This is a genomic window from Caulobacter sp. FG7, from assembly GCF_057808875.1.
Map to the genome: position 1 here is coordinate 1 of NZ_JBMDIW010000020.1, position 57671 is coordinate 57671.

Here is a 57671-nt window from a genome sequence, read left to right on the forward strand (position 1 = left end):
CCGACACCGTCGCCGGCGAGATCCGCGCCGCCGTCGGGGCAGGGGGCGCAGCGCCCGTCGTCGTGGCGACCGCGCCGGCAAAGGCGGCTGATCCGAAGATGGCCAAGGCCCTGCTGCCCGGCCTCGGCGGCAAGGCCAACATCCTCGCCGTCAGCGCCTGCTCCAGCCGCCTGCGCCTGGAACTGGCCGACCCCGCCAAGCTCGACGAACCCGCGCTGAAGGCCGCCGGCGTCCGCGCTCTGGTCCGTCTCGACGGACCCGTCGTGCACCTGGTGATCGGGCCGAACGCCGAGGCCGTCTGTGTGGCGCTTTCCAGGGGCGGCGCCCGCTAGTCACGGCGCCGCGACTCGGGGCATCGACGCCCGCGTTCCGATCAGGTCGGAGCGCGGGCGTCTTGCTTTTTGGGGCTTGGCTGCAAGCTGGGCGAGCGCCGGTCGGCCAATTGCGCGCCACGGCTGCGCGGGGCGCGCTCGCTATGCGCGAATGGTCGCAAAAAAGGCATTAAATTGGTATTATGCCTCATGTGCGAATGCGCGTGAGGTGTTCATTCATCACATTGATAATGCTGATCTTTATTGGCTTTGTAGTGGTTGCCGGGTGGTTGAGCCCGAAACCACCGGCGCCTATCCGGCGGTCGGCTGTTAAATTCAAGCATTAGAGCGGGTTGCAAGCTTTGACCGCCTTCCGGGCGGCGCCTACGGTTCCAGTGGGCAGCGAAAAAAGGTCTTCAAATGGTCTGCCCGAAACGGCGCCGCGGGGGAGCGGCGCTCACTGGGCGCGCGCGCCGCGTCCGCTTGAGGGGATAGCATCATGATCGGTCACAAGCTTACGACTTCCCGGCCCGACGCGCTGCGCAAGGCCTTCGTGCTGGCCCTGCTGGCCGGCGCCAGCTTCGCGGGTTCGGCGCTCGCCCAGACCACGCCCGAGCCGGCGCCCAGCGAGGCCGTCGACGAGGTGGTGGTCACCGCCTTCCGCCGCAGCCTGGCCACGGCGCTCGACACCAAGCGCAACGACGTGCGCGTGTCGGACGGCATCTCGGCCGAGGACATCGGCAAGTTCCCGTCGGAGAACATCGCCGAGGCCATCCAGCGCATTCCGGGCGTGCAGATCTCCAACATCAACGGCCGCGGCTCGACGATCAGCATCCGGGGTCTCGGGCCCCAGTACGCCCTGACCACGGTGAACGGCCAGACCTTCAAGAGCTCGAACTTCACCGACGGCTTCCGCTACGACGTCATCCAGACCGAGCTGGCCTCGGGCATCCAGGTCTACAAGTCGCCGACCGCCGACATGGACGCCGGCGGCCTGGCCGGCACGGTCAACATCGACACCGTCCATCCGTTCAACGTGAAGGGCCGCCAGCTGATCTTCGCCGGCAAGCTGCAGCAGCAGGAGCTGATCGGCGGCAGCCCGACGGGCAAGTACGGCGCGACCTATGTCGACCACTTCCTCGACGACAAGATCGGGGTGTTCCTTGGCGCCGGCTATCAGGAGCTGAAGGACCGCGGCGACTATCTCTGGATGGACCGCTGGACGGTGAACAGCGGCGTCTACACGCCCGCCCGCCTGCGCTATCGCCGGATCGACCGCGAGACCAAGCGCAGCATGATCAACGGCGCGATCCAGTTCAAGCCGATCGACGGCCTGCAGATCGACGCCATCGCCACCTACGCCAAGGACGAGACGACGCAGGAGCTGCACCAGCAGGTCTTCCTGTTCACGACGCCGTCGGCCTCGAACGTCACCACCCTGGCGACCGCAAACAACACCGCCACCCAGGTGCGGGTCAGCAATTTCCGCTTGGAGAACAACCACCAGCACGAGACCCGCCCGCAGTCGACCGGCGCCTTCACCACCAGCGCCCGCTGGACCGGCTTCGAGGACTGGGACCTGAAGGCCGTCGCCCACTATTCGCGCGGCCACGCCATCTTCAACGAAGAGGCGGCGATCCTCGGGATCAACATCCCGAGCGCGACGGTCGACATCAGCAATCCGAAGAACATCGTCTTCACGACCTCGACGGCGCTGAGCGATACGGCCCAATACAATCCGGCGAGCCTGGTGCGGAACACCTATCCGAACGGCGCCTACCGCACGATCGACTCCTATGAGGACGCCGGCCAGTTCGACGCCAAGCGGTTCCTGAACTTCGGCATCCTGGAGTCGGTGCAGGCCGGGGCCAAGATCCGCCACGAGGTGCTCAAGCGCTACGTCGTGCGCAGGGATGGTTCGGACAGCATCCCGGCCTCGTGGTCGCCGACCATGGCCGCCACCGGCATCACCGTCAGCAACTTCCTGGACGGCGAGATGACCCTGCCGTCGACCTGGGTGTCGCCGAACCTCGACGCCTATCGCGACGCGCTGAAGGCGCAGGGGATCAGCGTCTACGAGGCCTTCGATCCGGCCGGCACCTATCGCGTCGAGCGCGACCTGACCTCGTTCTACGCCATGGCCAACCTGAAGGGCGAGATCTTCTCGCGCACCTTCCGCGGCAACTTCGGCGTCCGCAGCGAGAGCACCGACCAGACGGTGGAAGGCTACATCGGCGGCGCGGCCAACCCGCGCAACACCGAGGTCAAGCTGGTCGCCGGGACCTACACGACCAAGAAGTCGTACGACAACGTGCTGCCGTCGGCGAACATCAGTGTCGACCTGACCGACAACCTGCTGCTGCGCTTCGCCGCCGCCAAGGTGCTGGTGCGCCCGATCATCGACTCCAGCAACCAGCTGGCCACCACCGTGACCAGCGCCGTCGACACCACCGGTCACCGCGTCTACTCGATCGCCATCGGCCAGGGCGACCTGAACCCGATGACGGCCAACCAGATCGACGTGACGCTGGAGTGGTACTACGGGGCGGGCAACGGCCTGTCGGCCGGCTTCTTCTCCAAGAAGGTCAAGAACGGCGTCTACACCTCGCTGACCTGCCCGACCTCTTACGAGGGCACGGTCCTGACCAAGGACAGCGGCGGCGTGTGCCTGTCGAGCGCCGGCGACACCTACAACATCACCCAGAGCTTCAATGACGGCCGCACGGTCGACATCCACGGCTACGAGGTGAACTGGCAGCAGTCGCTCGACGCCTGGCTGCCGATCGAGGGCTTCGGCCTGATCGCCAACTACACCCACGTCAATCCGGCGACCTCGGTGACGGGCTTCAAGCTGGCCAACCTGTCGGAACACACCGCCAACGGCACGGTCTACTGGGAGAACCAGACCTTCAGCGCACGCCTGTCGGCCAACTACCGCAGCGCCTACGACCAGACCTCGGTGGAGAGCTTCTTCTCCGGTCCGTTGGGCCACACGGTCGCCTCGCGCACCCAGTTCGACCTGAACCTCGGCTACAACATCAACGAACGCCTCAGCCTGTCCTTCGCGGCGATGAACATCAACAACGCCCAGGAGAAGGCCTACCTGCTCGACAAGAGCCGCTGGCAAATGACCTCGGTCACCGGCCCCAGCTACTACCTGTCGTTCCAATACAAGATGTAGCCCTCCGATCTCCCTCCCCGGAGACGCCGTCCGTGCGGCGCAACTGCTGGTCGCCGCCTGACTCCTGGGCGGCGACCAGATTTTCGTTTCAGAAGAAGAGTTGTCTCGATGTCGTTTCGACCCTCGCGCCGCCAGACCCTGAAGCAGGCCTTCGCCGCCGTCGCCTTGACCGCCATGCCTTCGCTGGCGAGCGCGGCGGTGCGCGGCGGCGGCGGGCTGGAGGCGGCACGGGCGGTCCTGAAGCGGCGGTTTGGCCCGCGCGCCGACAAGATCGATCTGGCGCTGGCGTCGACCTCGAGCGAGAAGCCCTGGTACGCCGTACGGGCCACGGGCGGCGAGCTGGCGATCAGCGGCGACACGCCGGTGGCGCTGGTGCGCGGCGCCTACGCCTATCTCAAGGAGGCCGGCGCGGCGCAGGTCAGCTGGGAAGGCGACCGCGTCGCCCTGCCGGCTCGCCTGCCCGACGCGGATACGGGCCGGGTCGAGAGCCCGTTCGCCCATCGCGCCTACCTGAACACCTGCACCTACGGCTACACCACGCCCTGGTGGGGTTGGGACCGCTGGAGCCGCGAGATCGACTGGATGGCGGTGCACGGCGTCGACATGCCGCTGGCCATGGAAGGCCAGGAATATGTCTGGCGCGCCCTGTGGCGCGAGTTCGGGTTGAGCGAGACCGAACTGGCCGACTACTTCTCGGGCGCGGCCTTCACGCCCTGGCACCGGATGGGCAACATCGAGGGTTATGCGGCCCCATTGCCGACCGCCTGGATCGACAAGAAGAAGGACCTGCAGATCAGGATCCTGGGGCGGATGCGGGGCCTGGGCATGACGCCGATCCTGCCGGCCTTCGGCGGCTATGTGCCGAAGGCCTTCGCGGCCAGGCATCCGAAAGCGAAGATCTATCGCATGCGGCCGTGGGAAGGCTTCCACGAGACCTACTGGCTGGACCCGGCCGATCCGTTGTTTGCGAAGATCGCCGGCCGGTTCCTGTCGCTCTATACGAACACCTACGGCGCGGGGACCTACTACCTCGCCGACTCCTTCAACGAGATGCTGCCGCCGATCAGCGCCGACGGCGCCGATGCGCGCGACGCGGCCTATGGCGACGGCGCGGCCAACACGGCGGCGACCAAGACCAAGATCGAGGTCGATCCGGCGCTGAAGGCCGAGCGCCTGGCCGCCTACGGCAAGGCGATCTACGACTCCATCCGCCAGACCCGTCCGGACGCGGTGTGGGTGATGCAGGGCTGGCTGTTCGGCGCCGACAGCCATTTCTGGGATCCGGCGGCGATCAGCGCCTATCTCAGCCGCGTGCCCGACGACAGGCTGATGATCCTCGACATCGGCAACGACCGCTATCCGGCCGTCTGGAAGAACGCCAAGGCCTTCGGCGGCAAGCCGTGGATCTACGGCTACGTCCATAACTACGGCGGCAGCAACCCGGTCTACGGCGACCTCGACTACTACCGGACGGATATCGCGGCCCTGGTCGCCAACCCCGACACCGGCAAGCTGTCGGGTTTCGGCATGTTCCCCGAGGGGCTGCACAACAATTCGATCGTCTACGAGGCGACCTACGACCTGGCTTGGAACGGGGGCGGGGCCTCCACCGCCGCCTGGCTGTCTGGCCGCTCGAAGGCGCGCTACGGCAAGACCAGTCCTCAGCTCGACGCGGCGATGGCGCTGCTGGTCCAGGGCGCCTATTCGACCCGCTACTGGAGCTCGCGCTGGTGGAAGAGCAAGGCCGGCGCCTATCTCTTCTTCAAGCGCCCGACGGCGACCATCGGCGAGTTTCCGGGCCATCCGGGCGACCGCGTCAAGCTCGACGCCGCCGTCCGCGCCCTGGCGGTGCTGGCGCCGGCCTATGCGAACGAGCAGCTGTTCGTGCTCGACCTGGTCGATGCGGCGAGGCAACTGGCCAGCCTGGAGATCGACGTACAGCTGCAGGCCGCCGTGGCCGCCTATCGCAAGGGTGATACCGCTGCCGGTGACGTCGCCCGCCGCAAGGTCGAGGACCTGGCCCTGGCCTTAGACGCCCTGCTGGGCGTACAGCCCGAGACCCTGGCGACCTGGATCGACGACGCCCGCGCCTATGGCGACACCCCGGCCGACAAGGCCGCCTATGTGAGCAACGCCAAGGCCCAGGTCACGATCTGGGGCGGGGAGGGCAACCTCAACGACTACGCCTCCAAGGCTTGGCAGGGGCTCTATCGCGACTTCTACCTGCCACGCTGGGGCCGGTTCCTCGACGCCCTGAAGGCGGCTGGGAGCGGTCCGTTCGACGAGGCGGCCGTGGTCAAGGCCGGCGTCGCCTGGGAGAAGGCCTGGGTCGCCGCCGATGTCGCCTACCGCCGGACCCCGCCGGCCGATCCCGTCGCCGGGGTCGCCACGCTGATCGCTCGCATCGACCGGGCTTAGGAGAGGGTCATGACCAAGCCGGCTCCTCGCTTCCTGTCGCTGGACGTCTTCCGCGGCCTGACCGTCTGCCTGATGATCGTGGTCAATACGGCCGGGCCGGGCGCGCGTCCGTTCGAACAGCTGGTCCACGCCAAGTGGTTCGGTTTCACGGCGGCGGACGCGGTGTTTCCGTCGTTCTTGTTCGCCGTCGGCTGCTCGATGGCCTTCGCCTTCTCGCGGCCGATCCCGTTGTCGGCCTTCAGCGCAAAGGTGTTGAAGCGCGCCGCGCTGATCTTCCTGCTCGGCTTCCTGATGTATTGGTATCCGTTCGTGCATCACGTGGACGGGCACTGGGCGCTGGCGCCGTTCTCCCAGACACGGGTGATGGGCGTGATGCAGCGGATCGCCCTGTGCTACGCCATCGCCGCCTTCGCGGTGCGGTTCCTGTCGCCGCGCTGGATCCTGGCGCTCTGCGGCGGGCTGCTGCTGGGCTATTGGGCGATCCTTCTGGGTTTCGGCGACGGCGATCCCTATTCCAAGCTCGGCAATGCGGGCACCAGGCTCGACCTGCTGGTCGTCGGCCGCGACCACCTCTATCGCAAGGACGGCGGCTTCGATCCCGAGGGCCTGCTGGGCACGCTGCCGGCGACGGTGAACGTGCTGGCCGGCTATCTGGCCGCCCGCGCCCTGCGCCAGGCGGGCGACACCCGCAAGACCCTGGTCCGGATGGCGGGCGTCGGCGGCGTGCTGGTCCTGGCGGCGCTGGCCTGGAGTCCGTGGTTTCCGATCGCCAAGAAGCTCTGGACCGGCAGCTTCGTGCTGCTGACCGTGGGGCTGGACCTGATCCTGCTGGCCGCCCTGGCGGCTCTGCTGGAAGGCCGCGAGCCGAACGCCGCCACCCGTTTCTTCCAGGTGTTCGGCCTCAATCCGCTGGTGATCTACCTGTTCTCGGAACTGTTCGTGATCACCCTGCGCCAGTTCGACGTCGCCCCGGGCCTGGATCCCTACGAGTGGGTGGGCGTGCATGTCTTCCAGGCGATCGCGCCGGGCGGGCTGGGCTCGCTGCTGTGCGCGCTCGCCTACATGCTGGTCTGCTGGCTGCTGGGATGGGTGATGTACCGCCGGGGCGTGGTGGTGAAGCTGTAGGCGAGGGCGGCCTCAGGGGCGCGCCAGGAAGAACTCCACCGGCACCACCAGCTCGACCTCGTCGGGACGGTCGGCCGGGATCGAGGGCAGGGGTTGGGCGCGCTTGGGCGCGTCCACCGCGGCGCGGTCGAGTTCGCCGAAGCCGGACGAGCGTTCGAGGCGCGACCACAGCACCTTGCCGGCGCGGTTTATCCGGAAGCGCACGTGGGCGACGCCCTGCTGGCGGCGGGCCTGGGCGGCCGGTGGATAGCGACGCGTCTTTTCCAGCGCGGCCAGCACCTGGCCCTCCCAGGTGGCGACGGCGTTGCTGGCCGCCCGGACCGCCACCGGCGCGGGCTGCACCGGCGGGGCGGTCGTCTGCGGAGCGGCAGGCCCCGGATCGACCGGCGCGCTTGGGCGGGGCGGCGTGAAGAACACCGGATCCGGTGCGGCCTGGGCGGTCTTGACGGGCGGCGGCTTGGGCGGCGTCTGCCGCGCGGCCTGACGTTCCTGCTGCTGCGGCCCTGGCGGGACCTCCAGCTGCGGAACGGGCGGCGAAGTCGTCTCCAGCGCCACGATCATCGGGGCGGCGGGCGGTGGGGCGATCAGGACGGGGGCGAAGCCGCCGAACAGGATCGCGCCGGCCAGCGCGCCATGCAGGGCGATCGACAGCGCCACGCCGGTCGCGGTCCGCGACCCACGTCGGGACGAGGCGCGGTCCAGCGCGAGCGGCGCGGAGATCGGCGCGCCTTGGAACGACGCCGGCTCCTGCCTGGCCAGGGCGATCGGCTTCACCCCTGCGCGCGCCGCGACGGACGCGAGACCACATAGGCCGCGCACGCTGCGATGATCGTCGCAACGACCAGCAGCAGCGGCCACTTGGGATGGGCGCCCCACCAGAAGATCGCGAGCCCGAAGGCCATGCCGCCGCAGGCCATCAGCTTGGCGGCCGGCGGGATGGCGCGGTCCCGACGCCAGGCGCGCAAGGTCGGCCCGAAGCGCGGATGGTCCAGAAGCCAGGTCTCGAGCCTGGGCGACGACTTGGCGAAGCAGCCGGCGGCCATGATCAGGAACACCGTCGTCGGCATCAGCGGCACGACGGCGCCGATGAAGCCGAGGGCGACGCAGGCCAGGCCCAGGACCAGCCAGATCCAGCTGGCCAGGCGCGGCCGGGCGGAGGCGTCCTCAGGCGAAGGCGACATCGACCAGTCCCCGCACCCGGCGGAAGGCGGCGGCCGCGCCGTCGACGGCGCGCGTCTCCTCGACATCGCCGAAGGGCAGGCCGTCGAGCGCCGCGACGAAGCCGCGCCAGTGACGACCGCGACCTTCCGGATGCGGGGCGAGGTGGCGGGCGCCGAAGGTCTCGTCGAGGTCCAGGGCGGCGGCGGCCTTGAGCAGGAAGGCCGCGCCGAGGTTCGAGCCCTCGGCCACGTACAGCCAGCCGAAGGCTTCAGCGGCGTCGACGGGCCCCTGGCCGAAGATCGGAGGCGCGCCGGCGCTGGGCGCGGGCTGGCCCAGGTCCTGGATGTCCTGAGCGATCAGGTCCAGCCGTCGACGTTCTGGCAGGTCCGGCACGAGGGCCACGAGGTCCGGGTGCGTGTAGAGCGCGTCGATCTCGTGGTGGAAGCCCCACTGCGCCTTCAGGAACCGGCCATAGCGATCGCGGTCGCGGAACGGCTCCAGCGACATGATGCGGCTGTCGAGCGCTTCGTGGGTGGTGTTGGTGCGGGCCTTGAGCCGCTTGGCGCGGGACGGGTCGTGGATCGAGACGTGTGCGTTCATGGGGCCTTCCGGAGCGTCGGGAGCTTCGGGGCGCGTCGGCGATCGCATCGCATTCGCGCCTCACGAGGGAATGACGGTTCAGGCCCGCCGCTTTCCGAAAGAAAATCGCACGAGCGCTCCGATCTTTTCGTTTTCGTCGGCTTCGCGGGCCTGCGTGCCAGGGATCGGATCGCAAGACAAGTCTTGTTGCGACTTATTCTCAAGTGTTATGGGCCGCGCTCCGGCGTCGGCCGCCGGTGGCGCGCCCGCGACCCGGGCGTTTTCGTCTGTCTGGCGGGCGCGTGACGCAGAAGAAGATGATCCGCTCACACTACCTGGCCCATCGCGACGGGCTGGTCCGCTACGTCCAGACCATCACCGGCGACCGCGACCAGGCCGAAGACGTGGTGCAGGAGGCCTATCTGCGCCTGGGCCAGGCCTTGACGAGGCGATTGCCCGAAGATCCCGGCCGCTATCTCTTCCGCATCGTCCGCAACCTGGCGCTCGACGGCCGCAGGCGGGGGCGGCGCGACGGTCGCCGTTACGTCGAAGATCCGGAACCACTGATCGAAGGGACGCGTGACGAGCAGCCATCGCCCGAGGCCGCCGTCCTGGCGCGCGACGACTACGAGCGCCTGCTGGCGGCCATGGCCGAGCTGCCCGAACGGACGCGGATCGCCGTCGAGATGCACCGGCTGGGCGGCGCCAAGCTGCGCGAGATCGCCGCCGAGCTGGGGATCTCGACCTCGGCGGCGCATCAGCTGGTGGTCGACGGCGTGGCCCATTGCCGCGACCGGCTTCGGCGGCGCTGAACCGGATTTCGGAAAAACCCGATGCTCGAACGTCTATTGCAGCGAACGGCCGCGCGGGCCGGAGGAACCTGACCGAATGGCCAAGCTGGATGTCGCGCGCGCGGACGCCGAAGCCCTGGAGTGGCTGCTGGCCCTGCACGAGGAGCCGGAGAACGCCGAGCTGGTCGCGCGGTTCGAGGCCTGGCGCGCCGGCCATCCAGGAAGGGCGCGGGCCTGGGACGAGGCCTCCGGTGTCTATGCCGCCATCGGTGAGGTTCCGCCGGTCCATGCCGAGCGGTGGGAGCAGCTGTCTGGTGGGGAGGGGCCGGTGGTCGCCGGCGCGCGCCGCGAGCGACGGGCTGTGAGCCGAGATCCCGGCCGGCGCCGGCTGGTCGCGACCCTGGCGGCTTCGGCCGCGGCGCTGGTCGTCGCCGTGCTGGCCCCCGGAGCGCTGGTTCGGCTGCAGTCGGACTACGTCACCGGCGTTGGCGAAGTGCGGCAGGTGCGCCTGGAGGACGGCAGCCTGGTCAGCCTGGCGCCGGAGTCGGCCCTGGCGGTGGACTATTCGGCCGGCCGGCGCGACCTGAAGCTGGTCAAGGGACGGGCCTGGTTCGACGTTCGCCACGATCCCTCGCGACCGTTCACGGTGGCCTCGCGCGACGTGGCCGCCGAGGTGCTGGGCACGGCCTTCGAGGTCGACGCCGAGGCGCCGGGCGTCGTGGTGCAGCGGGGGCTGGTGGGCGTGACCTCGCGGCGGGCCCGGGGGATAGAGCGCGTGCCGGCCGGTCGCGGCGTCGCCGTGGGCAAGGATGGGCGATTCCTGCGCGCGTCGGCCGATCCGAACGCCGTGGCGGCATGGCGCGACGGCCAGATGGTGGTCGAGAACGGCGCCATCGGCGACGTGCTGCGGGCCCTGCGGCCCTGGACCCGCGACATCGTCATCGTGCGGGGCAGGGCGCTTTCCGAGCGGCGGGTGACAGGCGTCTACAATCTGCGTGATCCCGAGGCGGTGACCAGCGCCCTGGCCCAGGCCTACGACCTGGAGGTCACACGGGTGACGCCCTGGGTGCTGGTGATCTCCGAGCGCTGAGGGGCGCAAGGGGTTGTTTCGGCTGGCGAAATCTCCCGACGTCGAATGCCGTGAACTTTTTTCGGAAAAAGCCGGGCCTGGGTCGTCGATTGGGAAGAACAGATTGCACATGCGTCGCAATCTTCAGTTTTTCGCAAGTTTCGGAGACGGTCGTGGGGTTTTCCAATCGAGTGCGTACGGGCGGCCGGCAGGCGGCGCTGGCGGCGGCGCTGATGCTGACGACGGCGCTGGCCGGGACGGGCGCGGCCATGCCCGCCTTCGCCGAGGAAAGCGTCCAGCGCGCCTATGACATCCCCGCTCAGCCGCTGTCTTCGGCCCTGACCGCCTTCGGCCGCCAATCGGGCCTGCAGGTCAGCGTACCGGCCGCCCTGGCCCGGGGGCGCACCTCTGGCGCGGTCTCGGGCCGACTGTCGGCGAGCGAAGCCGTCAGCCGGCTGCTGGCAGGCACCGGCCTGACCTACCGCATCCAGGGCGACGTCCTGACGCTGTCGCCGGCGCCGACCGCCGAGGGCGCGACGCAACTGGGCGCGCTGCGGGTGCAGGGCGACGTGGCCGGCGCGGGGCAGGGCGGTTCGTCCGGCGCGCCGTTCGCCGACGAGGAAAGCGACCAGGCGCGGGCTGACGCCGTCTATTCCAAGGCTCGCTCCTCGGCCTACATCGCCCGCGAGACGCTGGAGCGATTTCGCGGCGCGTCGGTGGCCGACATGGTCAAGGGCGTGGCCGGGGTGACGGCCGGCGATCCGCGCTCGGCCAACGCGCTGGATCTCAACATCCGCGGCGTGCAGGGGCAGGGCCGCATCCCCGTCGTCATCGACGGCGGCCAGTCGACCATCGACACCTATCGCGGCTACGCCGGCCAGTCGCAGCGCAACTATCTCGATCCCGATCTCATCAGCAGCGTCAGCATCACCAAGGGCCCCAGCCTGGAGGCCAACGCCTCGGGCGGCATCGGCGGCGTGGTGGTCATGGACACCCTGAAGGCGGCCGACATCCTGCGCGCCGGCAAGGACTTCGGCGTGCGCGTGCGGGCCGGGATCTCGGACGCCAGCACCAAGGACCTGCCGGCCTGGAGCGCCTTCCAGAACCCCAGCCGCAACGACATCACCCGCCCGGGCAGCCACTTCTACAACCTCGCCGTGGCCAAGAGCTGGGACCGGTTCGACCTGGTGGCCGCCTATGCCAAGCGCGAGAACGGCAACTACTTCTCCGGTTCCGAGGGCTATGGCGATTTCCCGACGGGCCGTGGCCTGCTGGCGACGCTGAACCCGGCCAAGACCGAGGTCTTCAACACCTCCAACAGCTCGGAATCCTTCCTGCTGAAGGGAACCTGGAAGATCAGCGACGACCAGATGCTGGAAGCCGGCTACCGCCACTTCGACGGTCGCCAGGGCGAGATCATGGCCTCGCAGATCATCCGCGTGAACCGCGAGCGCGTGCCGCAGTGGGCGCTCGGCCACATGGATCTGGACGCCTATAACCTGCGCTACCGCTACCGGCCGGCCAACGACCTGATCGACCTGAAGGCCAACCTCTGGCTCACCAAGGCCGAGAGCTTGGCCTACAACGGCCTGACCGGCGTCACGCCCTGGTTCCTCGATCGCCCGACCCAGTGGTACGACGGCCCGACCTTCAACACCGAGGACGGCTATCGCGACGCCTATTGGAACGAGCTTTCCATCGAGCGCTTCGGCGGCGACGTGACCAACACCTCGCGGGTGTTCACCGGCCTTGGCCGGCTGGACTTCACCTACGGCGGCTCTTTCACCAGCGAGGACATCAAGCCCGGCCCCAACTCGCCGATCCTGGAAGAGGACCTGCGCAACAACCGCTACCTGCGCAACGCCGAGCGCAAGGAATACAGCGTCGTCGGCTCTGTCACCTGGGCGCCGAACGACCAGTGGGAGCTGACCGCCGGCGGCCGCTTCAACCGCATCGACATTCGCGACCGCAACCGCACGGCCACCGAAGGGCCCTACGAGGTTATCGGCCGCTATCGCGACACCACCTTCTACATGCCCAATGCGACCCGGCCGGGCGCGCTGACCAGCGTGGCGCGCGTCTACTGGTTCCCGGATGCGCAGGGTAACTTCACCGAGGCCTCGCTGTTCGCCTCGCCCTATGAGAAGGGCACGGTGGGCGACATCAAGGGCTGGACGACCTATCGCGCCGACGCGCCCGAGGATCTGGAAGGCCCGACCTCCTGGACCTGGTCCAAGCCGATCCGCCGCAAGGCCGACGCGTTCATGCCCACGGTGAGCGCCAGCTACAAGCCGACCGAAAGCAGCCTGATCTACGTCAAGTACGCCGAGGGCGTGAAGCTGCCGAGCCTGTTCGAGTCGACCCTGGGCCTGTTTACCGCCGCCAAGCCGACCGCCGACCTCAAGCCCGAGCGCAGCAAGAGCTGGGAAGTCGGCGCCAGCATCCTGCAGCGCGACCTCTGGAAGGCGGGCGACCGCGGCGCGCTGAAGGTCGCCTATTTCGACACCCGTATCCGCGACCTGATCACCCGCGACTACCGCACCCTGTCGGCCGGCCTGATCCGCAACGTCGACAGCTTCAACGTCGAGGGCGTGGAGCTTCAGGGCTCGTACGACATGGGCCGGGTGTTCGCCGACCTGTCGGCCCACCGCTACTTCAAGGCCGAGACCTGCGCGCCCGACATCGCCGCCGAGCGCCGGGCCTATGGCCAGCAACGTGGCATCGACGAGCTGATCAACACGCCCAACTGCGTGGCCGGGGGCTTCGAGGGCTCCTACACCAACACCCAGAACCCGCCGAAATACAACGTCAACCTGACGGTCGGGACGCGGCTGTTCCAGGAGCGCCTGATCGTCGGCGGGCGGATGGTCGCCAACTCGGGTCCGATCAGCAAGCTCGACAAGGAGTGGAACGTCGGCCTGTCGGCGATCCAGCAGCTCTATCGCAAGGCGACGGTCTACGACCTCTTCGCCACCTACAAGGTGACCGACCAGGTGACCCTGGACGCCAATCTCGACAACGTCGGTGACGAATACTACCTCGACCCGCTGTCGCTGGCGGTGGTTCCGGCGCCGGGACGCACCCTGCGCCTGGCCCTGACCTGGCGCTACTGAGCGCCGCGCGTGCGGGGGCTCGCCAGGCCCTCGCACGTGCTTCACCGGCTGCTTTGCCTGTTCCGAGTGATACGGCTACGTCTTGATATCGATATCATTATGTGTAGCCTGCCCCCAAGATCGATAAGGCAGTCCAAGGGGAGGCGACGCCATGAAGCCCACACGTCGAGACATGGTCGCGCTGGCGGTGATGTCGAGCGCCGCGACCGGCGCCGGGGCCAAGGCGGCGACCGCCAAGGGCCTGCGGGCGCATGCCGTCACCTCGCCCGACGGCCGCCTGAAGGCGACGATCGACGTTTCAGGCGCAGCGCCGAAATGGAGCGCGACCTATGACGGCAAGCCGCTGCTGCTGCCGTCCGAGCTTGGCCTGTGGCTGGCCGAAGGGCGGCTGCTGGGCGAGGGGGCCCGGCTGGCGGGATCGACGCCGGAAGGCTTCGAGGGCGACTGGCGACCGACCTTCGGCCAGTCAGAGCGTTACGACCAGTCCGGCCGGCAGGTCACCCTGCACATGGTCGATCCCAGGGCCGGCATCCGGTTCGACATCGTCCTGCGGGTGCTGAACGGCGCGGCCGCCGTGCGCTACGTCCTGACTGGCCTGCCCAAGGGCGACAAGCTGGCCCTGATGGGCGAGCGGACCCGCTATCGCTTTCCGGACACCGCGCGCCTCTACGCCAGCCGCGACGAGGGCGACATCCACGTCTCCACACAGGCGAGCCTGGCGCCGCTGGAGCACCCGGACCTGACGGGCTCGTCCGACAAGGGGCCCTATGCGGATCTGCCAATCACCGTCGATCTGGGCGACGGCGTCTTCGGCTTCATGGCCGAGTCCGATCGGCTGCACTATCCGCGCTGCATGGTCCGCGCCCACGAGCAGGGCGGCCTTGTGTCCTATCTGATGCGCTATCCCGGGCGAGCCACCGGCTGGGGCGGCGAGGACGATACGCCCGAAGAGGCGACCTTCGAGATCGAGGTCGGCCAGAAGACGCCCTGGCGCATCCTGCTGGCGGCCGACAGCGCCAAGGGCCTGATCGAGCTGCACCACGTGGTCCCGACCCTGGCCACCCCGAACCAGCTGGGCGACGTCTCGTGGGTGAAGCCCGGCCACGCCTTCCGGATCATGAAGCCCTATTCGACGGAGGCTTCGCTGAGGGCGGTGGACTTCGCCCAGAAGCGCAATATCGGCTACGTGCTGTTCGACGCCCATTGGTACGGCGACGGGACCGACGCCTCGGACCCCACCGCGCCGATCGCCGCCTTGGACCTGCAACGGGTGATCGACTACGCCAAGGTCCGTAACATCGGCGTGCTGGTCTATATCGACCGCGTGGCGGTGACCAAGGCGCTGGCCCAGATGTGCCGCCTCTACCAGCGCTGGGGCCTGGCCGGCGTGAAGCTTGGCTTCATGTGGGAAGGCCGCCAGTCCGACGTTGACTTCATCACCAGGGTGGTGCGGGCCTTCGGCGAGCACGGCATGGTCGTGAACCTGCACGACAACCTGCGGCCCGCCGGCCTGGAGCGGACGTTGCCCAACTACCTGACGCTGGAAGGGGTGAAGGGCAACGAGCAGTTCCCGGCCGCTCGCCACCACGTGAACCTGGCCTTCACCCGGCCGATCGCCGGGCCGATCGACTACACCATCTGCTACGCCCAGGAGCGCAACCAGACCACCAACGCCCACCAACTGGCCCTGGCGGTGACCTGTTACAGCCCGCTGACGCTGCTCTACTGGTACGACAAGCCCGAGAAGTACGAGGACAAGGCCTGGCCCGAACTGGAATGGTTCGACGCCTGCCCGACGACCTGGGACGAGACCCGGGCGATCGCTGGCGAGCTCGGCGAGTACGTAGTCATCGCCCGTCGCAAGGGGCGCGCCTGGTATCTGGGCGCGCTGACCAACGAGATGGAGCGGCGCCTGGATCTCGACCTGGGCTTCTTGGGGCAGGGGCGCTGGACCGCCGTGCGCTACAAGGACGGCGACTTGGCCCGCCCCGCCAACCGGACCCGCGTGGTGATCGAACGCCTGGCCGTCGACGTCAGGACCCGCCTGCGCCTTCAGCTTAACGCCGCCGGCGGCCAGGCCATCCGGTTCGAGCCCGCCTGAGGCGAAAAAAAGGGCGCCTGCAGAGGGCGCCCGCCTTGGGAGTGTTGGAGGAAGTAGATCCAAGAGAGCGGCGTCGCAGGACGCTACCGAAGGCTTGATATCGATATCAAAATCGAGGGCGAAGTCAAGCGATCGGTGTTCGGCGAGCGTGTTTTCGACGGCTTCTAAGGCGTCACCCAGAAGCCGTCGAAGTCGGTCCAGCCGATACGGGTGGAGGTGTTCGACAGTGTACCGGCCGGGGCCTGGGCGAAGATGCCGACCTGGCTGCCCACCCATCGGCCCGGGCGGCTGACGAAGGGCGCTCCGACACTGGTGAAGGCCTTGCCGTCCAGGCTGTAGCTCAGCGTCACCTTGGCGTGCATCGAGCGCAGCATCGAGGGCCAGTAGGGCGAGAAATCCGGCGGCGGATCGGCCACGACGACCGGCTCGGCGGTCATGCGCAGCCAGACGGCGGCTGGCGCCCTGGCCTCGATCACCTCGACGCGCTCGGCCTGGAACTTGTCGGCGCCGATGCGATCGACACGGACGAGGGTCGGGCCGGTCGCCGTGTTCTGCAGGCCGATCCAGGCGTAGTCCGACCCGAACATCACCAGCCCCGCGCGCTCGCCGACCGCCTTGGGCGCGAAGTCGAGCCTGGTGGTGACGGTGAAGCGTTCGGCCGGAAGCTTCTGGGTCAGCAGCGCGCCGGTTTCCCAGAGGTTCTCCGGCGAGGAGATCGATTTGAGGCGCAGCTTGCCTGGCGCGGCCTTCAGGTCGCCCCAGTCGTCGGCCGGGTTGGCGTTCCACTGCCAGGCAAGGGACATGGGGCCATCGAAGTCGTCGTTGTCCTGCGGGGCCAGGCGCGGGGAGGGGGTCCTCGACACCGGCTTCTGGTGGGTCAGCACCGGCTGGCCGATGCCGTCGCCGTCCTTGTCCTCGCCGATGATCGGCCAGCCGTCCTTCCAGGCCATCGGTTGCAGCCAGACCCGGCGGCCGTAGGAGTCGGCGTCCTGGAAGTGCAGGAACCAGTCTTCGCCGCTGGGCGTGGTCACCCAGGCGCCCTGGTGGGGGCCGTTGACCTCGGTGGCGCCCTGGTCGAGCACGTTGCGCCCCTCGTAGGGACCTTCCAGCTTGCGCGAGCGGAACACGCCTTGCCAGCCGCCCTTCACGCTGCCGCTAGGCACGAAAAGGTAGTACCAGCCGCCGCGCTTGTAGAGCTTCGGCCCTTCGGTGGTCATCCATGGGAACGGCCCGCGAGAGGTGGCGACCTTGGGCTGCTTGTCGCCCTCGACCAGGGTGATCGCCTCGCCGACGGCCTGGTCGCCGGCTCTGTTCAGGCGGCGGGCGGTGATGACGTTGGCGAGGCCGGCCCGGCTGCGGGCGAAGGCGGTGACCAGCCAGCCCTGGCCGTCGTCGTCCCAGAAGGGCGCGGGGTCGATGACGCCGCGGCGATCGTCGACCAGCACGGGCTTGGACCACGGGCCCGCCGGATCCTTGGCCTTGACCAGAAACACGCCGAAGTCGGGGTCGGGGTAGTAGATCAGGAACTCGCCGTTGCGATGCCGGATGGCCGGCGCCCAGACGCCGCCGCCGCGACGGGGCGTGGCGTGGTGGGCCTGCGGCGTGATCGCGGTCAGGGCGTGGCCGACGATGGTCCAGTTGACCAGGTCGGTCGACTTCAGGATCGGCAGGCCGGGCACGTTGGTGAACGAGGACGAGACGAGGTAGTAGGCGTCGCCCACCCGGATGGCGTCGGGGTCGGAATAGTCGCCGGCCAGGACGGGGTTCCTGTAGGTCCCGTCGCCCTGGTCGGGCAGCCAGGTCCGCTCGGTCCCGGGGGCGTCCGCTGCCGAGGCGGACGCCCCCAGCAAGGCCGCGGCCGCGACCAATCCGAGCCCTATAGGTCCACGACCAAAGCCAGCCATCCGTGTTTCCATCCCTTGTTATGATATCGTTACCAGTAACACGGGGCGGGGCTTTGGCAAGGGCGCTCAGGCCGGGGGAGGGGCGGTCGAGGCGCGCTCGATCAATTGCAGTTGCGCCTGCACATGCCCGCCGGGCTCGGCGCTCGGACGGGCCAGGTCCATGGCCAGCAGCACGGCCGAGGCGGCCATGTCGGCGATCGGCTGGCGGATGGTGGTCAGCTCCGGCCAGACCGTGGTGGCCACCGAGGTGTCGTCGAAGCCGGCGATGCTGAGGTCAGTCGGGATCGACAGGCCAAGGCCGTGAGCGACCGCGCTGATGGCGGCGGCCATGTCGTCATTGGCCGCGAAGATCGCCGACGGGCGGCGGCGCAGGCCCAGCAGATGCCGCGCCGCGTCCAGGCCGCCACGATAGCTGAAGCCGCCGTCTGCGACGTAGGTCTCGTCCACGGTCAGGCCGGCGGCCGCCATGGTTTCCCGGAAACCTCTCTCGCGCAGCTGAGCCGTGGAGTGAGCTGGATCGCCGCGCACGAAGGCGATGTCCACGTGGCCCAGGTCCAGCAGATGCTGGGTCATCATCCGGGCGCCTTCGAAGTCGTCGATGAACACCGCCGGCGCGCCCTCTCGGGGGCGGGCCGTGGCGAAGCTCACTGCCCCGACTCCGGCCTTCTCGAGAGACTCCAGGATCGCCGCGTCGTCGCACAGCGGCGGGGGCAGGATCACCGCGCCCACGCCGGCGTCGACCAGCTTCTGCACCGCCTGGGCGGGCGTCGGATGGGCCTGGCTGGGCTCGATCAAAAGCTGGCAGCCGCTGAGGCTTGCTTGCCGGAAAGCGCCCATCAGGTAGTTCGACAGGTTCGACGAGCTGGCGTTCGAATACAGCATGCCGATCTGCGAGACGCCGGTCCGGGTGGCCCGGGCCAGCGAGTTGGGCCGATAGCCCAGGACCTTGATCGCTTCCTCGACCTTCTCGCGCACGGCGGGGCGCACGTGCGGATAGCCGTTGACCACGCGAGAGGCGGTCATGGACGACACGCCGGCGTGCTGCGCCACGTCATGGATGGTCGGCGCCTGCCGCCTCTGCGTGCTCAAGGAGTCCTCGCCTCAATACGACTCTCTACGGGTCGGCGCGCAGTCTAGCGAAGACCGGCCGGATAAGTCCAAGCGAGAGCGCGCCGGCGCTCGATATGCGGTTGCAGGCCGAACATCCGTTTTTGCGCTGGCGTGGAATGCGCGCGCCGCTAGGATGTATTGGTATCGTAAACAATGGTGGTGTGTCGTTGAAAAGTCCCCGCAAAGCCAAGGCGGCCGAGCCGTCTTCCGCGCGTGGCCCGGCGCCGGTCGCGAGGCCTGGCCCCAAGACGATCACCATCCATGACGTCGCCCGCCACGCCGGTGTCGGCTCGATGACCGTGTCGCGGGTGATCCGAGGGGCGGGCAATGTCAGCGTGGGCATGCGCGAGAAGGTCGAGGCTTCGGTCCGCGCGCTGAACTATCAGGTCAATGTCGCCGCCCGCGCCACGCGCTCGCGCTCGGCGGCGGCGCGGGTGGGGATCCTCTACAGCAACCCCAGCGCCTCCTATCTCAGCGAGATCATGGTCGGCGGGCTGGAGCAGAGTTCGCGACTGGCCAGCCACCTGATCCTGGAGCGCTGCGAGGGCCTGGCCGGGCAGAAGCAGGCGGTCAAGCGCCTGCTGGCGGCCGGCGTCGACGGCGTGATCCTGCCGCCGCCGCTTTGCGACTCCCGCCAGACCATCAACATGCTGCGGGCCGAGGGCGTCACCGTGCTGGCTCTGGCCACCGCCCGGCCGATGATCGACGTCTCCAGCGTGCGCATCGACGACTTCGAGGGCGCGCTGGCCATGACGCGTCACCTGATCGCCCTGGGCCACCGCGACATCGCCTTCATCAAGGGCGATCCCCAGCACACCCCGACCGAGCTGCGCTACGAGGGCTTCCTGGCGGGCATGTCCGAGGCGGGGCTGACGGTGCGGCCGGAGTGGGTGGCGCAGGGCCTCTTCACCTATCGCTCGGGCCTGTCGGCGGCGGAAAAACTGTTCGAGGCGCGGCTGCGCCCCAGCGCCATCTTCGCCAGCAACGACGACATGGCCGCCGCCGCCCTGGCCGTGGCCCACGGCCGCCAGATCGCCGTGCCGCGCGACCTGACGATCTGCGGATTCGACGACACCGCTGTCGCCACCACGGTCTGGCCCGAGGTGACGACGATCCATCAGCCGATCGCCGAGATGGGGCGTGCGGCCGTGCGACTGATCGTCGAGGAGATCCGCGCCAGGAAGACCGGAAGCGATCCGGCCCCGGTCCACCATCTGCTGCCGTTCACGCTGATGGACCGGGATTCGTCAGGCCCTGCGCCGCCCTAGGCGGCCGGTTCGGCCAGGAGCTGGCGGGCCTCGTCCAGGCTCCACAGCCGCGCGGCGCCGCGCACGCCGGAGGCGTCGCCCCAGACGGCCGGCTTGATGCGCGTGCTCCAGCGGTCGGCGAAGACATGGCGCGCCACGAGCTCGGGCAGGCGCTGGCAGACCTCGGGCACGTTCGACAGGCCGCCGCCGACGACGATGGCGTCGGGGTCGATGATGTTGCACAGCACCGCCACCGAGCGGCCCAGGCGGTCCATCAGCTGGTCGAAGGCGGTGGTCGCCGCCCGATCTCCGGCCCGCCAGGCGGCGATGATCTCTTCGCCGTTCAGGGTCTTGCCCGTCGTCGCCTCGAAGTCGCGCCGCAGGCCGGTGCCCGAGACCCACATCTCCAGGCAGCCGTTCTGGCCGCACCAGCAGCGGGGACCCTCGCGCTCCTCGACGGTAGGCCAGGGCAGGGGCATGTGGCCCCACTCGCCGGCGATGCCGTTCTCGCCCTCGATCAGCTTGCCGTCGACGACGAGCCCGCCGCCGCAGCCGGTGCCCAGGATGATGGCGAACACCACCCGCGCGCCCGCGCCGGCGCCGTCGACAGCCTCCGAAAGGGCCAGGCAGTTGGCGTCGTTGGCCAGCCGCACCGGCCGCTGCAACGCCTCGGACAGGTCTTCGCGAAAGCGCCGGCCGTTCAGGTACAGCGAGTTGGCGTTGCGCATCACGCCGGTGGCCGGCGAGATCGAGCCCGGCGCGCCGACGCCTAGCGTGCCCCGTGCGCCCAGCTGGCGCTCCAGTCCCGTCACCAGGTCGCGGACGGCGATCAGCGCCTTGTCGTAGTCGCCCGGGTTGGGAACGCGGGCCTTGGCCAGCAGCTTGCCGCTGGCGTCCAGGGCGGCGGCCTCCACCTTGGTGCCGCCGAAATCCACGCCGATCTGAATCACCAGTAGGGCTCCCAAACCCGGGTGAGGCGGACCAGCGCCTCGAGGAAGAAGTAGTCGCCCCAGATGCAGGCCTCGTCGACGCCGACACGGTTGGGCATGTGATAGACGCCGTGGGCGAGGATGCCGGTCCCCGGCTGGCCCAGCGGCAGCAGGTAGCGCTCGCCCAGGGTCTCGACCATCGCCAGGGCGGCGGCCTCGTAGGTTTCGCGGTCAGGATCGGCCAACGGCAGGGCGCGCGCCAGTTCCAGCAGGCCGCAGGCGGCGATGGCCGCGGCCGAACTGTCGCGCTCGGCGTCGGTGAACACCAGGTCCCAGCAGCAGACCAGATCGTCCGGCAGACGATTGAGGAAGTAGTTGGCCAGCCGCGCCGCCAGGTCGATCAGGCCGGGATCGGCCTTGTAGCGGTGCACCAGCGGAAAGCCCGAAACGCCCCAGGCCTGGCCCCGCGCCCAGCAGGACGTGTCGCTGAAGCCCTGGTGGGTGCTGCCGCGCAACGGCGCGCCGGTCCTGGGATCCATATAGAACGTATGGAAGGTCGAGGCGTCGGGCCGCACGATGTGCCTGGCGGCCTGGGCGATGTGGCTGTCGGCCGCGATCCTGAAGGTTGGATCGCCGGTCTCCTCGCTGGCCCAATAGAGCAGGGGGAGGTTGAGGTTGCAGTCGATAATCATCCGCCCGGCCTGCTCGGGATCGGAAAGATCGCCCCAGGCCTGGATGATGCCGGCGGCCGGCAGATAGCGGGTCATCAGCCGGCGGGCGGCGGCCAGGGCCGCCTCGCGACCGCTCATGCTGCCCGTCAGCTTCCAGGCCGCCACGCACGACAGCGAATAGAGGAAGCCCAGGTCGTGGTGATCGACATTGACCTCGCGCTCGATCCGGTCACGGAAGCTTTCGACCTGGCGTTCGGCGGCGAGGCGATAGCGGGTCTCGCCGCTGGCCTCCCAGGCCAGCCAGAGCATCCCGGTCCAGAAACCGTTGGTCCACTCGGTGTTGTCCATCGGCGCATAGATCCCACCCTCGCTGGAGGGCTTGGGGAAGGCGTTGGTGAAGAGGTCCAGGCTGGCGTCGATGCGGGCCAGGACCGCCGCCAGGATGGCGTCGAGCTTGGCTCGGTCAGGGCGCGGGCGCGCCAGGATTTCGTCGGCGCGGAGCAGCGGCTCGCGCGGGGAAGCAGATTGGGACATCGTCAATTGACCTTGGCCACGTCGCCGCCGCCCAGGTCGGCTTGCGCCAGGGCCGGATCGGGCTCGGCGTCCTTGGCGGGCGGGGTTTCACGCGGGGTGGGGGAGAGGGCGAACACCGAGGCGACCCAGAAGGCGGCGGCGAACAGGGCGATCAGCAGGTAGGTGTTGGGGAAGCCGATCAGGTCGTAGCTCTTGCCGACGATCGGCGACAGGATCGCCAGGCCCAGCGAATGGCCGAAGCTGACGCCGACCAGATAGAGGGTCGAGGCCAGGCGGCTTTCGAAGTGGAAGGCGATGTAGCGGAAGATCGACACCACCAGGATCGGCAGTTCCAGCGAATGCAGCATCTTCATCGCCGAGATCGGCACGGGGCCGTGCACGAGACCTGAGCCGGCGATGCGCACGATCATGATCGCCGCGGCCAGCAACAGGCCGTTCTTGGCCCCGATCCTGTTCACGACGAACGGCGCGACGAACAGCATGCCGGCCTCGAGGAAGATCTGGGCCGAGTTCAGATAGCCGAACATGGCCGCGCCCTGCTTCGGGTCGGCGAAGTGCGAGGCGTAGAAGGCCGGGAACTGCTGGTCGTAGACGAGATAGAGGTTCGTCACGCCCAGGATCAGCACCATGAAGCCCCAGAACTTCGGCAGCTTGAAGATCGCCATGGCGTCGGTGGCCTTCAGGGCGCTGGAGCTTTCGCGCTCGTCGGCGCTGGGCTCGATCCTGGCGAAGGCCAGCAGCGGCAGCAGGATCAGGCCCGCGCACGAGGCCAAAGCGAAGTTGTAGAGCGGGTCTAGGTTGAACAGCCGGCCCGAGAAGAAGGCGGCCGCCGCGAAACCCAGCGAGCCCCACAGGCGCGCGCGGCTATATTCGAAGCCGTACTTGCGGCCCACGCGGTCGACGAACGACTCCAGGGCGTAGCTGCCGGCGATGAAGGTGACGCCGAGATACGCCCCGCCGGCGATCGCGCCCAGCAGGAGGTTGGTCTTCAGCAGCGGGCCGTAGACGAAGGCGAAGAAGGCCCCGGACAGCACGACCAGTCCGCTGATCAGCCAGAGGATGGTCTTGCGCAGGCCCACCTTGTCCGAAACGAAGCCGTACAGCGGCTGGGAGATCATCGCGAAGATGAAGTTGGCGGCGAACACCACGCCGGTTTCGGCGCCGGAAAGGCCCAGGGTCCGCTTCAGCCACAGGGCCAGCAGCGAGATGCTCATGGCCTGGGCGAAGAAATAGAAGAAGAGGAAGGCGCTCAGCAGCGCGTAGTTCTTCCTGATGGCCATGCGACACCCTCCCGCGCCGGCCGCGCTGCATGGCGCGGCTGGTCCGACCTTTCGGTCTTAGACTGATCTGATAACGATACCAAGTGCTTTTGGCTTCGTTCTCGCTCGCTGGGCCGGGGCTTGCGCGAGTGATATGATATCGATATCAATATTCGTGTTCGAGCGATCCGCAAGGTTTTTCGACGTCCTGGCGTCGATCAAGAGCTCGATGCCGAAAACAACGACGCCGCCGGACGGGCAGAGCGTCGCCTGGGGAGGAGTTCATGATGGGGTTCACAGCGCGAAAAGCGTCCTGGGCGGGACTCGCCGGCGCCGCGGCGCTTGTCGGGCTGGCTGGATCGGCCCGCGCGGCCGACCAGGCTGACGCCTCGGGCCTGCACGTCTATCCGCTGCCGCCGGGCGGCCTGTTCTACAGCATGCACAACGACACCTTCACCGTGCGGGCGCGCAAGCCGGGCGGGCCCTGGCGCGACCTCTACGAATACACCGCCAAGGTCGATTCCGACGGTCCCAGCGACGTCTCGGTGGTGCAGTTCGACTTCGAGGGGACGGTCGAGATCGGGGTGCGCAAGAACAACGGCGACTTCAAGCGGGTCGAGGTGCGACCCGCCAGCAAGGCGATCAAGCACAAGGTCGAGAACGGCGTCGTGCTGTTCACCATCGACAAGCCGCAGAACCTGTCGGTCGAGTTCGACGGCGATCGCCTGCACAACCTGCACATCTTCGCCGGCGCGCCGATCGCCCGGCCTGCGCCTGGTCCGGATGTGGTGTTCTATGAGCCTGGCCTGCACGCGCCGCCGGGCGGGGTGTTCCCGGTGAAGTCGGGCCAGACGATCTATGTCGCCGGCGGCGCGATCCTGCAGGGCGTGTTCAAGCCCGAGAAGGTTCAGAACGTCCGCATCATCGGTCGCGGCATCATCGACCGACCAGCCGACCAGCTGGTCGTGCAGGACTCCAGGAACGTAACCGTCGAGGGGCTGACCTTCCTGACGCCCAAGCACGGCACCATCGCCTGCGCCTCGTCCAGCAACGTGACCTTCAAGGATATCAAGACCTTGAGCAACGGTTCGTGGTCGGACGGGGTCAACGTCTTCGCCTGCAGCGACGTGACCGTCGACAAGGCCTTCATCCGCACCTCCGACGACAGCGTCGCGGTCTACGCCACCCGCAAGTTAGGCGTCGGCGACACGCGGCGGGTGAGGGTGCGTGATTCGGTCTTCTGGCCGGACGTGGCGCACGCGGTGTTCATCGGCCTGCACGGCGACACCAAGGCCCGTAACGTCCTGGAGGATCTGCGCTTCGAGAACATCGACATCCTCGGGCTGGACGAGGACGATCCCGAGTACCAGGGCGCGCTGGCGATCAGCGCGGGCGACGACAACACCGTCCGCGACGTCCTGTTCGACGATATTCGCGTCGAGCAGATCGAGGAGGGCAAGCTGTTCAACGTGCGCACGGTGTTCAACGCCAAGTATGGCACGAGCCCGGGCCTGCTGGTCGATGGCGTGCGGTTCAGGAACATCCGCTTCTCCGGCGCCGGCTGGCCCAGCCCGTCGACGATCTCGGGCTTCGGCCCTGACCGTCCGGTCCGCAACATCAGCTTCGAGAACGTGACTGTCGGGGGCAAGCGCCTGAAGGCGGCCGATCCCGCGGTGATCGAGATCGGGCCCAATGTCGAAGGCGTGAGCTTCAAGTAGCGGGGGAGGGCGACGCGGCATGGTTCAACCATCCGTCTCGGGCGTCTGCTGGGCGCCGCTGAAGCGCACCGGGCGCGTGGCGCTCTATCGCCAGCTCGCCGACCGGCTGCGGGCGGCGATCCTCGACGGCGAGCGACGTCTGCCGACCGAGCGCGAGCTGGCCAGCGGCTTCTTCGTGGCCCGGATCACCGTCAGGGCGGCCCTGGATCTGCTGGCGGCCGAAGGGCTGATCTCCCGTCGTCGGCGACATGGCACGATCGTGCGAGACCGCGCGGTCGAAGCAGGCGCGAAGTCCGGTTTGCTTATGTAATCGGCTCCTAACGTCTGACTGTGGCGCTACGTTGGAAATGCATCCTTGGGTGGTTGCGTCTGAGGCCTGTGCTTTGGAGCCATATCAAGTCGCCGTTGTTCAGGCTCGGGTGTTTCGCGCGCCTATGTGGGCGGCGCATTGCCAGTAATGGCCCGGTCGAATGCTTCAGAAGTCAATGTTGCGAATCCCGTTGACAGGCTTCGAAATGCGCTGGTATCGATAACAACAAGCCGGTCGGAGCGCTGCGCAGCGCGCTCGAGAACGACAACGCGATCGGCCAGCCGGGGCGAGGTTCCGGCGCAGAACGAGATCGGACCAAAGTCCGAAAGGGGAGGATAGGATGGGTGGTCTCAACCCTCAGCGCGGTCGTGGCCGCGCCCTGCAAGTTTCTCACATGGTCCTGGCTCTGGCCGCGGGCGCCGGCGCGCTGTCGGCGACCGCCGCGTACGCCCAGGCGACCGCGACGCCGGCCGCCGACAAGCCGGTCACCGTCGAGAGCACGGCCGTCGACGAAGTGATCGTCACCGGCGTGATGGTCGGCACCGCCGCCAAGAAGGCCAATGTCTCGTTCTCTGTGCTGAACGAGGACGACATGAGCAAGTTCACGCCGATCAGCGCTGACGACATGCTGCGCGACATGCCCGGCGTGGTGGTCGAATCCAACGACGGCGTGGCCCGCAACGAGGTCTTCACGCGCGGCATGACCATCGGCACCGGGGCCAACACCTCGGGCTATTTCTGGACCACGATCCTGGAGGACGGCCTGCCGGTCGTGCCGTTCAAGTTCAGCGGCTTCCAGGACGGCTACTTCTACCGCGCCGACATCTCGACCAGCCGGGTGGAGTCGGTGCGCGGCGGCTCGTCGGCCACCGGCGTCACCACCTCGGTGGGCGCGACCTTCAACTACATCACCGGCAAGGTGAAGCCGGGTGCGGTGATCCAGACCCGGGTCGGCTTCGAGGGCGAGGACCTGCACCTGTCGTGGAAGCAGGTCGACGGCGCCTATGGCTGGGTCAACGAAGCCGGCGACATGGGCGTCGGCGTCAGCGGATTCTATCGCCGCTCGAGCGGCCAGGTGGACCCGGGCTTCGACCTGAACCACGGCGGCCAGTTCCGGGTGAACCTCTACAAGGACTACAACACCGACAATGGCGGCGGCTCGTTCAACCTGGTCTACAAGCATCTGGACGACACCAACGCCGAGCTGACGACGTTCCAGCAGCCGACCTACGGCTACCAGAACCCGCAGGAGATCCCGGGTTTCGGCCGGGACGTGAACCTGTTCATGAACGGCGGCAAGCAGACCGTTCCGAACTACTTCAAGCCGGGCAGCCACACGCTCGATCCGTCGGACGGCTACCGCTACAAGCAGGACGCTCTGTCGCTGCGCTGGAACCACGACATCGGTGAGCGCCTGACCTTCACCGGCGCGGCGCGGATCCAGAAGTCGACCTATCGCGGCCAGTCCTACAAGCCCCAGCAGCTGGCCTCCCTGGCCTCGGCGGCGGCGACGCGCGAGCGCTTCGGTCTCAACATCAACAACCTGGACCGCACGCCGGGCTACTACGTCTTCACCAACGCCGCCGGCCAGGAAGTGGCCCGCGTCGCCAACAACGTCGCCGGATCGCAACTGGGGACCAACTACCGCACCGGCGCGGCCTGTCCGCGGGTGACCTTGGCCACCTGGCAGAGCAACAGCCTCTGCATCGTCGGCAACACCTTGCCCAACCGCAACATCGACATGCGGGGCGGGGTGGTCAATGGCGTCACCCTGCCGGCGGAAAGCGCCACGCAGGACCTCGTGCTGCTGACCCGCGCCGAGGACAACTACCGTGAATCCGTCGACTACATGGGCAACTTCACGGCCACCTATCGCGGTGAGACCTGGAGCATCAACGGCGGCCTCTATCTGTCGCGCTCCGAGCAGGTGAACGACAACTGGGCCAACGGCCTGGGCGTTTCGGCCTGGGCCGACGGCCAGGTGCAGAACCTGAACGTCAAGTACGTCACCCAGAACGGTACGAACTATCAGCTGACCGACGCCGGCGGCTGGGGGTCATACGGCAGCGGCCTGTTCACCACCGTCTCGCAGCGCGCGCGGATCATGGAGCTGTCGCCCTATGCGGGCTTCGCCTGGTCGCCGACCAAGCACTGGGACTTCAACGCCAGCATCAAGTACCAGTATTTCCACGCCCGGACCTATTCGGAGACGTGGGATACCCGCAATTCCGGCGCGGCGTCGCTGACCAACGGTGGCCTCGATGGCGATCCGCTGACGGTCTACGACAACGTCTACATGACCAAGACGCCGGCCAAGGTGATCGGCGCCGACAAGGATCTCGGCCTGGTCGATTACAGCGTGGCGCTGGGCTACAACTTCAACGACAAGCACAAGATCTATTATCGCTATACCGACGCCAAGCAGCCGTCGTCGGGCGTTATCAACCGCTATTCGACCGCCGCCACCCTGGTGCGTCCGCTAGGGCCCACGGCCTACATCAAGGGCCACGAGTTCGCCTATACGTTCGGCGATCGCCGCTTCAACGGCCAAGTGACCTATTTCTACCAGAACTTCGCGGTGAACGATTATCCGACCGGCATCGACAAGGACAACGTCTCGACCTATCTGCTGCCGGACAACTTCAACAAGTATTTCACCCGGGGCATCGAGACCTGGGCCAAGTGGCGGGTCACCAAGAACCTCGAGTGGAATCCGTCGGTGACCTTCCTGAATGGCAAGACCACCGAGGCCTATGTCTGGCTGAACACCGGAGCGAACGGTAACGGCGCGGACGACGACGTGCTGCGCATCGACGCAGGTCTGCTGGCGCGCTCGCCGAAATGGACGCTGAGCAACACGGTGTCCTATCGCTACAAGGATTTCCGCCTCAACGTCCGCCATCGTTGGATGGACGAGCGAAAGCTGAACACCAATTCGCTCGACCACCGGTTCCTGCCGGCGCAGGACAACCTCGATGTCTCGGTCCAGTATAGCGGCCTGAAGAAGACGATGGTCACGCTCGACGTGCGCAACGTGCTCGATAAGGCCTACATCTCGGCCTACGACCCGATGATCAGCACCAACCTACCCACCGGCGTGCAGGTCTACGACGTTGTCGAGCAACTGCCGGAGTCCGGCTACCTGGTGAAGCGCAACGCGCCGCGGTCGGTGTGGCTGACCGTCCGCAAGGAGTTCTAGGGCTCGCCCGGAACCAAGACGCCCGGCGGGCGAGGGTGTCGCGCCCTCGCTCGCCAGGCCTATCCCAAGCATCACGAACGAGGGGCGCATGACCCGTCATCGGCTGATCCTCGGCGCGAGCGCTCTGCTCGGCCTTCTGGCGACGCAGGCCAGCGCGGCCACACCGCTCATCGACAAGCTGGTGTTCGGCGACCCGGTCTCCGAGGCCGCGCACGCGGTAGACGCCTCGGCGGCCGAGCGCATCGAGGGCGGCCTGGGTCTCGCTGCGCGGCGGCTGCCGCCGAGCGAGCCTGGCGGGCGGTTCAGCGGCGATCTGAAGTTCCGGCTTGCCGTCGATCCGGCCATCCAGAACTACGCCTCGATCCGCCTGTGGGGCGGCGACGTCAATGACGGCAAGCTGACCCTGTTCTGCGAGGGCAGGCAGGTCGGCTACCGCCACCTGGGCGACGTCGAGATCCTCGACATCGGAACCCAGGCGCCGCCTTTCGCCGGGCGCTTCACCTATCGCACCTTCCCGCTGCCGATCACCTTGACCAAGGGAAAGGGGGCGCTGGACTGCGCGATCCGCGCCAGCGGACCCTACGCCGTCTATACCCAGCAGTTCGAGAGCTTCCAGAAGCCGATGGGCCAGGCCTCGCGGCCGGTCTATGCGCTCTATGTTCACGCCGACCCGTTCCTGGACAGCGGCGATCTCGCCGGCCAGGCGCCGCCGCCGGCGGCCGCGCCATCGGCAGGGCCCGAGGTGCTCGACGATCTCAAGGCCCGCGTGAACCGCGAGATCGACCGCAAGCTGGCCCAACCCGGCCCGCTGAACGTGCTGGAGGTGCAGTTCCTGGCGCGCGCGGCCAGTCTCGAATGGACCAAGGCCCACGCCAATCCGGCCGTGGCCCGCAAGGTGATCGAGAGCGGCGACGCCTTCTACGCCCGCTTCCTGGCCGATCCGAAGAGCGTCTATGTCGACGCCAGCCGCACCAACGCCGATTGGGACGCCATGGGTCCGTTCGGCAAGGCGCTGCGCCTGCTGCAGGCCGATGTCGCGCCCTATCTCGACGCGCCGGTCGCGGGCGTGGAGCGCGTTTCGACGCGGCGCGGGGCTTATGCCCGGATGCTGAACGCCGGGCTCGGCTACATCCAGACCCATCGCCGGCTCTACACCAACCAGTCGATGATCGTTGATCTGGGGATCTACTGGAGCAACGAGGGTCTGCGTTCGCTGAGCACTCCGCTGGCCCGGCCCGAGCCGGCGATGCGGCGGTTCTTCTACGAGTCCATGGGTCTTACGCCCTGGACCGGCAGTCTCGACGAGGCCAGCAAGCCGACCTATTCCAGCGCCGCTGCCGATACCGGCAGCTTCCGCTCGGCCGACGACTACAGGCTCTTCACCAAGGCCGGGCTCTCGAAGGAACTGGGCTTCGTCGGCAGCTACGGCGAGATCCTCGACTGGGCGACCAGCATCTATCAGGCCACGGCCACGGCCGCGACGCCGGGCGGGCAGGGCGATCCGGTCCTGCGCGACCAGCTCTTGAAGATGGCCAGGGCGCGGATGGCCTTCCGTTATCCGGGGATCGACACCGAGGGCGCGCGCACCATGCTGCTGGAGGCGCCGATCGGCTGGCGCGACCCTGTCTATCCGGGCGCGACGACCTATGTGCAGAAGTCCGGCTGGGACAACACGCCCTTCAATGTCGCCGTCGCCACGCGCGACCCGCAGCTGATGGCGATCGCCCGCCAGGCCCTGGACGATGGTCAATACTACGCCGTGCTGCGCGATCGACTGAAGGACAAGGGTCAGCGCACGACCATCGGTTTGCTCGACGCCTATGATGAGTGGCTGGCCGTGACGGCCTGGCCGAAATCGGACGTGAAGCTGCCGATGACGCCGGGCCAGCCCGACTTTGTGTTCGCCGATCCCGAGGATGGAGTGGTGGCGATCAAGAACGGTGACGAGGTGCTCTACGCCTCGCTCTACTGGCGGGCCAATTGCGGGGTGAACCGCCTGGCGCGCTTCCACTACCAGACCCCGACCGTCGATCGCATCGCCACCATTGCTGGCAGAGTGGACTTCGAGCCCAGCGGCAAGACCTGCGTGCGCCGCGCCACGCCGCACATCTCGGCCGGCTCGATCCCGATCGTCGCCTATCCGGGCGAGGCGCCGGCTGCGCTTGAGGGCGAGGTGTTGCCGGTGGCCAAAGGGCCGCCAGAGGCCCGCTACAAGGACCAGGACAATCCCTATGCGGGCCGCGGCTACTATTACGAGGCGACTTACGGACCGTACCTGATCGCCATGAACGCCAGCGCCGACAAGGCGATGAGCGTCACGTTGCCGAAAGCGGAAAAGGGCAGGGTGGACCTCGTATCCCGGCGCAAGATCGCGCCGGGCGCTGGAACGCTCAGCCTCGCACCGGGCCAGACGGCGGTGATCTACGCGCCGTCGCGATAGCCAGGGGAGAGCGGCCATGAGCCACGACCACGACCTGCGGCTGGTCGCGCCGTTCAGCCCGACGATCATCAAGGCAACCATGCCGCCGGGCGTGGTCGAGCGCCTGAACGCCCGCATCGACGAGATCGTCGCGCGTCAGGACGAGGTCGCCGCCCGTGACTGGTCCGCCCATCTGGCCGGCGCGGTCAGCACCGAGATCCGCTTTACCGACGTGATCCGCGAAACGGTCGAGCTGACCGATTTCCTGTTCGACGTGGCCCGCACCTACACCTACCGGTGCGAGAACGCCCTGATGCACTTCAGCGACTACGAGCGCACCGAGGAGCTCGAGGCGAAAAAGCTGCGCATCGAGATCAAAGAAGGCTGGATCAACGACATGGTCGCCGGCGACTACAACCCGGCCCATTTCCACCAGGGCTGTCTCTATTCAAGCGTCGGCTTCCTGCGCGTTCCACCCGGTTACGAAACCGAGTTCGCGGCCGACAAGGCCAGGCAGAACACAGCCGGCTGCCTGCAGTTCATCGACAGCCGCAGCGCCGTTGGCGTGAAGAACCTCTTCACCGTCAAGCCGGTGGTCGGCGACTTCTACCTGTGGCCCTCGTGGATGCTGCACTGCGTCTACCCGTTCCGCAGTCCGGGCGTGCGGCGGTCGATGGCGATCAATCTCGCCCTGGCCTAGCAGGGTGAGCGCGGAGCCGCTTGCGCCCTAGAATGATATCGATATCATAATCTGAAGTCACAAGAAGCGTATGGGGAGAAGCGCGTGAAGAGCCGAGCAAAGCGGATGGTGTCGGGCCTGGCCCTGGCAAGCTGTCTCCTGGCCGGGACGGCCGGTGCGCAGACCCTGAAGTCTGGACATCCGTACCTGACCTTCAGCGACGCCCACGTCTCGCAGTTCAAGGCTCGCGTGGCCGAGGATCCCGACGCCAAGGCCGCCTGGACCAAGGCTCGCGCCGACGCCGACGCGGCCCTGACCCGCAAGCCTGCCAACGACCGCGAGCTGAACGCGGCGCTGATGGGCCTGTCGCTGACCTATCGCATGACCGGCGAGCGCAGGTACGCCGACCGCGCCAAGGCCCTGCTCGACGTCTATGCGAACCGCGCCAACTGGGTGACGGACAAGCCGCTGCTGGCCCGCAGTCCGGTCTGGAACTCCGATCTCGGCATGGGGACCAGCGCCTACACCTACGGGCTTACGTTCGACGCCATCCATGACGCCCTCAGCCCCGCCGAGCGCGACCGCCTGGCCAAGGCCCTGGTCAAGGGCGCGATCCGCCCGACCCTGAACGACTGGATCGACGGCAAGGAGCGGATCCACAGTCTCGACACCATGGGTCACAACTGGTTCAGCCACATCGTCTTCGGGGCCGGCGTGGCGGCGATCGCCATCAAGACCGAGGAGCCGCAGGCCGACGCCTGGATCCGCCGCATCGACGAGGCCGCCGAGGAGTGGGCCAACTACGACGGCAGCGCCATCGAGACCAAGCCGGCGCACTTCGCGTCCAACGGGGCCTTCGTCGAGAGCATCAACTATGCCGACTTCGCCGCCGAGGGCTATCTGCGCTTCAAGCGTGCGTGGCTGGACGCCTTCAAGGAGCGGCCGCCGGCTACGCCGCGCCTGTCGGGGCTGGGCGATTACTTCATCCAGAACCTCTACCCGACCACCGGCGGGTTCCTGTCGACCAACTTCGGCGATGGCAATCCGACCTCCAGCGGAGCCAGCGCCATCGCCAACCTGTGGGCCACGGGCGACCAGCAGTCGCGCTATCTCTGGTACTTGAACACCGTGCGTCCCGACCCCAAGCAGGACGTCTTCGCCGAGCCGGAGAACATGGTCCAGTGGCCCTCGGCCAAGGCCCGCGCATCGGTTGGCAAGGGGCCGGGTCTGCCGACCAGCTGGATCGACAGCGACCTGGGCGCCGCCACGATGCGCTCGTCCTGGGCGCCGGACGCCACCTTCCTGGCGCTGCGCTCGGGCTTTACCTGGAACCACAACCACGCCGACGCCGGCAGCTTCATCCTCTGGCACAAGGGCAAGCAGCTGCTGATCGATTCCGGCAACAGCAGCTACGCCCGGCCCGAGTACGACGGCTATTACCGCCAGAGCGTGGCGCACAACGTCGTCACCCTGGACGGCAAGGCCGAGCCGGAGAGCAACACCTACAACGGCTCGCATTTCGTGGGGCGGGTCGACCACCTGGTCGACGCTGGCGACCTGCGCTTCGTCTGGGCCGACGCCACGGGCCCCAATGCCCGGACCTTCGAGCGCAAGTACCGCAGCTTCATGTGGATCGGCGATGTGATCCTGGTCATCGACGACCTCAAGGGCTGGGCGCCGGGTCAGTTCGAGTGGCTGATGCACTACGAAGGCGAAGCCAAGCGCCAGGGGCAGGTGGTCACCGTCAGGAACGGCGAGGCCGAGGTCGCCGTGCGGCCGCTGTTCCCCGAGACCCTGCCGGACGCAGGCCTGTTCACCGACTATCCCGAGCTGATGCGAATGGCCGAGGGGCGGGGCCTGAAGGATCACGCGCCCGACGAGGTCCAGCCCTATCTGCGCCTGCAGGCGCCGGGCTTGACCGACCGGACCAAGTTCGTGGTCGCCCTGACGCCGAACGGACCCGATCCCGCGCCCAGGATCGAGAAGGTCGAGACCAAGGACTGGCTGATGGTGCGTATCCACCAGAGGGGCGAGGTCACCGAGGTCTATTTCAACCTGCTGGCCGACGGCCGCATCCGCCATCGCAACGCCAATGCCGATCTCGGCGGCTGGCAGACCGACGCCTACATCCTGGCTTTGACCTATCCGGAGGGCGGCAGCGCGGCCAAGCCGCGCCGCTGGTTCGTCGCCGACGGCAGCTATCTGCGCCGCGACGGCCGGGTGGAACTGGACAGCCTGTCCAAGGCCTTCGTGGTCAAGGACAAGGCGGGGCAGGGCGTGGAGGCCAGCATCCAGGGCCAGCCGACCTACGCCGTTCGCCTGGCCTGCGAAGGCGCACGCTCGATCAAGGTCGACGGCGTCGCCAAGGCCTGCTCGGGCGACGTGGCGCTGGCGCGTCGATCGTCGCCGCCCAACTGAACGTCAATCATCGCATTTGTCTGACAAAAGCTCTTGTCAGCGATCAATGATATCGATAACAATATTATGTGATTGGGATAGATCGCCGCTCAGGCGACGCCCCGATCCGGGAGTGAAACAGAGAGGGCGCGCCAAGCGCCCGAGCCAACAGGGAAAACCCGCCTCGCGCGGGATCTGACGGGCCGCGCCGGCTTATCGGGCGTAGGCTCCGCAGGAGGGGAAGCCATGAAGTCCGAAGTTCAATCGCGTCTTTTTCTGACCGCCTCGACGCTGGCCGTCGCGCTGGGCGCGTTCGGCGCCGCCCACGCCCAGACCGCGCCGGCTGCGACCGCCGACGAAGCGGTCGAGGAGGTGGTGGTCACCGGCATCCGCCAGAGCCTGCAGTCGGCCGTGCAGGTCAAGAAAAACACCATGGAGGTCGTCGACTCCATCCGCGCCGAGGACATCGGCAAGCTGCCCGATCCCAACGTCGCCGAGACCCTGACCCGCATTCCGGGCGTGCAGGGCTACCGTTACGGCGGTGAGGGCGCCTCGCCTGTGGGCGCTGGCTCGGGCCTGACGATCCGCGGCCTGTCGGGCCAGACAGCCTCGCAGGTCGACGGCCGCTCGTACTTCACCGCCGGCGGCAGCGAGTTCAACATCGAGGCCGCCATCCCCGGCATGATCGCGGGCCTGGACGTCTACAAGAACCCCTCGGCCGAGCACATCGAGGGCGGCATCGGCGGCCTCGTCGACATCAAGACCCGCCGTCCGCTCGACCTGCCGAAGATGTCGGGCAGCGTGGCGATCTCCGGCCGCTACAACGACATGGTCAAGCAGATGCAGCCCGAATACTTCGGCCTGGTCTCGCACAAGTGGGACGTCGGCGACGGCGAGATGGGTCTGCTTCTGGGCGCCAACTACCAGAAGAGCTGGAACCGGTCCGACAACGCGCCTGGCCCCGGCGGGACCAACCTGCGCCGCGTGGTGCGCGCTGACAGCGCCGAGTACGCCGGCAACAGCGCCTACAACCAGGCCTATGCCGGCCGCAGCGACATCGCGTTCCTGGCCGACGTGGCCAATCCGCTGGCCCTGACCGCGGCCGAGCGCGCCAACCTGGTCAACATGGCCGGGGTGCAGATCAACGTGAACGAGGAGGACATCCAGCGCACCCGCAAGGGCTTCGCCGGCGCCTTCCAATGGAAGGTCCGCCCGGGCCTCGAGTTCTATGTCGACGGCAACTACAACGCCTACCTCTACCACCAGGGCTATCGCTTCCTGAACGGCGCCGACAGCCGTTACGTCCAGGGCCTGGCGACCACCCCGTTCAGCACCACCGAAGGCCTGGCCAACCGCAACGCCAATGGCGGCGAGGACGCGGTGCTGGCCGGCCAGCGCTTCAACAGCGGCACGTTCCTGGGCTCGAGCTTCTCGTCGATCGGCGGCGACGAGCACCGCATCTACAAGACCTGGATCGTGGCCGGCGGCGCCAAGTGGTCGCCGACCGACACCCTCGACCTCAAGGCCGACCTTTCCTACGTGAAAGCCGACCAGCACCAGGACAACCGCTCGGTGACCATGACCCCTCGCGCGGGCCTGGGCTGGAACGTGAGCCGCCAGGTCGGAACGCCCCAGACCCTGTCGATCAGCGGGCCGGACCTGTCGAACCCCGCCAACTGGGTGCTGCTGAACTACGCCAACGGCACCAACAACGTCTATGACGACGCAGGGCTCGCCGCCCAGTTCGACGGCAAGCTGCGCATCGACGACAGCTTCATCAAGGCCGTGAAGTTCGGCGCGCGCTACTACCGAAAGAAGTCGAAGTTCTACAACTACTCCTTCAGCGGCAAAAACCTGACCACCGATGGCCTGGCGCTGGCGGCCAACCAGTCGAACGGGATCCTGGCCTCGACCGTGCAGGACCTCGTCGCCGGCTCGCACACCAACTGGTTCGACGGCGAGGCCGGCTATTCGGGCGGCTTCCTGACCTTCTCGCCCGACGCCCTGCTGGGCGACAACGTCCGCAACCGCTTCGCCCTGGCCGGCATCCCGGCCGAGGACTCGCTGCCCGAGGTGCTGCTGTCGCGCCGCAAGGCGGTGGAGGAGACCCTGGCGGGCTATGGCGTGGTCGACTTCGCCTTCCTGAACGACCGCATCCGCGGCAATGCCGGCGTGCGGGTGGTGCGCACTGATCTCGACGCCGAGGCGCGGGTCACCGACACCACCGGAGGAACTCCGGTGATCGTCGCCCGAAGCCAGGGCAACAGCTACACCGACGTGCTGCCGACCCTGAATCTCACCGGCTACATCCAGGACGACCTGCTGCTGCGTTTCGGCTTCGGCAAGGGGATGACCCGGCCCAGCGTCGGCGACATCAACCCGACCGTGGTCGTCAACCTGACCAGCGGCACGGGGAGCCAGGGCAACGCCAACCTGCAGCCGCTGCGGGCCTACAGCTACGACCTGTCGCTGGAGAAGTATTTCGGCCCGACAAGCTACGTCTCGGTCGCGGCCTTCTACAAGAAGGTCGACGGCTTCCCGATCGGGGTCGAGAGCTGCCAGACGGTGGCGACCTCGCAGCCCTACAGCGGCGTGACGCCCAACAACTGCCCGACCGGCCAGTTCCGTATCACCCAGACCCAGAACGCCGACCCCGGCTTCGCCAAGGGCGTAGAGTTCGCGGCCCAGACCTTCTTCGACTACGACTTCTTGCCTGAGGTTCTGCACGATTTCGGCGTCCAGGGCTCGTACACCTGGGTCAAGACCGAGTTGCCGCTAGGGGCGATGAAGGTGCGCCAGCCGTTCCAGTCCGACCAGAACTGGAGCCTGGCGGGCCTCTACGATAACAAGAAGGTCTCGGCGCGCCTCGTCTACACCTACCGCTCGGACTACGTGCTGTTCGGGATCTCGCCCAATCCGATCGATGGCCGCTACCTGAAGGGCTATGGCCTGCTCGACGCCTCGGTGAACCTGAACCTGCGCGACGACCTGACCCTGTCGCTGACGGCCTCGAACCTGACCAACAAGGCGCCGATCCGCTACGTCGGCGAGCCGGACGGCGGCTACGACACCGACATCCTGCGCCAGTATTTCATGAACGGCCGGGTCTACGGGATCAGCCTGCGCTACAAGTTCGGCGGCTGACCGTCGCCGCATAAGTCCCGCCTTGGGGCGCCGTCGACGACGGCGCCCTTCTTTTTTGCGTTCAGCGGAAGGAGAGGCCCGAAACCTCGCCGCTGACGGCGATGTCGCCATCCTTGGCCGACTTCACCGGCTTGCCGCCGATGGTCAGGTTCTCGATCGTCACGTTCTTGACCGCCGTCTGGGGCGACAGGCCACGGATGATCGACAGGCTGGGCATGCCCTCGCCGGCGTAGGCGACGTTCCGGATGCTCAGGCCGTCGATCCCGCGCCCGGGCGCCTTGTTGTAGCGCGGGTTGTTCCCGGCCACGATGTTGATCAGCTTGCCCTCTTCGATGCGGTCGACCCGCACGTTGCTGAAGGTGATGTTGCGGATCAGCGTGCTGTCGCCCGAATAGGCGGCGATCGCCCCCTCCCAATCCGGATCGTCCTCGTCGAGATTGGCGACGTCGATGTTGTCGAAGGTCACGTCGCGGATCGTGCGCGGATCGGCGTTGTCGCCGAAATGGCCGATATAGAGGGCGTGGGCGACGTCGACCCACAGGCGCATGTTCGAGACCTGAATGTCGAAGGTGTCGCCCGGTGGGTTCGGATCGGGGATTCCGGTCTGGGCGGCCTTCTGGCGGCAGATCGGGCAGTCGGCCACGGCATAGACCACCACGGCGTCGTCCGAGACCCGCAGGTAGCCGTCACGCACCTTTACGTGGCGCGAGGTCGAGATGTTGATCCCGTCCGACCATTTGCCAGAGGTGAAGCCAGTCAGTTGGCTGACCGCGACGTTCTCGGAATTGCGGATGTTCATCACCCGGGCCGCGTCCTTGCGGTCGCTGTTGACGATGATCAGGTCCGAGACTTCGACGTTCCTGGCTTTCTCCAGGTCGATCGCCCGGCCCGGATCCCACAGCAGGCCGCGTCCCGAGATCTTCACGTCGCTGACGCCATTCAGGTCGAAGGCGCCTTTCAGCACCGCGCCGCCGTCCATGTAGACATGCTGGCCAGACTTGACCGGAAAGTGGTCGAGGCCCGCCGGCGGGACGTGAAGCCCAGGTCCGAAATGGACGATGTCGCCGCCGGTCGGACGGGGAGGGGGCGGGGCGCCGGCCACGATGTGCAGGTTGCGCAGGCGGTCATCGTCGAACTGCAGGGAGAAGCGCTCGGGCCTGGTCAGGGTCATGCGCAGGATCGAACCCTGGCGCTGCGGCTTCACCACGCTCGACAACGGCGCGACCGAGACCTCGGAAAAGCGGCCGTTGTTCTTCATCACCTCCAGCTCGACGGTTCCGTCGAAGTCGAAATAGACCAGCGAGGCGTTCTGTTTGGTGTCGGTGTCGACCTGCACCCGGTACTCGTAGAGATCGCGCCATTCGCCGCCGGGCGTGCGCACCCGCACGGTGAAGTCGTCGTTGTGCGCCACGTACATCAACTGCGGCGGGACCGGATAGGTCAGCAGCGTGTCGGCCGTGGCCGCGCTCGCGACGGTTCCAAGCAGCATGGCGACGAGCGCGGTGGCGGCGCGGCGGGCCGGGTTCTTCTGTCGGCTCATGTTTCCTCCCTAGGATCGCGGCAGCATCGATCATTATGATATCGATATCAATAACGCCGGCATATGTGACGAAGCGTGACGGGAGGGAACCGTCGCTTTGACGCATGGGAACGGTCTTCCTATGGTGGTCATCGAGGCCTGTAAGGCGTCGGACCCCGGCTAGACCCGTTCCGTGGCAGGAGGCCCCCAACCGTTTTGTCTTCCAACCTGCTCCTTCTCGTGATCCTGGCGGCGCCGTTCCTCGGCGCGGCCGTGGCGGCCGGCCTTCCGCGACATGCGCGTACGGCGGCGGCGATTCTCTCGTGGCTGGTGTCGCTGGTCTCCCTGGTGAGCCTGGCCGCGCTCTGGCCGAGGTTCGCGGACGGGGAGGTGCTGCGGCTGGCGATTCCCTGGCTGCCGTCGCTGGGCGTCAGCCTGATCCTGCGGCTGGACGGCCTTTCGTGGATCTTCGCCGCCCTGATCCTGGGGATCGGCGCGCTCGTCGTGCTCTACGCCCGCTACTACATGTCGCCGAAGGACCCGGTGCCGCGGTTCTTCTCGTTTCTGCTGGCCTTCATGGGCGCGATGCAGGGCGTGGTGCTGTCGGGCAACCTGATCCAGCTGGCGGTCTTCTGGGAGCTGACCAGCCTCTTTTCCTTCCTGCTGATCGGCTACTGGCACCAGAACCCCTCGGCCCGCGAAGGCGCGCGCATGGCCCTGACGGTCACGGCGCTGGGCGGGCTGTGCCTGCTGGTCGGCATGATCCTGATCGGGTCGATCGCCGGCAGTTACGACCTCGACGACGTGCTGGCCGCCAAGAGCGTCATTCTCGGCGATCCCCGGTCCGTTGTGGCTCTCGCGCTGGTGCTGATGGGCGCCCTGACCAAGAGCGCCCAGTTCCCGTTCCATTTCTGGCTGCCGCGCGCCATGGCCGCGCCGACGCCGGTGAGCGCCTATCTCCATTCGGCGACGATGGTGAAGGCGGGGATCTTCCTGCTGCTGCGCATGTGGCCGATCTTCGGCCAGACCGAGCTCTGGTACTTCGTGGTGGCCGGGGCGGGGGTGGCCACGCTGCTGATCGGCGCCTGGTGCGCCATCTTCCAGCACGACCTCAAGGGCTTGCTGGCCTATTCGACCATCAGCCACCTGGGCCTGATCGTGCTGCTGCTGGGGCTGGGCTCGCCGCTGGGGGCGATCGCGGCGATCTTCCACACGGTCAACCACGCCACCTTCAAGGCGTCGCTGTTCATGGCCGCCGGCATCATCGACCACGAGGCCGGCACGCGCGACATGCGCAAGCTGAGCGGCCTCTACAGGTTCATGCCGATCACCGGCACGCTGGCCATCGTCGCGGCCGCCGCCATGGCGGGCGTGCCGCTGCTGAACGGCTTCCTCTCCAAGGAGATGTTCCTGGCCGAGGTGGTGGCGGGCAGCGACGGCCACGCCCTGAACAAGGCCCTGCCGGTGCTGGCGACCTTGGCCAGCGCGTTCGGCGTGCTCTATTCGCTGCGCTTCATCCTGGCGACCTTCTTCGGCCCGCCGCCCACGGCCCTGGACAAGGTTCCTCACGAGCCGCCGGCCTGGATGCGCCGCCCGGTCGAGATCCTGGTCGCGCTGTGCCTGCTGGTCGGCGTGCTGCCAGCCCTGACCGTCGGACCGTTCCTGCGCAGCGCCGCCGTCGCCGTGCTGGGCTTCGATGATCTGCCCTATTACAGCCTGGCGCTGTGGCACGGCTTCAACATGCCGCTGCTGCTCAGCGTGCTGGCCCTGGCCGGCGGCGTGTTGGCCTATGCCGTCTTCGGCAAGAAACTGAACAACAATCCGCGCGGCGGACCCTGGGGGCTCAAGCGCCTCAACGGCGGCTATCTCTTCGAGAAGGCCATGACGGGCATCGTCAAGGGCGCGCGCTGGGTCGAGAGCCGCCTTGGAACCGAGCGGATGCAGCCGCAGCTGCGCCTCGTCGTCCTGGCCGCTCTGGCGGCGGGCGCTGCGGCGGCCTTCGCGGGCGGGGTGGCGATCCGGCCTTCGTGGTCCGCGCCCGGCGCGGCCGAGGTCGTGTTCGCGGGCCTCTGGCTGACCGGCGGCGCGTGCGCCATCGCGGCCGCCTGGCAGGCCAAGTATCACCGGCTGGCCGCGGTGGTGCTGATGGGCGGGGCGGGCCTCGTCAGCTGCATCACCTTCGTCTGGCTGTCGGCGCCGGACCTCGCCTTGACCCAGCTGCTGGTCGAGGTGGTCACCACCGTGCTGCTGCTGCTGGGCCTGCGCTGGCTGCCCAAGCGGCGCGAGGACATCCAGGCCTCGCAGGCCGAGCTCACGCGTTCGCGCCGTCGCCGTCGGGTGGACCTGGTGGTCGCCGCCGTCGTCGGCCTGGCCCTGGCCTTCATTTCCTACGCGGTCATGACCCGGCCGATGGTCGAGGGCATATCGCGCTTCTTCGTCGAGCGGGCCTACAGCGAGGGCGGCGGGCGCAACGTCGTCAATGTGATCCTGGTCGACTTCCGCGCCTTCGACACCTTCGGCGAGATCACGGTGCTGGGCATCGTCGGCCTGACCGTCCTGGCGCTGCTGCGCCGCTTCCGCCCGGCCAGCGACAGCCTGCCCGCGCCCAACCAGAAGCAGGCGCGCGAGCGAACCGGCCCGGTCGCCGAAGGCCGCAAGGCGGTCGACGCCCTGCGCGACACCATGCTGATCCCGCGCGTCGTCATGCGCTGGATGTTCCCGTTCGTCATCGTGCTGGCGGTGCACCTCTTCCTGCGCGGCCACGACCTGCCGGGCGGCGGCTTCGCGGCCGGGGTGGCGCTGTCGATCGCAGTGCTGCTGCAATACATGGCCAACGGCGCGCGCTGGGTGGAGGAGCGGCTGCTGCTGCGCCCCATCCTCTGGATCGGCTGGGGCCTGACCATCGCCGCCGGCTGCGGCCTGGTGGCGATCGGCTTCAACCGGCCGTTCCTGACCTCGGCCTTCAAGTATGTCGAGCTGCCGTTGCTGGGCCGGGTGCCCCTGGCCAGCGCCGTGGTGTTCGACCTGGGCGTCGTGCTGCTGGTGGTCGGCGCCACGGTGCTGATGCTGGTGGCCCTGGCCCACCAGTCGCTGCGCCGCGCCAAGGACGACGCCGAAACCGAGCAAGCGGAGGAGGGCGCATGACCGAGTTCGTGCTCGCGGCCGCCATCGGCGTCCTGTCCGCCGCCGGGACCTGGTTGCTGCTGCGGCCCCGCACCTTCCAGGTGATCATGGGGCTGTCGCTGCTGTCCTATGCGGTGAACCTGTTCATCTTCTCGATGGGCCGTCTGCGTTCGGGCATGCCGCCTATCACGGCCAAGGGCGCCGAGCATCCGGAGCTCTATGCCGACCCCACGCCCCAGGCCCTGGTGCTGACGGCGATCGTCATCAGCTTTGCTTTGACGGCCCTGTTCCTGGTGGTGCTGCTGGCCTCGCGCGGCGCGACCGGCAGCGACCACGTCGATGGACGGGAGCCGGCCGAATGAGCCTCTGGGACCATCACCTGATCCTGCTGCCGATCCTGCTGCCGATGGTCATGGCCTCGGCCATGCTGCTGTTCGACGAGCGCCGCCGGCGGCTGAAGAGCGTCATCAGCCTGACCGCCATGGCCGCGATCCTGCTGGTCGCCCTTGCCCTGCTGCACGAGAGCATGACGGGCGCGGCCGACGGCGGCGACACCGCGCGCGTCTATCGCCTGGGCGGCTGGCACGCGCCATTCGGCATCGTGCTGGTGGCCGATCGGCTGTCGGCGATGATGGTGGCCCTGACCAGCGTTCTGGGCGCCGGCGTCCTGGCCTTCGCCCTGGCGCGCTGGGATAGGGCCGGGCCGCGCTTCCACGCCCTGTTCCTGTTCCTGATCATGGGCGTCAACGGCGCTTTCCTGACCGGCGACCTGTTCAACCTGTTCGTCTTCTTCGAGATCATGCTGGCGGCCTCGTACGGCCTTGCCCTGCACGGCTCTGGCGACGCACGGATCCGCGCTGGCCTGACCTACATCGCCATCAACCTGACGGCCTCGCTGCTGTTCCTGGTGGGCGTGTCTCTGCTCTATGGCGTGACCGGCACGCTGAACATGGCCGAGTTCGCCCTGAAGGTGCGGACCATCGCGCCGGACGACCGCGGCCTGCTGCACGTCGGCGCGGCGATCCTGGGCACGGCCTTCCTGATCAAGTGCGCAGCCTGGCCGCTGGGCTTCTGGCTGGCCCCGACCTACACCGCCGCCAGCGCGCCGTCGGCCGCGGCCTTCGCCATCCTGTCGAAGGTCGGCGTCTATGTGGTGCTGCGCCTCAGCCTGCTCGCCTTCGGCGACGACGCCGGGGCCTCGGCCCATTTCGGCCAGTCGTGGCTGCTGGTCATGGGCCTTGCGACCCTGGCCTTCGGAACCCTGGGCCTGATCGCCTCCCGCGACCTGTCGCGCGCCGGCGCCTATGCGGTGATGGTCTCGTCGGGCACCATTCTGGCCGTGGCGGGCGTTGGCGACCAGGCCGTGCTGGGCGGGGCGCTGTTCTACCTGATCGGCTCGACCCTGGCCTGCGGGGCGATGTTCCTGCTGGCCGAGGTGCTGCAGCGGGGCGTCGATTCCGGCGGTCAGCGCGAACGGGCGGTGTTCGACGACGAGTACCGCGACCCGTTCGACGACGACGAGCGCAACGAGCCCGGCCTCGTGATCCCCGCCGCCGTCGCGGCGCTGGGCGGGGCCTTCCTGATCTGCACCCTGATGATCGCCGGCCTGCCGCCGCTGTCGGGCTTCGTCGGCAAGCTGGCCATGCTGGACGCCCTGGCGCGCTCGATCGGACCGGCCAGCATCGCGGTGATCGTCGGCCTGTCGCTGTCCAGCCTGGGAGGGCTGATCGGCCTGACGCGCCTGGGTGTGGGCGCGTTGTGGGCCCGTGACGAGGACGCGCCCGAGCTGGTGGTCGGCGCGGCCGAGCTGGCCGGGATGGGCGGATTGCTGGCGGCCTGCGTGCTGCTGGCGATCTTCGGCGGCGCGGGGCTTGGGTTCGCCGAGCACACCGCCGAGTGGCTGGGCCGTCCCGACGCCTATATCCGCGCCGTGCTGGGGACTACGCCATGATCCGCGCGCTTCTTCCCCATCCCTTGCTGGCGCTTGGCCTGTTCGTGACCTCGTTGCTGATGAGCGGTTCGGTCGAGCCGCCGGCGATCGCGCTGGCGGCGGTGCTGGCGCTGGCCACGCCCCAGGTGATGCGGGCTCTGGACGCCCAGACCATCCGCATCCGCTCGCCCCGGGCCATCATCACCCTGGCCGGCTGCGTCCTGATCGACGTGCTACGCTCCAACTGGGCGGTGTCGGCGATCATCCTGGGCCGGCGGCGGCATGAGCGCCGCTCGGGCTTCATCCACGTGCCGCTCGACCTGAAGGACCGCTACGCCCTGGCGGTGCTGGCCGTGATCCTGACCGCCACGCCCGGCACGCTGTGGGTCGAGTACGACAGCGCCACCGGCCGCCTGCTGCTGCACGTGCTGGACCTGGTCGAGGAGGAAGAGTGGATCCGCCTGATCAAGGACCGCTACGAGCGCCGCCTGATGGAGATCTTCGAATGAGCCAGGCGATCCTGTTCTGGTGCCTGACCCTGGCCCAGGCGCTGCTGGTCGCGGCCATGGCGATGGCCGCCTGGCGCGCCGCCCGCGGCCCCCGGGCCCAAGACCGCGTGCTGGGGCTCGACACCTTCTATCTCAACGGCATGCTTCTGCTGCTGGTGTTCGGGGTGCGCACGGGCGGCGCGATCTATTTCTACGCGGCGCTGATCATCGGCATGCTCGGCTTCGCCGCCACGGTCGCCCTGGCCAAGTTCCTGATGCGCGGCGAGGTGATCGAATGAGCGTCGCCGACCTTCCCGCCTGGGCCTGCGTGACGGTGGGCCTGCTGGCCGTCGCCGGGGCGGCGCTGTCCTTCCTCGGCGCTGTCGGCCTGTGCAGCTTCAGGACCTTCTACGAGCGCGTGCACGCCCCGACCCTGGGCGCGACGCTTGGGATGGCGCTGATCGTCGCCGCCTCGATCCTGTTCTTCACGCTGGTCGAGGGCCGGTTCATGCCGCGGGAGTTGCTGATCGGCGTCTTCCTGACCGTGACCACGCCGGTGACCCTGATCCTGCTGGGACGGGCGGCGCTGTTCCGCGACCGCACCGAGTTCGCGCGCGACGAGGCCTCGGAAGAGGCCTAGCCTTCCTTGACCACCAGGGTGTCCGCCGCGATGCGCTGCAGAAGCGAAGAGGCGACGCTGCCGAGCGTGGCCTGGACCAGGCCGCTGACTCCCCGTGCGCCGATCACCACCAGGTCGGGCCAGACGTTGCCGGCGACCTCGTCCAGGACGGTTCCGGGCTCGCCCGCCGCCAGGTGAGGTTCGACGCGGCCGCGCACCTTTTCGGGCAGATCGGCCAGCAGGGCGTCCAGGTTCTGCTGCGCCTCCGAGCGGGCGATTTCGCGGACGTCGTCCGACTTGATCCGGCTTCCGAACGGCACGTGATAGGCGTGGACCAGATGCAGTCTGGCCTCGGGGAACAGCGCCGCCGCGGTCAGCAGCGCGGCCTTGGCGCCTTTCGAGAAGTCCGACGCCACGAGCAGGCGTTGATAGGGACCGTGAACCCTCTGCTTGACCACCAGGACCGGGCAGGGAGCGTTGCGCACCACGTGGTCCACCGCCGTTCCCAGCAGGTAGTCGCCAAGATCGTTGTAGCGGGCGACGCCGGTGACGACGAGGCCGCTGCCCATCTCGCGCGCGGTGTCGGTGATGGCCTTGGGCGCGGGGCCGTAGGGCAGGCTGACGCCGGCCTTGGCCCCCGGATCGGGCAGGACCCGCCGCACGTCCAGCGCCGTGGTCGGGGCGTCCCGTTCGATGGCGTGCACCACATGGACGTCGGCGTTCCACTCGCGGCCCAACTCCAGCGCCCGGTCGACGGCCCGGTCGCTGCGGGCGCTGAGGTCGGTGGCCACCAGGATCGAACGGACGGGGTGGGTCATCGACGAACTCCTCACTGACTGGGCGCGTCGAGGTTGGCCCTGGCGCGCGAGCGTTGCAATGCAAAAGGCCCCTCATCTGGGGTTGCGGTGGTTCTGCGCCTTGTCTTTGCTCGGCTATTCCGGCGCCTGCATGACGGGCAGTTGACGCGCCGGGCGTCCGCTTGCAGAGCTAGAGTGTTGACGGATCGGCGCGCCGGAACAGAAGAAGCGCGCCACCGAGGGCGGGCAGAGGCGAGCGGTTTTGAAGGACGAGGGGTGGCGCGGGCTCGTGCGCCGGATCACGCGCATCACCCGTGATCCTTCGGGCGCAGAGGATGTCGTGCAGTCGGCGATGGTGCGCATGCTGGAATACCGGCGCGCCAACACGCTCAGCAATCCGGAAGGCTTCGTCGCCCGCGCTGCGGTCAACCTGGCGATCGACGAGCGACGCCAGCGCGCCCGCCGCCCGGAAGAGGCTCTGGATTTCGTCGAGGACGCCCTGGCCGACGCGGGTCCGCTGCAGGACGAAGTCCTGCGCGCGCGGGAGCGCCTGGCGCGGCTCAAGCTTGGGTTGGCGCGCCTCAGTCCTCGGACACGCGAAGTCTTTTTGCTTCACCGGCTGGAAGGGCTGAAGTATCGGGAGATCGCCGAACGGCTGGGCATCACGGTCAGCGCGGTTGAAAAACACGTGGCCAAGGCGGCCCTGTTCCTGACGAAATGGACCGAGACGTGGTGAAGCCGCAGCGCGATCTGGAAGCCGTCCGCCGCGAAGCGGCTGACTGGCTGGCGCGCCTGAGAAGCGACTCACGCACCCATGGCGACGAGGCCGGCTTCAAGGCGTGGCTGGATCGCTCCGAGGACCATCGCACCACCTTCGACGCCCTGACCTCGACCTGGGAACTGGCCGGGGCCCTGCGCCACGATCCGGAGATCGCCGCCGCGACGCCGCGCAGGCCGGCGCGCCTGGCTCGCCGGGCGGTGCTGGCCGGCGCCGGCGTCTCGGCCGTCGGTCTGGGTTGGCTGGCCTTCGCGCCGGAGGTCTACGCCACCAGCGTGGGCGAGACGCGAACCCTGCATCTCGACGACGGCTCTTCGGTGCTGCTCGATGCCGACAGCCGGCTCAGCGTGCGCATCGACGGCCGCCAGCGCCGGGCGGGTCTCGACAAGGGCAGGGCCTTCTTCCGCGCCGCGCGCGACCCGGCGCGTCCGTTCGTGGTGGCCGCCGAGGGACGCGAGATCGTCGGCGAAGGCGGCGACGCCTTCGGGGTCTCGGTGCTGTCGCGGACGGTGTCGGTGGTCGCGGTCGAGGGGCAGGTGCTGGTCATGACGCCGGGCCAGCCGTCGGGGCGCATCACCGCCTCGGCCGGCCAGCGGGTGATCGCGACGGGGCAGGGGCCTGCGCGCCGCGAGACCGCCGACGTGCAGTCGGCCACGGCCTGGCGGTTCGGCCAGGCGGTGTTCGACGACCAGACCCTGGCTGAGGCCCTGGCCGAGATGAACCGCTACAGCCGCCGGCGCATCGAGCTGTCGGATCCGGCCCTCGAGAGCCTGCGGATCAGCGGCGTCTACAAGGCCGGCGACAACGAGGCCTTCGCCCGTTCGGTGGCGACGCTGCTCGATCTCGATGTCCGCGTCAGCGGCGGCGGCCTGCTGATCGAGCCGCGCGGCGGGGCATGAACCGGTCGCCTGGGCCGCTCGAAAAAAGTTGCTGAGGAAAAATCGACCTCCGTCGTCAGGCCTCTTAAGCCCGAAAACGTCGGGCCGAGAGGGGACTAGAATTTCATGACGATGGGGAAAGACGGCCGCCTGCGCCGGATGCTGGCCGGATCGGCCGCGGTGGGCGTTCTGCTGACGGCCGGGGCGGCCTTCGGCCAGGCCGTGACCGTGGACGTGCAGGCGCAGTCGCTGGACAAGGCGCTGCGTGAACTGGGCAAGGAGACGGGGACCAACATCCTGTTCTCGCCCAAGACCGTTTCGGGCCGCCGCTCGGCTGCGGTGGTCGGCAAATACACCCCGCTGGAAGCCGCTCGCCGCATGGCCGGTTCGGCCGGCCTGGAAGTGGTCGAGGACGGCGCCGGCGCCCTGATCGTCCGCGCCCCGGGCGCCGCGCCCGCCGCCACCCTGCAGCCGGCCTCGTTCCAGGCCGTAGATCAAAGCCCTTCTGTCGAAGTTGAAGAAGTTGTGGTGACCGGCTCGCGGCTGCGGCGCACCACTTTCGACAGCCCGTCGCCGGTCGTCGAGATCGAGCGCGAGGACCTGCTGGAAAGCGGCTATGTCGACATCGCCGAAGCCCTGACCGACATGCCCGGCGTCGACATCGGCGTGAACCTGTCGACCAGCCAGTCGGCCGTTCAGGACAACGGCCTGTCCACCGTCAGCCTGCGGGGCCTCGGCCAGAACCGCACCCTGACCCTGATCGACGGCCACCGCACGGTGTCCAACGCCGGCAACATGAACGCGGTGAGCCTCAGCTCCATCCCGCAGTTCTTCGTCGACCGCATTGAGGTCAGCACGGGCGGCGCCTCGGCCGTCTACGGCTCGGACGCCATCTCGGGCGTCGTCAACATCATCACGACCTCCAAGATGGACGGCGTGAAAGCCCGCGTGGTGGCTGGCGCGACCGACGACGGCGGCGGCAGCAGCACCGAATACTCGATCGCGGCCGGCAAGCGCTTCCTGAACGACAAGCTGTTCGTCATGGCCGGCGGCACCTTCGAGAAGCAGGACGCCCTGAAGGCGACCGACCGCAAGTGGGCGCTCCAGTCGGTGGTCTATGATCCCGACACCAACACGGTCGGCGGCCCCGACCTGTCGACCTACACGCCGGGCGGCCGTTTCCGCACCAACGCCTTCTACTATGACGAAGGCGGCCTGAAGCAGAACTTCGTCACCGCGGTGAACGGCTACGAGACCCGCACCAACGGCACCCTGATCACCCCGGCCAAGCGTTCGTCCGGCGCGCTCAAGATCGCCTATGACGTCACGCCCGACCTGAAGATCTGGGCCCAGTTCCAGGCCTCGCGCGTGACCACCAACTCGGTGCGCGAGCCCTACGGTCTCTACAATTCGACGAGCTACGGCGTGAACGACGAGTTCACGATCGGCAACATCTCGCGGACCAACCCGTTCGTGCCCGCCGCGATCTATTCGGCGGCGACCACCACGATCAACTTCCGTCGTCGGATGACCGAGGTCGGCGAGCTGGAGATCTACAACCGCCGCACCACCCTTCGCGGCTGGGCCGGCGCCGAGGGCAAGGCGTTCGGCGACTGGGACTGGGGCCTGACCTACGGCTACGGCGAGTACGACGGCTATCAGGTCCGCCGCAACGGCCTGAACATGGCCAACGTCAAGAACGCCCTGAACGCCGAGCGCACGTCGGCCGGCGTGGTCCAGTGCCGGGACGCCGCGGCCCGCGCCGACGGCTGCGTGCCCCTGAACCTGTTCGGCGTCGGCTCGATCACGCCGGAAATGGCCGACTACATCCGGGCCAACGTCTGGTACCGGCCGCAGAACCGTCAGGACACCGTCGAGGGCCACATGACCGGCGAGCTGTTCCAGCTGCCGGCCGGTCCGATCCAGACGGCGTTCGGTTTCGAGCTGCGCCGCGACAAGACCCGCACGACCACCGACGAGCTGACCCAGAACGGCCTGACCAACTTCGCCTATATTCCCGAATACAGCGGGGTGGTGAAGACCAAGGAAGCCTTCATCGAGGCCTCCGCGCCGCTGCTGAAGGATCTGCCGTTCGCCTATCGCCTGGAAATCGACGGCGCCGTGCGCGTCGCCGACTACAACCTGCAGAACGTCGGCACGACGCTCAGCTATCGCGCCGGCCTGCAATGGGCGCCGGTCAAGAGCCTGCGCTTCCGCACGGCCTGGAGCCGGGCCCAGCGCGCGCCCGACACCACCGAGCTATACTCGCCGCCGCGTGACGACTTCGACTCGATCGTCGACATTTGCTCGGGCGTCACGGCCAACTCGTCGGGCACGATCGCGCAGAACTGCCGCGCCAACCCGGGAATCGCCGCGGCGATCGCGGCCAATGGTTCGTTCGTCTCGGACGTGACCAGCGTCAACGCGCCCAACGGCGGCAATGTCGACCTGAAGGAAGAAACCGCCGACACCCTGACGGTCGGCTTCGTGCTGCAGCCGACGTTCCTGCGCGGCTTCAACCTCAGCCTCGACTACTACGACATCAAGATCTCGGACGCGATCTCGTCGCTGTCGAACGCCCAACTGATGGCCGAGTGCTACGGCTCGACCGGCGGTACGGACAACCGGTTCTGCAACGTCATCACCCGTGACGCCGAGGGCCAGATCACCCGTATCCTGAACCTCGAGGAGAACCTTGACGACCTGCGCGCCAGCGGCGTCGACGTGGCCGTGCGCTACCGCTTCGACCTCGACCGCTGGAACGTGCCGGGCGACTTCACCTTCCGGGCCAATTACGGCCGTCGCCTGAAGCTGGAGACCCGCTACCAGGGCATCGACGGCACGATCCTCAACGACGACCTGGGCGAGGTCGGCTCGTCCAAGCACGAGGGCAGGGCCAGCATCGCCTGGCGCAACAGCCACTGGAACCTGCAGTGGTCGGCCACCTACATCGGCAAGGCCGTGGACGACAACGACCTGGCCGCCGCCTACGCCGAAGCCGGCCGGGGCACGCCGCTGTTCTCCAACGTCGCCGCCTTCTGGCGTCACGACCTGTCGGTGCGGTTCTCGCCCGATCCGAAGAACAAGGACCTGCGCGTGTTCGGCACCGTGCGGAACGTGTTCGACAACGAAGGTCCGTTCCTGCCCAGCGGCACGGAGTCGGGCAACGACTACAACTACAGCGCCGTCTACGGCGTCACCGGCCGGACCTTCACCCTGGGCCTGCAGCTGGCGTTCTGACGCCTCTCGCCGGCGCCTTCGGGCGCCGGCGACCTCTTTCTCCGGAGCTTCCCATGACCCTTTCCCGCCTGGCGGCCCTCGCCGCCGGAGGCCTGCTCGCGCTTTCCGCGCCGTCGGCCTGGTCCGCCCCCCGCGTCATGACGGCCGTGGACCTGGTCGGGCTGGAGAAGCTTTCCGATCCGAAGGTCTCGCCTGACGGCCAGTTCGTTCTCTATTCGGTCGGCCGCGTCGACTGGAAGGCCAACGCTGTTCAGGACGACCTCTGGCGCATCGGCCTAGACGGCTCGGACCCCCGCCGCATGGTCGAGGGGCCTGCTTCGGGCGCGGCCTGGGCGCCGGATGGCAAGCGCTTCGCCTTCGTGGCCAAGCGTGACGGCGACACCACGCGCCAGATCTACATCTCGCCCATCGACGGCGGCGAGCCCAGGCGTCTGGGCAAGGTCCGCACCAGCCCGTCCTCTCTGCGCTGGTCGCCGGACGGCTCGGCGATCTACTTCCTGGCCGCCGCGCCCGACGGCAAGCCCCTGGCCAAGCGCAAGCGCGAAAAGGACGACATGCTGTCGTTCGAGACCCCGCAGGGGCGCGGGCGGCTTTGGCGGATTACGCTCGCCGACGGCAAGGCCGAGCCGGTGATCGAAGGCGAGTTCGAGGTCGAGGCCTTCGACCTGTCGGCCGACGGCAAGGCCATCCTCTACCGCCGCGCGCCGTCCGACCTGCTGGACGACAATCCGAAATCCGAGCTGTGGCTCAAGGAAGGGAAGGGCGCCGATCGCCGCCTGACCGACAACGACTTCCAGGAAAGCACGCCGCGCCTGTCGCCCGACGGCCGCTCGCTGCTGTTCCTGGCCACGGCTGAGAACGGCCGCTACGGCACGGTCAATCCGAACCTCTTCATCCTGCCGGCCGCCGGCGGCGCGCCGCGCGAACTGGCGCACGGTCTGCCCTACGAGATCGAGGACGCGGTCTGGTCGGCCGACGGCCGCGAGATCTACATCACCGCCACCACCGGCGTTCGCCGCGAACTGTTCGCGGTCGACGTGAAGAGCGAGGCCGTGCGGCCGCTGGCGCGGGGCGACCACGCCGCCGGCGACGTCACCCTGACCCGCGACGGCAAGACGGTGGTCTACTTCAAGGCCTCGGCCACCTCTCCGGGCGAGATCTTCCGCATCGATCCAGCCAAGCCGGCGCCGGTGCAGGTGACTCACCTGAACGACGACATCGCGACCCGCTTCCGCCTGCCGCGCCAGGAGGCGATCCAGTGGACCGCGCCCGACGGCCAGGCCCTGGAAGGCCTCGTGACCTATCCGCTCGACTACCAGCCGGGGCGCCGCTACCCGCTGATCGTGCAGAGCCACGGCGGGCCGCGCTCGTCGGATGTTTTCAACATCTTCGCCTATGGCCGCTTCAACCCGCTGCTGGCGGCCAAGGGTGTGATGACGCTCAGCGTCAACTACCGCGGCGGCACCGGCTACGGCGACGAGTTCCTGCAAGGCATGAACGCCGGCTACTTCCGACACGCCGACAAGGACGTGCTGTCGGGCGTCGACAACCTGGTCGCCAAGGGCCTGGTCGATCCCGATCGTCTGGGCGTCATGGGCTGGAGCGCCGGCGGCCACATGACCAACCGCCTGATTACCGTCACCGACCGCTTCAAGGCTGCGTCCTCGGGCGCAGGCGCGGTCGACTGGCCGTCGATGTACCTGACGTCCGACACCCGCTGGCAGCGCAGCGAGTGGTTCGTGACCCCGCCCTACGGCTCGGCCGCTCGCCGCGATCTCTATGTCGACAATTCCCCGCTCAGCCAGCTCGACAAGGTCAGGACCCCGACCCTGATCCTGGCCGGCGCCGAGGACGAACGCGTGCCCTGGACCCAGTCGGTGATGCTGCACCGGGCGCTGAAGGCGCTGGGCGTCGAGACCGAGCTCTATCTGGCCCCGCGCGAGCCGCATAACTTCCGCGAGCTGCGCCACCGGCTGTTCCAGGTGAACGTCCAGATGGACTGGTTCAGCAAGCGCGTGCTCGGCCAGGGCTACGACTGGAGCCCAGCGCCCGACGCCAAGGACGAGACCGACTGACCGGCTACTGTCGCAGCGGCGTGTCGTAGGGGCGCGGGTCGCCGGGATCGATCGGCGGCGGCTCGGGCGGATCTTCGAAGGGCACGACCGGATCGTCGATCTCGGGCGGTGGGCCGTCCGGCGGAATTTCCAGCGGCGGACGGCCGGGCGTTGGATCAGGGTTCGGCGGTGCGATCGGGTCGGTCATGTGCATATCCATGATCGACCAACGCACGGGCCCATGGCGCGGCTCCTGCGAAATCTACTGGCAGGCCGAGGTCTCGCCGCTTTCGAAGTCGACGCGGAAGCAGTGCTCGACGCCGGTCTCGACGTCGCGGACCACGACGGACGCCTGGCCATAGGAGTCCACCTCGGGATGCCAGGCCTCCATGAAGGCCACGGCGGCCTCCTCGAAGGTTTCGGCGTCGACGCCGTGGGCGTGGTCGCAGCCGTCGTGCAGGGCGTGGACGCGGAAGGTGCGGGTCTCGAACATGGCGTTTCCTCCGAACATCCAACGCATGGCGAGCGCAGGGGATTCAAACCCCGTCGCGGTTCGCCGTCCAGAGGGCGACGTCGAATTCCACGCCCAGGCCAAGCGAGTAAGGTTCAATAGTCTTATCGGGGGCGCTCAAGTCGATAGTAAGGCATTGGAATGGCGGCATGTTTTGCTCTGGGCCCGAGTCGCCGACGTCGCCTGAGAAGTTCTGCGCTCCCGCCCTGAATTTCTGGCCGGCCAGGGAGCGGTAAAGGTCAGGTCGCAGCCTTACCTATCCGACCAGTCCAGGCCGGGTCGCCCCCCGCCTGCCGCGGTGGAGGGTAGCATGCAGAGTTCAGTATTGGCCGAGCACGTCGACGACGTGGATCTGGCGACGGAGGCCGAGCCGCCCGCCCTCTGGCCAGGGGTGATCGCCCTGACCATGGGCGTCTTCGCCCTGGTGACGTCGGAGTTCCTGCCCGCCAGCGTGCTGACGCCCCTGGCCGCCGACCTCGGGGTCAGCGTCGGGGCGGCGGGACAGGCGGTGACGGCCACGGCCGTGGTCGGCGCGTTCGCCGCGCCGCTGACGCCGGTGCTGACCGGCCGGTTCGATCGCCGTCTTGTTATGCTGGGCCTGATGCTCGTTCTGGCGGTCTCCAACCTGCTGACCATCTTCGCCACCAACCTGCCGGTGCTGCTGGTCGCCCGGGTGCTGCTGGGCGCGGCCCTGGGCGGCTTCTGGTCGATGGCCGCGGCCCTGGGCATGCGGCTCGTGCCCAAGGCGGCGATTCCCAAGGCGATGTCGCTGATCTTCGCCGGCGTGTCGTTGGCCACCGTCTCGGCCGCGCCGGTCGGAGCCTTCGTCAGCGACACCCTGGGCTGGCGAGCGGCCTTCGTCATCGCGGGGATCGTGGGTCTGGCCGCCCTGGCCGCGCAAGCCTTCACCCTGCCGCGCCTGGCCCCGACCTCGGTTCCGCGCCTGGGCGGCCTGGTCGAGGTCGTGCGACGTCCGGCGGTGGCGACCGCCCTGGTCGGCGTGCTGCTGGTGATCTCGGGACACTTCGCCGGCTTCACCTATGTCCGCCCCGTGCTGGAGGATGTGGCCGGCCTCGACGTCGCGGCGATCTCGCTCAGCCTGCTGGCCTTCGGCGTCGCCGGCTTCTTCGGCAACCTGGCCGGTGGGGCGCTGGTCGGCCGCGACCCGCGCCTGTCGATCCTGGGCGGGGCGGGCCTGATCGCGCTCGCCGCCACGGCGATTGTCGCCTTGGGAAGCGTCGGCTGGATCGCGGCCTTGGCGCTGACGCTCTGGGGCTTCGCCTTCGCCATGCTGCCCGTCGGCTTCCAGGCCTGGGCGACCTCGGCGGCGACCGACCAGGCCGAGTTGGCCGGCGGCCTCCTGACCTCGACCTTCCAGGTGGCCATCGCGCTGGGCGCGGTGCTGGGCGGCCTGCTGGTCGATCGCCTGGGTCCGCTCAGCGCCCCGGCCTACGCCGTCGCCGCCGCAGCAGCCGGGGTGATCCTGGTGCTGGCGGTGCGTCGTGGCGGCGCCCGGCAAGCGCAGGAAGAGGCCTGCCGGGCCTGCGGCTAGTCCTTAGTCCCGGCGCCGGCCGCTGAGGTCGGCGCCGGCGTCTGCCGCGAACCGCCGGTTCCAGATCATCGCCGAGGCCGAGATCGCCGTGACGATCAGGAAGGCCAGGGTGAAGTCGGCCAGTCTCGGACCCGAATGACCGCCCGCCAGCATGCCCACGTGCAGCGCCAGGGCCCCGGCGCAGACCCCCAGCGACAGCATCAGCTGCTGGAAGGTCGCGTAGAAGCTGGTCGCCGCGCTCATCCGCTCGGGCGGGATCTCGTCATAGGCGATGGTATTGTAGGCGGTGAACTGGAACGACATGCAGAAGCCGCTGACCATCAGGGTCAGAAAGATCAGCCAGATCGGCCAGCCGGGCCGGAACAGACCGCAGACGGCGTAACCGGCGCTGGCGGCCAGGCCGCCGACGATCATGCTGTTGCGAAAGCCGAACCGGCGCAGGATGCGCGGCGCCAGGCTCTTCATCGCCAGAGAACCGATGGCGCCGGCGATGGTGATCGTGCCGCTGGCCGCCGCTGTCATGCCAAACCCCAGCTGGAGCATCAACGGCAGCAGGAAGGGCTGGGCGCCTTGGGTGATGCGGGTCAGCGAGCCGCCGATCACCGACAATCTGAAGGACGGCACGGCCATCAGCGACAGGTCCAGGATCGGGTCGGACCGTCGCTTCGCATGGCGCAGGTAGAGACCGCCGGCGACCAGGCCCACGGCGATCAGCGCCAGGGCCATTGGCAGTTCGCCGTCGCGGCTGGTCATCTCGAAGCCGAACAGCAGGCAGCCCAGCGACAGCCCCGACAGCAGGAAGCCGACCGGATCGGCCCGCACGGGCGTCTCGCCGCGCACCTCGTCGATGAACAGGGTGACCAGCACGATCCCCAGCACGCCGATCGGGATGTTCAGATAGAAGATCCAGCGCCAGTCCAGGTAGGTGACGATGAAGCCGCCGATCGGTGGTCCCAGGATCGGGCCGATCAGCGCCGGGATGATCAGCCACGACATCGCCGAGACCATGTCCTGCTTGGCCACCGAGCGCAGCAGCACCAGGCGTCCGATCGGGATCATCATCGCCCCGCCTACGCCTTGCAGGAAGCGGGCGAAGATCAGGAAGGGCAGGCTGGTCGCCTGGCCGCATAGCACCGAGCCGCCGACGAAGACGGCGATGGCCAGGCGGAACACGGTCTTGGAGCCGAAGCGATCGGCCAGGCGTCCGCTGGCGGGGATGAAGATCGCCAGGGCCAGCAGATAGGCCGTAAGGGCCGAGCTGAGGCTGGTGGCGGGCACGCCGAAATCGCGGGCCATGGTCGGCAGGGCCGTGGCCAGCACCGTGGCGTCCATCTGCTCCATGAACAGCGCGCAGGCGATGATGACGGCGACCAGGCGATAGGGCGGTCGCTTGGCGATATCGACCTCGGGCGCGGCCGGAGCGCGGGTGACGCCGTCGGCGGCGGGCAGGATGCCGTCGCGGACCTCGGAGTTTATCGAGGCCAGGCCGCGCCGCCTCAGCCTCGTCACGCGCCCGGCTCCCGAAGTGAAGTCGTGGGCGTCGCGGCGGGAAGGGGGAAGCTTACGGGCACGGGCGGTCCTGAAAGGTCGAACGGGCGGGCGCAAACTCGTGCGTAACGGCAAGCCGGGTCAAGCAACCGTCAGCTTTTCTGAATTCCTATTGAATTGATCTGAATTGTGACTGCGGCCGTCGGGAGGCCTGATGGGCGCAAGCCAAGCTTCGTCCGTGTGAGTTTCCTGATGACCGATCCGACCCCCAACGCCCGCGTCGCGACGAACGACGAGCCCGAGATCCAGCGCCGAAACCTGCTGCTCGCGGGTGGCGTCGCGGCGGCCGCCGCAGGGGTCGTCGCGCCAGGCCTGGCCAAGGCGCAGGAGGGCTCGCCCGTTCCGCCGCCCGCGCGCCAGCCGCGCGCGCCGGCCGGCGGCAAGAGCCTGTGGGGCTACGACACCTGGAAGCAGGCCACGCCCCAGCCGGTCTCGATCCGGCCCGGCGAGGCGCCGCTGCCGCAGCAGCCGCGCGCCTATACCGACATCAAGAGCTATCACGCCCACGTCTATTTCGACGAAGACACCTCGCAGAAGGCGGCCCTGCTGCGCCGCTGGGTGTCGGAACGCTTCGTCGTCGAGCTGGGCGACTGGAACCAGGTCCCGCGTGGGCCGCATGTGACGCCGTCGTTCTATTTCGGCTTCACCAACGACCTGCTGCACGTGATCCTGCCGTGGCTGCAACTCAACAGCCTTGGCCTGACGATCCTCTTGCATCCGAATACGGAGGATCCCCGCTCGGACCACCTCTACTACACCGCCTGGATCAACCGCTCGCAGCCGGTGAACGGCTACGGCATGAAGAAGCCGGGCGAGGGCGAACCGCCGGTCGAACTGATCTATCCCAACACCAAGCCGTTCGTGCCGATCGAGACGTGAGGGCCGATCGAGCCGTGAGGGAAGGGGGCTTACGCCCCCAGCATGTTGCCGTAGCCGATGACCACGGTGGCGCCGACCAGCAGGGCCACGCCGGCCCAGACCATGTTGCGCACGGCGGGGCGGGCGTCCTTCCACTCCTTGAAGGCAAAGCCCCAGAGCGTGCCGAAGATGATGATGCTGGCCATGTGCAGGGTCCAGCTGGAGAAGCCGAACTTGCCCATCTGGCTCTCGCCCATGGTGTAGAAGAAGAACTGGAAGTACCAGGCCACGCCGGCCAGGGCGCTGAGCAGATAGTTGGCCAGCAGCGGCGGCTTGTCGGCGGATTCCTTGCCGCTGGAGGCGCGGCCGATCCACTGGCCGGCGCTGCGGTTCTTGGCGATCAGGAA

42 protein-coding genes (1 of these 42 running past the window's edge) are annotated in these 57671 nt (G+C 68.2%); 28 read left to right on the top strand and 14 right to left on the bottom strand.

Going from position 1 to position 57671, the window contains the following annotated elements; translation table 11 throughout:
• The 4 genes from ACODR1_RS16655 to ACODR1_RS16670 form a co-directional block, all read left to right on the top strand.
• Window positions 1-332, top strand: a 332-nt coding sequence (locus tag ACODR1_RS16655; protein ID WP_488881445.1) for a PTS sugar transporter subunit IIB, incomplete at its 5' end; no start/stop codon positions are given.
• Window positions 333-810: 478 nt separating this feature from the next.
• Window positions 811-3492 carry a TonB-dependent receptor gene (locus ACODR1_RS16660; protein ID WP_488881446.1) on the top strand — a complete coding sequence of 894 codons (2682 nt, stop codon included), beginning with the start codon at window positions 811-813 and terminating at the stop codon, window positions 3490-3492.
• A 108-nt stretch (window positions 3493-3600) separates the two neighbouring features.
• Window positions 3601-5910 (top strand): alpha-N-acetylglucosaminidase, encoded by a 2310-nt coding sequence (locus ACODR1_RS16665; RefSeq protein ID WP_488881447.1) that lies wholly within the window; start codon window positions 3601-3603, stop codon window positions 5908-5910.
• Window positions 5911-5919: 9 nt separating this feature from the next.
• Window positions 5920-7035, top strand: coding sequence for an acyltransferase family protein (locus tag ACODR1_RS16670; protein WP_488881448.1), 1116 nt, complete (start codon window positions 5920-5922; stop codon window positions 7033-7035).
• Between the two features lie 12 nt (window positions 7036-7047).
• Here the strand turns inward: ACODR1_RS16670 and ACODR1_RS16675 are convergent, their stop codons facing one another.
• Genes ACODR1_RS16675 through ACODR1_RS16685 form a run of 3 tightly spaced genes read right to left on the bottom strand, consistent with a single transcriptional unit; the run spans window position 7048 to window position 8796 of the window.
• A complete protein-coding gene (locus ACODR1_RS16675; RefSeq protein WP_488881449.1) occupies window positions 7048-7809 on the bottom strand; it encodes a TonB family protein in 762 nt (253 codons plus the stop codon).
• On the bottom strand, window positions 7806-8216 hold the full coding sequence (locus tag ACODR1_RS16680) for a YbaN family protein (RefSeq protein WP_488881450.1): 411 nt from the start codon (window positions 8214-8216) through the stop codon (window positions 7806-7808). Before ACODR1_RS16680 ends, ACODR1_RS16675 begins: the two co-directional genes overlap by 4 nt.
• Complete coding sequence (locus ACODR1_RS16685; protein WP_488881451.1) at window positions 8200-8796, bottom strand: biliverdin-producing heme oxygenase; 597 nt, start codon at window positions 8794-8796, stop codon at window positions 8200-8202. Before ACODR1_RS16685 ends, ACODR1_RS16680 begins: the two co-directional genes overlap by 17 nt.
• 296 nt (window positions 8797-9092) lie before the next feature.
• Between ACODR1_RS16685 and ACODR1_RS16690 the strand changes: the two genes are divergently transcribed.
• The 4 genes from ACODR1_RS16690 (at window position 9093) to ACODR1_RS16705 (ending at window position 15849) form a co-directional block, all read left to right on the top strand.
• Window positions 9093-9587, top strand: a complete 495-nt coding sequence (locus ACODR1_RS16690) for a sigma-70 family RNA polymerase sigma factor (protein WP_488881452.1) — start codon at window positions 9093-9095, stop codon at window positions 9585-9587.
• A gap of 76 nt (window positions 9588-9663) precedes the next feature.
• Window positions 9664-10656 (top strand): FecR family protein, encoded by a 993-nt coding sequence (locus ACODR1_RS16695; RefSeq protein WP_488881453.1) that lies wholly within the window; start codon window positions 9664-9666, stop codon window positions 10654-10656.
• Between the two features lie 152 nt (window positions 10657-10808).
• The gene (locus ACODR1_RS16700) at window positions 10809-13748 is read left to right on the top strand and encodes a TonB-dependent receptor (protein ID WP_488881454.1); all 2940 of its coding nucleotides are present in this window, start codon (window positions 10809-10811) and stop codon (window positions 13746-13748) included.
• Window positions 13749-13899: 151 nt separating this feature from the next.
• Window positions 13900-15849: a glycoside hydrolase family 97 protein gene (locus ACODR1_RS16705; RefSeq protein ID WP_488881455.1), complete on the top strand. Its 1950-nt coding sequence runs from the start codon at window positions 13900-13902 to the stop codon at window positions 15847-15849.
• 164 nt (window positions 15850-16013) lie between these two features.
• Here ACODR1_RS16705 and ACODR1_RS16710 read toward each other — a convergent pair whose 3' ends face one another.
• Both ACODR1_RS16710 and ACODR1_RS16715 read right to left on the bottom strand, forming a co-directional pair.
• The gene (locus ACODR1_RS16710) at window positions 16014-17753 is read right to left on the bottom strand and encodes a glycoside hydrolase family 43 protein (RefSeq protein WP_488881456.1); all 1740 of its coding nucleotides are present in this window, start codon (window positions 17751-17753) and stop codon (window positions 16014-16016) included.
• A 66-nt stretch (window positions 17754-17819) separates the two neighbouring features.
• A complete protein-coding gene (locus ACODR1_RS16715) occupies window positions 17820-18842 on the bottom strand; it encodes a LacI family DNA-binding transcriptional regulator (protein ID WP_488881457.1) in 1023 nt (340 codons plus the stop codon).
• Window positions 18843-19030: 188 nt separating this feature from the next.
• On the opposite strand from ACODR1_RS16715, the gene ACODR1_RS16720 reads away from it, so the two are divergent.
• Complete coding sequence (locus ACODR1_RS16720; RefSeq protein WP_488881458.1) at window positions 19031-20131, top strand: LacI family DNA-binding transcriptional regulator; 1101 nt, start codon at window positions 19031-19033, stop codon at window positions 20129-20131.
• Here ACODR1_RS16720 and ACODR1_RS16725 read toward each other — a convergent pair.
• Genes ACODR1_RS16725 through ACODR1_RS16735 form a run of 3 tightly spaced genes read right to left on the bottom strand, consistent with a single transcriptional unit; the run spans window position 20128 to window position 23524 of the window.
• Complete coding sequence (locus ACODR1_RS16725; protein WP_488881459.1) at window positions 20128-21060, bottom strand: ROK family protein; 933 nt, start codon at window positions 21058-21060, stop codon at window positions 20128-20130. The genes ACODR1_RS16720 and ACODR1_RS16725 overlap by 4 nt on opposite strands.
• On the bottom strand, window positions 21057-22244 hold the full coding sequence (locus ACODR1_RS16730; RefSeq protein ID WP_488881460.1) for a glycoside hydrolase family 88 protein: 1188 nt from the start codon (window positions 22242-22244) through the stop codon (window positions 21057-21059). Before ACODR1_RS16730 ends, ACODR1_RS16725 begins: the two co-directional genes overlap by 4 nt.
• A 2-nt stretch (window positions 22245-22246) precedes the next feature.
• On the bottom strand, window positions 22247-23524 hold the full coding sequence (locus ACODR1_RS16735) for an oligosaccharide MFS transporter (protein WP_488881461.1): 1278 nt from the start codon (window positions 23522-23524) through the stop codon (window positions 22247-22249).
• A gap of 263 nt (window positions 23525-23787) precedes the next feature.
• On the opposite strand from ACODR1_RS16735, the gene ACODR1_RS16740 reads away from it, so the two are divergent.
• The 7 genes from ACODR1_RS16740 to ACODR1_RS16770 all read left to right on the top strand — a co-directional run bounded on the left by ACODR1_RS16740 (window position 23788) and on the right by ACODR1_RS16770 (window position 37369).
• On the top strand, window positions 23788-25221 hold the full coding sequence (locus ACODR1_RS16740; RefSeq protein ID WP_488881462.1) for a glycosyl hydrolase family 28 protein: 1434 nt from the start codon (window positions 23788-23790) through the stop codon (window positions 25219-25221).
• Window positions 25222-25240: 19 nt separating this feature from the next.
• On the top strand, window positions 25241-25531 hold the full coding sequence (locus ACODR1_RS16745) for a GntR family transcriptional regulator (protein ID WP_488881463.1): 291 nt from the start codon (window positions 25241-25243) through the stop codon (window positions 25529-25531).
• A gap of 394 nt (window positions 25532-25925) precedes the next feature.
• Window positions 25926-28730, top strand: coding sequence for a TonB-dependent receptor plug domain-containing protein (locus ACODR1_RS16750; RefSeq protein ID WP_488881464.1), 2805 nt, complete (start codon window positions 25926-25928; stop codon window positions 28728-28730).
• An 88-nt stretch (window positions 28731-28818) separates the two neighbouring features.
• Window positions 28819-31170, top strand: a complete 2352-nt coding sequence (locus ACODR1_RS16755; protein WP_488881465.1) for a hypothetical protein — start codon at window positions 28819-28821, stop codon at window positions 31168-31170.
• Between the two features lie 16 nt (window positions 31171-31186).
• Complete coding sequence (locus ACODR1_RS16760; protein ID WP_488881466.1) at window positions 31187-31849, top strand: putative 2OG-Fe(II) oxygenase; 663 nt, start codon at window positions 31187-31189, stop codon at window positions 31847-31849.
• A gap of 84 nt (window positions 31850-31933) precedes the next feature.
• Window positions 31934-34246 (top strand): heparinase II/III domain-containing protein, encoded by a 2313-nt coding sequence (locus tag ACODR1_RS16765; protein ID WP_488881467.1) that lies wholly within the window; start codon window positions 31934-31936, stop codon window positions 34244-34246.
• A 225-nt stretch (window positions 34247-34471) separates the two neighbouring features.
• The gene (locus ACODR1_RS16770; RefSeq protein WP_488881468.1) at window positions 34472-37369 is read left to right on the top strand and encodes a TonB-dependent receptor; all 2898 of its coding nucleotides are present in this window, start codon (window positions 34472-34474) and stop codon (window positions 37367-37369) included.
• Between the two features lie 61 nt (window positions 37370-37430).
• Here ACODR1_RS16770 and ACODR1_RS16775 read toward each other — a convergent pair whose 3' ends face one another.
• Window positions 37431-38909 carry a glycosyl hydrolase family 28 protein gene (locus ACODR1_RS16775; RefSeq protein ID WP_488881469.1) on the bottom strand — a complete coding sequence of 493 codons (1479 nt, stop codon included), beginning with the start codon at window positions 38907-38909 and terminating at the stop codon, window positions 37431-37433.
• A 195-nt stretch (window positions 38910-39104) separates the two neighbouring features.
• On the opposite strand from ACODR1_RS16775, the gene ACODR1_RS16780 reads away from it, so the two are divergent.
• The 6 genes from ACODR1_RS16780 to mnhG are packed head-to-tail and all read left to right on the top strand — an operon-like array spanning window position 39105 to window position 45069.
• Window positions 39105-42032: a monovalent cation/H+ antiporter subunit A gene (locus ACODR1_RS16780; protein ID WP_488881470.1), complete on the top strand. Its 2928-nt coding sequence runs from the start codon at window positions 39105-39107 to the stop codon at window positions 42030-42032.
• Window positions 42029-42373 carry a Na+/H+ antiporter subunit C gene (locus ACODR1_RS16785; RefSeq protein WP_488881471.1) on the top strand — a complete coding sequence of 115 codons (345 nt, stop codon included), beginning with the start codon at window positions 42029-42031 and terminating at the stop codon, window positions 42371-42373. The genes ACODR1_RS16780 and ACODR1_RS16785 overlap by 4 nt, the downstream gene beginning before the upstream one ends.
• Window positions 42370-43962 (top strand): monovalent cation/H+ antiporter subunit D, encoded by a 1593-nt coding sequence (locus tag ACODR1_RS16790; protein WP_488881472.1) that lies wholly within the window; start codon window positions 42370-42372, stop codon window positions 43960-43962. Before ACODR1_RS16785 ends, ACODR1_RS16790 begins: the two co-directional genes overlap by 4 nt.
• The gene (locus ACODR1_RS16795; RefSeq protein ID WP_488881473.1) at window positions 43959-44450 is read left to right on the top strand and encodes a Na+/H+ antiporter subunit E; all 492 of its coding nucleotides are present in this window, start codon (window positions 43959-43961) and stop codon (window positions 44448-44450) included. Before ACODR1_RS16790 ends, ACODR1_RS16795 begins: the two co-directional genes overlap by 4 nt.
• A complete protein-coding gene (locus tag ACODR1_RS16800; RefSeq protein ID WP_101717974.1) occupies window positions 44447-44728 on the top strand; it encodes a K+/H+ antiporter subunit F in 282 nt (93 codons plus the stop codon). Before ACODR1_RS16795 ends, ACODR1_RS16800 begins: the two co-directional genes overlap by 4 nt.
• Window positions 44725-45069, top strand: coding sequence for a monovalent cation/H(+) antiporter subunit G (gene mnhG / locus ACODR1_RS16805; protein ID WP_488881474.1), 345 nt, complete (start codon window positions 44725-44727; stop codon window positions 45067-45069). The genes ACODR1_RS16800 and mnhG overlap by 4 nt, the downstream gene beginning before the upstream one ends.
• Here mnhG and ACODR1_RS16810 read toward each other — a convergent pair.
• Window positions 45066-45866, bottom strand: coding sequence for a universal stress protein (locus ACODR1_RS16810; RefSeq protein WP_488881475.1), 801 nt, complete (start codon window positions 45864-45866; stop codon window positions 45066-45068). The two genes, mnhG and ACODR1_RS16810, sit on opposite strands and share 4 nt — an antisense overlap.
• A 241-nt stretch (window positions 45867-46107) precedes the next feature.
• Here ACODR1_RS16810 and ACODR1_RS16815 point away from each other — a divergent pair, with 241 nt between their 5' ends.
• The 4 genes from ACODR1_RS16815 (at window position 46108) to ACODR1_RS16830 (ending at window position 52816) form a co-directional block, all read left to right on the top strand.
• Window positions 46108-46581, top strand: coding sequence for an RNA polymerase sigma factor (locus tag ACODR1_RS16815; RefSeq protein ID WP_101717971.1), 474 nt, complete (start codon window positions 46108-46110; stop codon window positions 46579-46581).
• On the top strand, window positions 46575-47522 hold the full coding sequence (locus ACODR1_RS16820) for a FecR family protein (protein ID WP_488881476.1): 948 nt from the start codon (window positions 46575-46577) through the stop codon (window positions 47520-47522). Before ACODR1_RS16815 ends, ACODR1_RS16820 begins: the two co-directional genes overlap by 7 nt.
• A 105-nt stretch (window positions 47523-47627) precedes the next feature.
• Complete coding sequence (locus tag ACODR1_RS16825; RefSeq protein ID WP_488881477.1) at window positions 47628-50741, top strand: TonB-dependent receptor; 3114 nt, start codon at window positions 47628-47630, stop codon at window positions 50739-50741.
• A 53-nt stretch (window positions 50742-50794) separates the two neighbouring features.
• Window positions 50795-52816 (top strand): alpha/beta hydrolase family protein, encoded by a 2022-nt coding sequence (locus ACODR1_RS16830; protein WP_488881478.1) that lies wholly within the window; start codon window positions 50795-50797, stop codon window positions 52814-52816.
• A gap of 4 nt (window positions 52817-52820) precedes the next feature.
• Here the strand turns inward: ACODR1_RS16830 and ACODR1_RS16835 are convergent, their stop codons facing one another.
• Window positions 52821-53003, bottom strand: coding sequence for a hypothetical protein (locus tag ACODR1_RS16835; RefSeq protein WP_488881479.1), 183 nt, complete (start codon window positions 53001-53003; stop codon window positions 52821-52823).
• A 54-nt stretch (window positions 53004-53057) separates the two neighbouring features.
• The gene (locus ACODR1_RS16840) at window positions 53058-53288 is read right to left on the bottom strand and encodes a DUF5961 family protein (RefSeq protein WP_101717966.1); all 231 of its coding nucleotides are present in this window, start codon (window positions 53286-53288) and stop codon (window positions 53058-53060) included.
• 328 nt (window positions 53289-53616) lie between these two features.
• On the opposite strand from ACODR1_RS16840, the gene ACODR1_RS16845 reads away from it, so the two are divergent.
• Entirely contained in the window at window positions 53617-54858 is a 1242-nt protein-coding gene (locus tag ACODR1_RS16845; RefSeq protein ID WP_488881480.1) for an MFS transporter, read from the top strand.
• Window positions 54859-54861: 3 nt separating this feature from the next.
• Here the strand turns inward: ACODR1_RS16845 and ACODR1_RS16850 are convergent, their stop codons facing one another.
• Window positions 54862-56367 carry a DHA2 family efflux MFS transporter permease subunit gene (locus ACODR1_RS16850; RefSeq protein WP_488881481.1) on the bottom strand — a complete coding sequence of 502 codons (1506 nt, stop codon included), beginning with the start codon at window positions 56365-56367 and terminating at the stop codon, window positions 54862-54864.
• Window positions 56368-56598: 231 nt separating this feature from the next.
• Between ACODR1_RS16850 and ACODR1_RS16855 the strand changes: the two genes are divergently transcribed.
• Window positions 56599-57285 (top strand): DOPA 4,5-dioxygenase family protein, encoded by a 687-nt coding sequence (locus ACODR1_RS16855; protein WP_488881482.1) that lies wholly within the window; start codon window positions 56599-56601, stop codon window positions 57283-57285.
• Window positions 57286-57314: 29 nt separating this feature from the next.
• Here ACODR1_RS16855 and rhaT read toward each other — a convergent pair whose 3' ends face one another.
• A protein-coding gene (gene rhaT / locus ACODR1_RS16860; RefSeq protein WP_488881483.1) for an L-rhamnose/proton symporter RhaT crosses the window boundary here: on the bottom strand, window positions 57315-57671 show its 3' portion. The gene runs 711 nt beyond the window's last position; 357 of the gene's 1068 nt are visible here — the last part of the coding sequence; the start codon falls outside the window, past its right edge — the gene reads right to left on this strand; the stop codon is at window positions 57315-57317.

Coding starts and splice junctions, on each gene's coding strand:
- ACODR1_RS16660 (WP_488881446.1), top strand. CDS start 811: ATGATCGGTCACAAGCTTACGACTTCCCGGCCCGACGCGCTGCGCAAG.
- ACODR1_RS16665 (WP_488881447.1), top strand. CDS start 3,601: ATGTCGTTTCGACCCTCGCGCCGCCAGACCCTGAAGCAGGCCTTCGCC.
- ACODR1_RS16670 (WP_488881448.1), top strand. CDS start 5,920: ATGACCAAGCCGGCTCCTCGCTTCCTGTCGCTGGACGTCTTCCGCGGC.
- ACODR1_RS16680 (WP_488881450.1), bottom strand. CDS start 8,216: ATGTCGCCTTCGCCTGAGGACGCCTCCGCCCGGCCGCGCCTGGCCAGC.
- ACODR1_RS16685 (WP_488881451.1), bottom strand. CDS start 8,796: ATGAACGCACACGTCTCGATCCACGACCCGTCCCGCGCCAAGCGGCTC.
- ACODR1_RS16690 (WP_488881452.1), top strand. CDS start 9,093: ATGATCCGCTCACACTACCTGGCCCATCGCGACGGGCTGGTCCGCTAC.
- ACODR1_RS16695 (WP_488881453.1), top strand. CDS start 9,664: ATGGCCAAGCTGGATGTCGCGCGCGCGGACGCCGAAGCCCTGGAGTGG.
- ACODR1_RS16705 (WP_488881455.1), top strand. CDS start 13,900: ATGAAGCCCACACGTCGAGACATGGTCGCGCTGGCGGTGATGTCGAGC.
- ACODR1_RS16710 (WP_488881456.1), bottom strand. CDS start 17,753: ATGGCTGGCTTTGGTCGTGGACCTATAGGGCTCGGATTGGTCGCGGCC.
- ACODR1_RS16730 (WP_488881460.1), bottom strand. CDS start 22,244: ATGTCCCAATCTGCTTCCCCGCGCGAGCCGCTGCTCCGCGCCGACGAA.
- ACODR1_RS16735 (WP_488881461.1), bottom strand. CDS start 23,524: ATGGCCATCAGGAAGAACTACGCGCTGCTGAGCGCCTTCCTCTTCTTC.
- ACODR1_RS16740 (WP_488881462.1), top strand. CDS start 23,788: ATGATGGGGTTCACAGCGCGAAAAGCGTCCTGGGCGGGACTCGCCGGC.
- ACODR1_RS16745 (WP_488881463.1), top strand. CDS start 25,241: ATGGTTCAACCATCCGTCTCGGGCGTCTGCTGGGCGCCGCTGAAGCGC.
- ACODR1_RS16750 (WP_488881464.1), top strand. CDS start 25,926: ATGGTCCTGGCTCTGGCCGCGGGCGCCGGCGCGCTGTCGGCGACCGCC.
- ACODR1_RS16755 (WP_488881465.1), top strand. CDS start 28,819: ATGACCCGTCATCGGCTGATCCTCGGCGCGAGCGCTCTGCTCGGCCTT.
- ACODR1_RS16760 (WP_488881466.1), top strand. CDS start 31,187: ATGAGCCACGACCACGACCTGCGGCTGGTCGCGCCGTTCAGCCCGACG.
- ACODR1_RS16770 (WP_488881468.1), top strand. CDS start 34,472: ATGAAGTCCGAAGTTCAATCGCGTCTTTTTCTGACCGCCTCGACGCTG.
- ACODR1_RS16775 (WP_488881469.1), bottom strand. CDS start 38,909: ATGAGCCGACAGAAGAACCCGGCCCGCCGCGCCGCCACCGCGCTCGTC.
- ACODR1_RS16785 (WP_488881471.1), top strand. CDS start 42,029: ATGACCGAGTTCGTGCTCGCGGCCGCCATCGGCGTCCTGTCCGCCGCC.
- ACODR1_RS16790 (WP_488881472.1), top strand. CDS start 42,370: ATGAGCCTCTGGGACCATCACCTGATCCTGCTGCCGATCCTGCTGCCG.
- ACODR1_RS16795 (WP_488881473.1), top strand. CDS start 43,959: ATGATCCGCGCGCTTCTTCCCCATCCCTTGCTGGCGCTTGGCCTGTTC.
- ACODR1_RS16800 (WP_101717974.1), top strand. CDS start 44,447: ATGAGCCAGGCGATCCTGTTCTGGTGCCTGACCCTGGCCCAGGCGCTG.
- mnhG (WP_488881474.1), top strand. CDS start 44,725: ATGAGCGTCGCCGACCTTCCCGCCTGGGCCTGCGTGACGGTGGGCCTG.
- ACODR1_RS16810 (WP_488881475.1), bottom strand. CDS start 45,866: ATGACCCACCCCGTCCGTTCGATCCTGGTGGCCACCGACCTCAGCGCC.
- ACODR1_RS16825 (WP_488881477.1), top strand. CDS start 47,628: ATGACGATGGGGAAAGACGGCCGCCTGCGCCGGATGCTGGCCGGATCG.
- ACODR1_RS16830 (WP_488881478.1), top strand. CDS start 50,795: ATGACCCTTTCCCGCCTGGCGGCCCTCGCCGCCGGAGGCCTGCTCGCG.
- ACODR1_RS16835 (WP_488881479.1), bottom strand. CDS start 53,003: ATGACCGACCCGATCGCACCGCCGAACCCTGATCCAACGCCCGGCCGT.
- ACODR1_RS16840 (WP_101717966.1), bottom strand. CDS start 53,288: ATGTTCGAGACCCGCACCTTCCGCGTCCACGCCCTGCACGACGGCTGC.
- ACODR1_RS16845 (WP_488881480.1), top strand. CDS start 53,617: ATGCAGAGTTCAGTATTGGCCGAGCACGTCGACGACGTGGATCTGGCG.
- ACODR1_RS16855 (WP_488881482.1), top strand. CDS start 56,599: ATGACCGATCCGACCCCCAACGCCCGCGTCGCGACGAACGACGAGCCC.